This is a genomic window from Aromatoleum toluolicum (assembly GCF_012911005.2).
In the GTDB taxonomy this organism is placed as follows: domain Bacteria; phylum Pseudomonadota; class Gammaproteobacteria; order Burkholderiales; family Rhodocyclaceae; genus Aromatoleum; species Aromatoleum toluolicum.
In genome coordinates, this window is record NZ_WTVS01000002.1 from 111,347 (window position 1) to 166,367 (window position 55,021).

Sequence of the window (55,021 nt, forward strand, 5' to 3'; positions counted from 1 at the left end):
TCAAGGACGGCAGCTTCCCCGCCGCCGAACACTGCTACTGACCGCCCGCTCCACCCGCAGGGAACACACCATGCAGATCCACACCTCCATCGACAGCCTGCGCGCCGCGCGCAGGACCGCCGGCAAGGTCGCCTTCGTTCCGACGATGGGCAACCTCCACGCCGGCCACATCGACCTCGTGCGCCAGGCGGCCGAGAAGGCCGACAGCGTCATCGCCAGCATCTTCGTCAACCGTCTGCAGTTCGGCCCGAGCGAGGACTTCAACAGCTATCCGCGCACGCTCGCAGCCGACTGCGAGCGGCTGGAGGCCGCGGGCGTCGCGCACGTGTTCGCCCCGGACGAGAAGGTGATGTACCCCGAGCCGCAGCATTACCACGTCGATCCGGCGCCGGCGCAGATCAGCATCCTCGAGGGCGAGTTCCGCGCCGGCCATTTCCGCGGTGTCGCCACCGTCGTGCTGAAGCTCCTCAACATTGTGCAACCCGACGTCGCGCTGTTCGGCAAGAAGGACTACCAGCAGCTGATGGTCCTGCGCAACATGGTGCGTCAGCTCGCGATCCCCATCGAAGTGCTGCCGGGCGAGACCGTGCGCGCCGACGACGGTCTCGCGCTGTCCTCGCGCAACGGCTACCTCTCGCCCGAGGAACGGGCCGAGGCCCCGCGCCTCTATCGCCAGCTCGTGCGCGTCTGCGAGGCGGTGCGCCGCGGCGATCACGATTTCCTCAAGCTCGAGACCGAATCCGTCGCCGAGCTCGCCGCACACGGCTGGAAGCCCGACTACATCGCCGTGCGCCGCCGCGCCGACCTCCAGCCCCCCATGCACGCCGACGACCCCCTCGTCGTGCTCGCTGCGGCCAAGCTCGGTCGCACCCGCCTCATCGACAACCTGGAAATCTGACGCGCGCGGGGCCCGGACGGCCCCGCCGGGCATTGCGCACTTGCATCCGCGCCCGGTTCGTTTCAAGCTATGCCAGCATGCTCCCGAACAAGCGGAGAGCCGCGTGAATGCCTAACACGAACGGAGGGACACGATGCTTGCGACAACTGTGACAGTGCGACAGATTCTTGAACAGAAGGGCTCGACGACGCACTCGGTGACGCCCGCCGTGAGCGTCCTCGACGCCCTGGCGATGATGGCCAAACACGACATCGGCTCGGTGCTGGTGCTCGAGAACGAGCGCCTCGTGGGCATCTTCACCGAACGCGACTACGCGCGGAAACTCGTCCTCAAGGGTCTCAATTCTCGCGAAGCCACCGTGGGCGACGTGATGACGCCCAACGTGTGCACGATCACCCCGTCGATGGCCATCGACTCGGTGATGAACATCATGACGGAGAACCGCTTCCGTCACCTGCCGGTGGTCGAGCAAGGGCACATCGTCGGCATCGTCACCATCGGCGACGTCGTCAAGTCCATCATCGACCTGCAGGAAAAGACGATCAACCACCTGTCGAACTACATCGCCGGCGAACTCACCACCTGAACATCGGGCGGGCCGCGAACACCGCGCCCCGCCTGTCGTGCCGGCGCCGCGGGCGCTCAGTCCGCGAGCGCCTTGCCGACGATCTCCGCGACATCGGGCGACAGCCCCGGCGTCGCGGCAACCCGCGCGATCTGCGCGCGAATGCTCTGCCGCAATGCCGGCGTGAAGCGGCGCCAGTTCTCCAGCGCCCGCGCCATACGCGCCGCGACCTGCGGATTGCGGCCGTCGAGCGCGATCACCTGATCGGCCCAGAACGCGTGCCCACTGCCGTCCGGCGCATGGAATTCGGCCGGGTTCGCACGGAAGAAGCTTCCCAGCAGCGCATACACCTTGTTCGGATTGGCGAGGCTGAAGGCCGGGTCGTCCATCAGCGCACGCACACGCTCCAGCACCGGCGCCGCGGCGGCGTCCCAGCGCCAGGCCGCGGCCTGCAGCGCGAACCACTTGTCGAGCACCAGCGCATCGTCGTGGTACAGCTCGTGGAAGCGCGCCAGCGCCGCCTCGCGCACGGGGCTCGCGCTCTGCACCAGGGCGGCGAGCGCCCCGAATCCCTCGGTCATGTTGCCGAAGCACGCGAACTGCGCCTCCGCGCGCGCCAGCCCCTCGGTCACGCCAGCGGCGGCGAGGTACTTCAGCGCGAGGTTGGCCAGTGCACGCCGGCCCGCGTCGCCCGGGTGATAACGGTACTCGCCCGGCACCTCCATCGCCGCGCCGATCGCCCGCCAGTCCTGCGCCAGCCCCGTGCCCAGTTCGCGCGTCATGAACATCAGCGCGGCGCGCAGTGATGCCGGATCGGCAGGTTCCATCCGTTCGAGGAGATAGGTCTCCGACGGCAGCGCCGCCGCCTGCGCGCGGAAGGCCGGATCGAGCCCCGCATCGTTCAGCAGCGCACCGAATGCCTGCGCGAAGGCCGCCGGCAGCGCAAGCGCACGCCCGGCGGCAGCATCCGCCGCGAGCGCGAGGATCACGCGCTCCGCATAACGCTGCGCCGCGTCCCAGCGGTTGAAGGCATCGGCGTCGTGCGCCATGCGGAAGGCGAGCCGCTCGTCGCTCTCGTCGAGTTCGAGGATCACCGGGGCCGAGAACCCGCGCAACACCGAGGGCACCGGCTCGGCGACGAGGCCGACGAAACGGAAAGTCTGCTCCGCCTCCGCAAGCACGAGCACGCGCGTCGTCGCGCCGCCGTGGTTCTCGCCGTCCAGGCTCAGCGGCAGGTCATTGCCGTCGGGTCCGATGAGGCCCACCGCGACCGGGATCACCAGCGGCGCCTTGTCGGCCTGCCCCGGCGTCGGCGGCGTGTGCTGCGAAAGGGTCAGCGTGTAGCTGCCGCTCGCCGCGTCCCACGCACCGACCGCCTTCACGCGCGGCGTACCCGCCTGGCTGTACCACAGCATGAACTGGTCGAGGTCGTAGCTGTTCGCTTCCGCCATGCAATCGACGAAGTCGTCGCAGGTCACCGCCTGGCCGTCGTGGTAGCTGAAGTACAGGTCCATGCCGTTGCGGAAGCCCTCCGCGCCCAGCAGGGTATGCAGCATGCGGATGACTTCGGCGCCCTTCTCATACACCGTCGCGGTGTAGAAGTTGTTGATCTCCTGGTAGCGCTCCGGCCGGATCGGGTGCGCCATCGGCCCGGCATCCTCGGGGAACTGCGCCGCACGCAGCACGCGCACGTCGTCGATGCGCTTGACCGCGCGCGCCGACGCCGCCCCGGCGTCGCCCGCAGCCTGAGCGAGCATGTCCGCGGAGAACTGCTGGTCGCGGAACACCGTCAGACCTTCCTTGAGCGTGAGCTGGAACCAGTCGCGGCAGGTCACGCGGTTGCCGGTCCAGTTGTGGAAGTACTCGTGCGCGACGACGCTCTCGATGTTCTCGTAGTCGAGGTCGGTCGCCGTGTCGGGCTTCGCCAGCACGTACTTGGCGTTGAAGATGTTGAGTCCCTTGTTCTCCATCGCGCCCATGTTGAAGTCGCTGACGGCGACGATCATGAAGCGGTCGAGGTCGAGCTCGAGTCCGAACACCTCCTCGTCCCAGCGCATCGCATGCACCAGCGAGTCCATCGCGTGGGGCGTGCGGTCGAGATTGCCCTCCTCCACCCACACCTGCAGCAGCACCTCGCGCCCGGAAGCGGTCGTGACACGACGCTCCTGCGCGACCAGCTTCGCCGCGACCAGCGCAAAGAGATAGGACGGCTTGGGGAAGGGGTCGACCCACTTCGCAAAGTGGCGACCGCCTTCGAGCGCCCCCTGCGCGACGAGGTTGCCGTTCGACAGCAGCACCGGGCACTCCGCAACGTCGGCCTCCAGCGTCACGGCGAAGCGCGTCATCGCATCGGGACGGTCGGGGAAGTAGGTGATGCGGCGGAAACCCTCGGCCTCGCACTGCGTGAAGAAACCGCCGCGCGACACGTAGAGGCCGGACAGCGCGGTGTTCGCCTGCGGGTTGATGCGCGTGACGATGCAGAGCTCGGCCCTGGCGGCATCGAGCGCGATCTCGATCCAGCCTTCGCCCCGGGTGAGCTGCCCGGCCCCGGCCGGCACGCCGTCGATGCTCACGCTCACGAGCTCGAGTTCCTCGCCCAGCAGGCGCAGGGGCTCCGCGCGCGACGCGCGACGCGCACAGCGCAGCCGGCTCGTCACCAGGGTTGCCGCAGGGTCGAGCACGAAATGCAGCTCGATGTCGTCGATGGTCCACGCCAGCGGCGTGTAGTCGGATCGTTGAATGGTCGGGGCGTGTTCGCTTTTCATTATTTCTCCGGCTGTCCGGCCGCGTTCGGGACAAACCGCGAGTATACGCCCCCCGCGCGGCCCGACGCCTTAGTCAGGGCAGCAGTACGATGCGCGTGCCGGCGAGGCGGTCATGCAGGAACTGGCGATCGCGATCGACCAGCGCCCACGCGAGCCCCAGGCCGAAGCACAGCAGCGACGGCCACGCCAGCGTGTAACGCAGCCAGCCGGTCGCCACGTCGGGCGCGTGGCCGTCGGCCGTCACCAGGCGCAGCTTCCAGGTCTGCATCGCGAGCGTCTGGCCGCGCCGGCGCCAGTACCAGATGAAATACGCACCCAGCACGACGTAGATGTGCAGCCATGCCACCCACCCCGCCGGCGCAATGCCGAACACGACGCCGAGCAAGAGGTAGGGCACCAGGAAGGCGAGTGCGAGCACACCCAGCAGCAGCAAGCCCTCGTACAGGAGGCTCGCAAGCCGGCGGCGCAGGCCGGCGAGTTCGACGACCTGCGCGGCGACCTGCGTGACGACCTGTGTGTGATTTGCGGAACGAGATTCAGCGTTGCGGGACGGGGCCGGGGTGTTGCGCCTGGGGTCTTGTTTCTTCATTCCTTGGTGCCGCGCACGGGCGGTCGCTGTAAGGGGCGCACGATGCGCGGGCCGGGCTTGAGGTGGCGCTCTTCGGGCGGAATGCTGCGGTAGCGCTGCCATTGTTCCTGCAGCGACTCGCGCCGCTCGCGCGGGATGCTGCGCAGCGCGCGGTACTGGTCGCGCGCGCGCTCGCGCTGGTCGGGGCGCAGGTTCGCCCAGTCGCGCATGCGCGCACTGATGCGTGCCTGCTCTTCCGGCGTCAGGCGCGAATAGCGGTTGGCAACCCCCAGCCAGCGCTGGCGCTGCACTTCGCTCATCGAATTCCAGTCATCCGAGAGCGGCGCGAGCACCGAACGCTGGGAAGCCGTCAGGCCGGACCACGAGGGCGCACCGATCGGCGCGACCGCTAGGACCGGACCACTCAGGGCGGCTGCCAGGATCAGGATTGCGAGTCGTCCTGCAGCCATGCCTTGAAGTCCGAATCCAGATAGGCGTCGATCGGCAGGTCGTCGATCAGCAGCGCCGTATCGACCTCCTCCATCTCGCTCACGCGCAGCCAGGTGGTCCAGTAATCGCCCGCCAGCACCGCGACGAGGATCGCCGCCGCCACCGCCGCCGGGCGCATCATGGGCGGGAACAGGCGCCGCAGCGCGCTGCCGATCCGCGCGCCGAACCCGAGCTGCACCGGCCGATGGGCGGCGAGGGCACGCTCGCGCGCGAGCCGCAGGCGTTCCGCGATATCGCCGTCCACACCGCGCGCCGCCGCCGACAGGTGCACGGCAACCCTGCGGGCAATAGCTTCGTCGTTCATAACTCGATTCCCTTCGCTTTCAGGGCCGCCGCCAGCGTCTGCGTGGCGCGCGAACAATGCGTCTTCACGCTCCCCTCGGAACAGCCCATCGCTGCAGCGGTCTCGGCAATGTCCATCTCTTCCCAGTAACGCATGAGGAAGGCTTCCCGTTGACGGGGAGGCAGGCGCTCGATCTCCCGCTCGATCGCGGCCATCGTGCGCGCTCGCGCGTACTGCGCGTGCGGCGTGTCGGCCCGCGCTTCGTCGGGTTCCCCGGCAAGCGTGTCGAGCGGATCGTTGTCGCTGTCCTGGTCGTCATCGCCGACGAAGGACGACAGCAGTGTCGTCCACGTGTTGCGCACCTTCTGCCGCCGCAACGCGTCGTAGATGACGTTCTGCAGGATGCGCTGGAACAGCATCGGATATTCGCTCGCGGGCCGCTCGCCATAGCTGACCGAGAGCTTGAGCATCGCATCCTGCACCGCATCCAGGGCTGCATCGTCGTTGCGCAACGCATACACCGCCTGCTTGAACGCACGCTTTTCGACACCCTGGAGAAATGCGGAGAGTTCTGCCCGGTTAGCCAGTTCTGGATCCTTATGAAAACCGGTTATTCAGGCCGTTGTGCGATGCCGCAGCAGCCTTGACCAAACTGCGCCTGACCGGTAACGTTCCGCGTTTCGGACCGTAAGAATAGCGAGTTTGCGATGGTGCTGAGTGGAGCAGAAATTGTAATCAGGTGTCTGCAGGAAGAAAAGGTCGATTACGTCTTCGGCTATCCCGGCGGCGCGGTACTCTACATCTATGATGCGCTGTTCAATCAGGACAAGGTGCGCCACGTGCTGGTGCGCCACGAACAGGCCGCCGTGCATGCCGCCGACGGCTACGCCCGCAGCACCGAGAACGTCGGCGTCGCGCTCGTGACCTCCGGCCCGGGCGCCACCAACGCGGTCACCGGTATCGCCACCGCCTACTGCGACTCGATCCCGATGGTCATCATCAGCGGCCAGGTCCCGACCGCCGCGATCGGCCAGGACGCGTTCCAGGAAGTCGACACCGTCGGCATCACCCGTCCCTGCGTGAAGCACAACTTCCTCGTCAAGGACGTGCGCGACATCGCCGCGACGATCAAGAAGGCCTTCTACCTCGCGAAGACCGGTCGCCCCGGCCCGGTGCTGGTCGACATCCCCAAGGATGTCTCGATGCACAAGTGCGAGTTCGAGTACCCGAAAGAGGTCTCGATGCGCTCGTACAATCCGGTCGTGAAGGGCCACCAGGGCCAGATCCGCAAGGCCGTGCAGCTGCTGCTCGAAGCCAAGCGCCCGATGATCTACACCGGCGGCGGCGTGGTCCTCGCGAACGCGGCCGAACAGCTCACCAAGCTCACGCGCATGCTGGGCTTCCCGATCACGAACACGCTGATGGGTCTGGGCGGCTATCCCGCGAGCGACCGCCAGTACCTCGGCATGCCCGGCATGCACGGCACCTACGAAGCGAACATGGCGATGCACTACAGCGACGTGCTGCTCGCCGTCGGTGCCCGCTTCGACGACCGCGTGATCGGCAATCCGGACCACTTTGCCGAAGAGCCGCGCAAGATCATCCACGTCGACATCGACCCGTCGTCGATCTCGAAGCGCGTGCGGGTCGACGTGCCCATCGTCGGCGACCTCAAGGAAGTGCTCGATGAGATGATCCGCCAGCTCGAGGCCAATGCCGCCCGCCCGAACCCCGAGACGCTCGGCTCGTGGTGGAAGCAGGTCGAGGAATGGCGCAGCCGCGAGTGCATGAAGTACAAGAACTCGGACGAGATCATCAAGCCGCAGTTCGTGATCCAGAAACTGTGGGAAGTCACCGGCGGCGACGCGATCGTGACCTCCGACGTCGGCCAGCACCAGATGTGGGCCTCGCAGTACTACCGCTTCGAGAAGCCGCGCCGCTGGCTCAACTCGGGCGGCCTCGGCACGATGGGCGTCGGCCTGCCCTACGCGATGGGCGCCCAGCTCGCGCACCCGGACAAGCAGGTCGCGTGCGTCACCGGCGAAGCCTCGATCCAGATGAACATCCAGGAACTGTCGACCTGCAAGCAGTTCCGTCTGCCGATCAAGATCTGCAACCTGAACAACCGCTACCTCGGCATGGTGCGCCAGTGGCAGCAGCTCTTCCACGGCGAGCGCTATTCCGAGTCCTACATGGACTCGCTGCCCGATTTCGCGAAGCTCGCGGAATCCTACGGCCACGTCGGCCTCAAGATCGAGAAGCCGTCGGACGTCGAGGGCGCGCTGCGCGAAGCCTTCGCGCGCAAGAACGATCTGGTGTTCCTCGACTTCCAGATCGACCAGACCGAAAACGTGTACCCCATGGTTCAGGGCGGCAAGGGGCTCACCGAGATGATCCTGTCCGCCGAAGACCTGTAAGCATCGACCAGAGACACACCATGAGACACGTCATCTCCCTGCTGATCGAGAACGAATCGGGCGCCCTGTCGCGCGTGTCGGGCCTGTTTTCCGCCCGCGGCTACAACATCGAATCCCTGACCGTCGCGCCGACCGAGGATGCCTCGATGTCGCGCATGACCATCGTCACCACCGGATCGGACGACATCATCGAACAGATCACCAAGCAGCTGAACAAGCTGGTCGAAGTGGTCAAGGTCGTCGATATCTCTGAGGCCGCGCACATCGAGCGCGAGCTGATGCTCACCAAGGTCCGCGCAACCGGCAAGGACCGCGAGGAGATGAAGCGCATGGCGGATATCTTCCGCGCGCGCATCATCGACGTCACCGACACGTCCTACGTCATCGAACTGACCGGCAACCAGTCGAAGCTCGATGCCTTCATCAGCGCCATCGACCCGGCGCTGATCCTGGAAACGGTGCGCTCCGGCGTCTGCGGCGTTGGCCGCGGCGACCGCATCCTGAAGGTCTGACCCCCGGGCCGCAGCACACCCTTCCGGACAGCACCCAACCGTTTGCGACCGGCACGCCCGCCCTTATCATGGCGGCGGCCGGGCAACATCCCCACCGAAAGCGAAAAAGGAAAAGCATGAAAGTCTATTACGACAAGGACGCCGACCTCTCCCTCATCAAGGGCAAGAAGATCAGCATCATCGGCTACGGCTCGCAGGGCCACGCCCACGCCCAGAACCTGAAGGATTCCGGCTGCAAGGTCACGGTCGGCCTGCGCAAGGACGGCGCCTCGTGGAAGAAGGCCGAAGCGGCCGGCCTCAAGGTCGAGGAAGTCGCCAAGGCCGTCAAGGGCGCCGACATCGTGATGATCCTGCTGCCGGACGAGAACATCCCGGGCGTGTATTACAACGACATCGAACCGAACATCAAGAAGGGTGCAACGCTGGCCTTTGCGCACGGCTTCAACGTGCATTACAACCAGGTCGTCCCGCGTGAAGATCTGGACGTGATCATGGTCGCCCCCAAGGGCCCGGGCCACACCGTGCGGTCGGAATACCTCAAGGGCGGCGGCGTGCCGTCGCTGATCGCGGTGCATCAGGACCGCTCGGGCAAGGCCAAGGACATCGCACTGTCGTACGCTGCAGCCAACGGCGGCACCAAGGGCGGCGTGATCGAGACCAACTTCCGTGAAGAGACCGAAACCGACCTGTTCGGCGAGCAGGCCGTGCTGTGCGGCGGCGCCGTGGAGCTGGTGAAGATGGGCTTCGAGACGCTGACCGAAGCCGGCTACGCGCCCGAGATGGCCTACTTCGAGTGCCTGCACGAACTGAAGCTGATCGTCGACCTGATGTACGAAGGCGGCATCGCCAACATGAACTACTCGATCTCGAACAACGCCGAGTATGGCGAGTACGTGACCGGCCCCGAAGTCATCAACGCACAGTCGCGCGAAGCGATGCGCGCCGCCCTGAAGCGCATCCAGACCGGCGAATACGCCAAGATGTTCATCCAGGAAGGCAAGACCAACTACCCGTCGATGACGGCGCGTCGTCGCCTCAACGCCGCCCACCCGATCGAGCAGGTCGGTGGCCAGCTGCGCGACATGATGCCGTGGATCAAGAAGAACAAGCTGGTCGACCAGTCGAAGAACTGAGCCGCGTCGGCATAACAGGCCGGGCTGCGCCGTGCGCGCGGGCCCGGCCTTTTTCATATCGGGTACGCCATGTCCAACAGCAACTATCCTCATCCCATCCTGGCACGTGAAGGCTGGCCGTTCATCGCGATCGCGCTGGTCGTGGTGCTGGTGATCAACACCTCGGCCGGCTTCGGCTGGGCGCTTCCGTTCTGGATCGTGTTCGCGTTCGTCGTGCAGTTCTTCCGCGACCCGCCCCGCCCGATCCCGCAAGGCGCCAAGGATGTCCTGTCGCCGGCCGACGGCCGCATCGTGGCGATCGAGCCGGTGCGCGACCCCTACCTCGACCGCGACTGCGTGAAGATCAGCGTATTCATGAACGTCTTCAACGTCCACTCGAACCGCATTCCCGTCGACGGCGAAGTCCGCCAGCGCTGGTATAACGCCGGACGCTTCGTGAACGCCGCGCTCGACAAGGCCTCGGTCGAGAACGAACGCAACGCCCTGCACCTGGTGACGCGCGACGGCCAGGACGTGACCTGCGTGCAGGTCGCCGGCCTCGTTGCACGCCGCATCCTGTGCTATGTCGAACCGGGCGCCAAGGTCGCGCGCGGGCAGCGCTACGGTTTCATCCGCTTCGGCTCGCGCGTCGACCTGTACCTGCCGCCGGGGACGCGCGCACGCGTGACGATCGGCGACAAGGTCTCGGCCTCGAGCACCGTCCTCGCCGAACTTCCCTGATCGCTAGCCACCGACGGGGTGGTCATCCCGGCCACCCCGCGCTGCGTTAGAATCGGCAACCGGCCACCACGCGCACCGACCCCGCGCAGGAACGTCATATTCCATGCCACTGATCTCGAACGAAAAACGCCGCCGCGGCATCTACATCCTGCCCAATCTGTTCACCACCGCCGCCCTGTTCGCCGGCTTCTATGCGATCGTGCAGGCGATGAATCAACGCTTCGAGGTGGCGGCCGTGGCGATCTTCGTCGCGATGGTACTCGACGGCCTGGACGGCCGCGTCGCGCGCCTGACGCGCACGCAGAGCGCCTTCGGTGCCGAATACGACTCGCTGTCCGACATGGTGTCGTTCGGCGCGGCCCCCGCGCTGGTGGTGTATGAATGGGCGCTCAAGGACACCGGAAAATTCGGCTGGATCGCGGCCTTCATCTATTGCGCGGGCGCCGCGCTGCGCCTGGCCCGTTTCAATACCAACATCGACGTCATCGACAAGCGCTTCTTCCAGGGCCTGCCGAGCCCGGCTGCGGCCGCGCTGGTGGCCGGCCTGGTGTGGGTCGTCACCGACCTGGGGCTCGCCGGCCAGGACGTGCGCTGGCTTGCCGGCATGCTCACGATCTTCGCGGGCGTGTCGATGGTCAGCAACGTGCTGTTCTGGAGCGGCAAGGACATCAACCTGCGCAAGAGCGTGCCCTTCATCGTCGTGATCGCGCTGGTGATGGGGTTCGCGCTGGTTTCGAGCTACCCGCCGGGCGTGCTCTTCGCGCTGTTCCTCGTCTACGCCGGATCCGGCTACGTCGTGTATGTAATGCGCTGGATGAAGACGCGGCACGCGAACGCGAGCGCAGCCGCGCCGGCCCCGCAGGCCGCCGGCAAGGGCGAGGACGAGGACGAAGCGGACCACGCGCCGAAGTAGGCACCGCAGGGCGGCGGACGCCCGAACGACCGGACGCCCGCCTACCCTTCCCGCCCCTCCCCCGGACCTCCGCGGGGCTTCACGAATTTTTCACCAGGTCTTGAGCGCCGCTTGACGGCCGGACTGCGAGCATCCCTGCCTGCCCGCATCCGGAGTCCTGCATGTCCGCCCTGCCCTCGTCCCGCAAGCTCAACGCCTACTTCCTGATCACCTGGCTGGTGGCGCTCGTGCAGCTGTTCTCCCAGCAGGGCGCAGGCGACTACGCGAGCCCGGCGGTGGCCGGCTGGACGCTGGCGGCGACGCTGTCCTACGCTTTCATGTACCTGCTGCCGAGCGTTGCGATCGGACATGCTCTGCGCAGGCTGCTGGACGGCCGCATGACATTTCGGCACGGGCCGGCGATCCTCGGCGCGGCAGTGATCATGCTGGCGGGCTTCACCCAGGTGATGCTCTTCGCTGACCGCGTGATCCACGAGATGTACGGCTTCCACATCAACGGCTTCGTCGTGAACCTGGTGTTCACGCCGGGCGGCATCGCCTCGCTTGGCGCCAGCCGCAGCACCGAAATCACCGCCGGCGCGATCATCCTCGCGCTGTGTACGCTGCAGGCGGTGGCGTGGGTGTGGGTGGTGCGGCGCGACACGCGCGCAAGCGGGTGGAGGCTGCGCGGGGTGTGGGCGCTCGCACTGTTCTTCGTGCTGACCACCGGCGAGCGCGTCGCCTACGGCTACAGCGAAATGTCGAACTACCAGCCGATCCTGTTCGCCAGCGAGCGTTTCCCGCTGTACCAGCCGCTGACCTTCCGCAACTTCGCGCAGAAGCTGGGTTTCAAGGTGGATCAGGCCAGTGCGCGCAGCATGCAGGTGCGCGACGAGAGCCTGAGCTATCCGCAGCAGCCGCTGCGCGTGGTGGCGCCCGACAAGCCCATGAACATCGTGTGGCTGGTCGCCGAGTCGCTGCGCTTCGACATGCTCGACCCGAAGATCATGCCGCGCCTGTGGGCATTCTCGAACGACGCCGTGCGCCTGGAAAAGCACTTCAGCGGCGGCAACATGACGCAGATGGGCGTGTTCTCGATGTTCTACGGCCTGTACGGCAACTATTGGTTCCCGATGCTGGCCGCACGCCGCGCGCCGGTGCTGATGGACGTGCTGCAGCAACAGAACTACCAGTTCAGCCTGAACACGAGCCAGCGCTTCACCTACCCGGCCTTCGACAAGACGGTGTTCGCCAACATGCGTCCGGAAGACCTGCATCCGCTCGAAGGCGGCGCGCCGGCCTGGCAGCGCGACGTGCGCAACATCGACGCGCTGATCGACTACATCGACAGGCGCGATCCGGCCCGGCCGTTCATGACCTACATGTTCTTCGAGTCGACGCACGCGAATTACGACTATCCGCCCGGGTCCGAGATCGCCACCCCGGTGCTGCAGGACTTCAACTACCTGACGGCGGACTTCGGCGCGCAGATCGGGCAGATCAAGAACCGCTACATCAACGCGGCGCATCACGTCGACAGCCAGATCGGGCGCATGATCGACCACCTACAGAAGCGCGGCCTGCTCGACGACACCATCGTGATCGTGCTCGGCGATCACGGCGAGGAGTTCATGGAGCGCAGCCGCTGGGGTCACAGCGCGGAGTTCAACCGCTTCCAGACGAGCACGCCGGCGGTCATCCGCGTGCCAGGCCGCGCGCCGCGCGTCGTCGCCGGCATCACCAGCCACCTGGACATTCCCGCCACCCTGATGCCGCTGCTGGGGGTGCAGAATCCCGTCGAGGACTACTCGCTGGGCCACGATCTGCTCGCGCCGGATTTTCACCGCGACTACGCCGTGGCCGCCGACTGGAACCGCCTCGCCTACATCGGCGACGACTACAAGGTGACCTTCCCGGTCAATGCGATCGGCGCCGTGCGCAACGAGGCGACCGACGGCGAAGATCGCCCGCTCGCCAGTGCCGACGAGGCGATCGCATCGATCCGCTCTGCGATGGTCGAGATCATGGCAAATCTGGCGCGATTCAGCCGACACCGCGGATAATGACGGGGGCGTGACGCCCCTCGCCTGTGACTGGAGACTGGAATCCGCATGCGGCTACTGTTGGTGGAAGACAACCGCGACATTCTTGCGAATCTCGCGGATTACCTCGCGCTGAAGGGGTACGAGGTGGATTGCGCACAGGACGGGCTGACCGGCCTGCACCTCGCCGCGACCCAGCAGTACGACCTGATCGTGCTCGACGTGATGCTGCCCGGCATGGACGGCTTCACGCTGTGCCAGCGCCTGCGCGACAGCGAGCGCAGCCACATACCGGTCATCATGCTGACCGCACGCGACACGCTCGACGACCGGCTGCAGGGCTTCCGCACCGGCGCGGACGACTACCTGACCAAGCCCTTCGCCCTGTCCGAACTGGCGGCCCGCATCGCCGCGGTGCTCAAGCGTAGCCGCGGCGGCGGTCGGCGCGTACTCAGCGTCGCGGACCTGCAGTTCGACCTCGACACGCTCGCGGTCACGCGCGCCGGGCAGTCTCTGCATGTCGGACCGATCGGGCTGAAGCTGCTCGAACTGCTGATGCAGAAGAGCCCCAGCGTCGTCCGCCGCGAAGCGCTGGAGAGCGCGCTGTGGGGCGATTCGCCCCCCGACAGCGACAGCCTGCGCAGCCACATCCACACGCTGCGCCAGCAGATCGACAAGCCCTTCGGCTCCCCGCTGCTGCACACCGTGCACGGGGTCGGCTACCGGCTGGCCGCGGCCTAGGCGCCCGAATGAAGCGCTCCGGCGAAACCCCGTGCGCAGGTCCGCGCACGACGACGCTGCTAAAGGCCTGACGTGGCGGCACCGCAGAGCCTCGCGTCGCGCATCGTCGCGGCTTTCGTCCTGATGGCTTCAGTCGTCGCGGGCGTCTTCGCGCTGATCGTCGTCAACGCCATCGACACGGTGGAAATGCGCCTCGTCAGCGACGCAATGAACCGCCAGCTCGACTTCATCATCGAGGAGTCGGACCAGGGACGGTTCCCCGCGCTCGGCCCCGGTCTGGACCTGTATGTCGCACCGGTCGGCGCCAGCGCGTCCCTGCCCGCGTGGCTCGCGCCGTTGCAGGAAGGTCTGCATGAAACCGAGAACGACGACGAGGCTTATCACGTGCTCGTACGCGACCGCAGCGGCACGCGCCATGTCCTCGTGCTCGACCAGGAAGACTTCGAGCGGCGCGAGACCATGCTGTTCGTCGCTGTCACCGCCGGAGTCGTGATCTCCATCCTCGCCGCGGCCCTGCTCGGCCGGGCGCTCGCCCGCACCGTGATCTCGCCGGTCGTGCGCCTGTCGGAACAGGTGCAGCACCGCGACCAGCTATTGCCGCTCGCACCGCCACTCGCCACCGAATACGCCGACGACGAGGTCGGCAAGCTCGCCGCGGCGTTCGACGAGACGCTCGGCAGCCTGCGCGCGGCGCTGGAGCGCGAACAGCTCTTCACCAGCGATGTGAGTCACGAGCTGCGCACGCCGCTGATGGTGATCGCCAGCTCCTGCGAACTGCTCGACGCTCAGGGCCTGGCGCCACCGCAGCGCGCGCAGCTCGATCGCATCACCCGCGCGTGCGCCGAGATGCAGGAGCTGGTGGAGACTTTCCTCGGCCTCGCGCGGGCGCCGCAGGAGCGCGGCACGACGCTCGTGGGCACCTCCCTCGCCGCGGTGGCGACCGAGCAGCTGCACCGCTGGCAGCCCGAGGCGGCGCAGCGCGGCCTCGCGCTGGATCTCGTCAGCGAAAGCGTGGACCACGGGCTCTATCCGGCCCCCCTGTTGCGCGCGGTGCTGACGAACCTCGTGCGCAACGCGATCCACTACACCGATGCAGGCTTCGTGCGCGTGGTGCTGCGCGAGGGCGGATTTTCGGTGCTGGATTCCGGCGCGGGGATTCCGGAGGCAGAGCGCGCGATGGTGTTCCGGCCGTTCGCGCGCGGCGGCAGCACGCGCGGCGACGGTATCGGCATCGGCCTGTCGCTGGTGCAGCGCATCTGCGACCGCCAGGGGTGGCGCATCACCCTTTCCCCGCGCGAAGGTAGCGGCTGCGAATTCCGCGTCGAGCTGCGCACCTCTTGAGGTGAATGCCGGACCGCCGTAGCGGCCGGCTGCCGCTCAGCGCGTGAGCTCGCTCGTCAGCTTCTTCAGATCCAGCGTACGTGCGCGCTCCGCGATCTCGGGCGCGTAGCGCTGCTGCAGCCCCTTGGCGTTGTCGAAGAGCTGGCCGAAGGCGGCCTTGAGCGCGGCGCCGTCGAGCCGCCGACCGTCCGCGTAGTAGCGTTTCGCGACGTGCCCCAGCGCGTAGGTCGTCGCGAAGGAGAACGCCGAACCGGTGGCCTCGCTGCCAATCGTGCGCCCGACGCGGCCCAGCACCTTGCCGAGGAGACCGCCGACGAGCTTGCGGCCGAACTGCTCGACGTATTGCGAGGTCAGGCCGACGCCCACCGTCGCGAGGAAGTCGGTGATGTGGCCGCGGTCGAGCTCGAAGCCGTGGGCCTTGCCGACGCGATACACGAGGCGCGTCTGCAGCGGGATGATCGCCATCGAAGCGAGCGACTCGGGCAGCAGTTCGAGTGCACCGTTGAGGATCGCGGCATTGAGGATCATCTTGTCGAGTTCGGCCTGGTCGGGCCCTGCGGGCGTCGCCGGCGCAGGGACGGCCGGCATCTCAGGCAGGGGCTTGTCGACCGGCGCCCTGGCAAGCGCGTCGGCCGCGTTCACGATCGCGGCCGCGTCGCTGCGTCCGAGTTGCAGCAGGGCGCCGAGACGCTCCAGGAAGGCCGTCTCGCCGGCATTGTGCACGCCGTCCGCATCGCACACGCCGACCGCCATCTCGAAGGCGAGCTGGCGCAGCTCGGGCGTATCCAGCCCGGAAACGGCCTGCTCGAGCGTCACGCGCTTCAGCAGCACGTCCTGGTACAGCGACATGACGTCGAGGCCGGCACCGGCGGACAGTGATTCGGCCGTGCGCCGCACATGGTCGCGCTCGCGCGGGTCATTGTGGCCGTCGGCGAAGGCTGCCATCAGGCAGACGGTGATCAGGGAGCGGTTCTGTTCGGGAGTCATCGTTTCTCTTCTCGTAACAACAATAGGTTTTTCAGTTGGGGGCCGACCGGACGATCTCAAGCGGCGGGCAGGAACAGCGCGGCACGCAGCCCGCCGGCCGGCGCCTGCCCCAGCTCGATGCGGCCACCATAGAGTTGGGCGAGGTCGCGCACGATGCCGAGGCCGAGGCCGGAACCGGGCATCTCCTCGTCGGCGCGCGCGCCGCGGGCGAACATCGCCTCGCGCGCGTCGGCCGGCAGGCCGGGACCGTCGTCGTCGATGACGATCGCGACTTCGCCTTCGCGCACCGCGACGTTCACGCCCACCTCGCGGCGTGCCCACTTGCACGCGTTGTCGATGAGATTGCCGAGCATTTCCTGCAGATCCTGCTCCTCGCCGCGGAAGGCCGCATCGTCGGGAATCGCTTCGATCGCGAAATGCAGATTGCGTTCCGCATGCACGCGCCGCATCACCCGCACCAGCCCCTCGACGGCCGGCCGCAGCGCGCTGCGCAGCCCCGGCACCTGCGTCGCCGCAGCGGCACGCGCACGCGCGAGGTGGTAATCGACCTGGCGCTGGGCCGTCGCAACCTGCTCGCCCACCAGACGTGCGAGGGGCCCCTCCTCGCGCAGCGCGGCATTGCCCAGCACCGCGAGCGGCGTCTTGATCGCGTGCGCGAGATTGCCGGCCTGCGTGCGTGCGCGCTCGACGACCTCGGCATCGTGCTGCAGCACCGCGTTGAGCTCTTCGACCAGCGGCCGGACCTCGTTCGGAAAGACGCCGTCGAGCCGCCGGCTACGGCCGTCGCGCACCTCGGCAAGCTGCTCGCGCAGACGCTTCAGGGGGGCGAGGCCCACCGACACCTGCAACAGCACCGCGGCGATCAAACCGGCCGCGAGCACGCCCAGCGCGATCACGAGCAGCCCGACGAACTCGCGCACCGGACTCGTCATGCCGCGCTCGTCGGCGGCGACGATCAGCCGCAACGGCTGCCCGACCGCTTCCTCCGGCCGCACGATGCGTTCCATCATCACCAGGCGTTCGCGATCCGGCCCGTCGATGCGATGCACGTGCACCTCGCCGTCGCGCGGTCCGTCGGCCGGAACGGCGAGCGTCGCATCCCACAGGGAGCGCGAGCGCAGCACGCCGCGCGCGGCGTCCCCGCCCTCGCGGTCTACCTGCCAATACAGGCCGGACAAGGGTTTGCGCAGGCGCGGGTCGCTCAGGTCGGTGCGCAGGGCCAAGCCCGCGTCGGAAGCGAGTTCGACGCTCGCAGTGAGTTGGTCGAGATGGATGCGCAGTTCCGCCTCGAAGCGCTCTTCCACGTGGCGGCGGAAGAGATCGCCGAGCACGCAGCCGGTGACGGTCAGCGTCCCCAGGATCCACACCAGGCTGCCGGCCAGCAGCCGCGCACGCAGCGAGCTCCGTGCGCTCATTCCGGACATGCGAGGCGGTACCCGAGGCCGCGCACGGTCTCGATCAGGCCCGGCGGCAGCTTCTTGCGCAGACGCCCGACGAAGACCTCGATCGTGTTCGAGTCGCGCTCGAAGTCCTGCGCATAGATGTGCTCGGTCAGCTCGGCGCGCGACACGACCTCCCCCTTGCGGTGCATCAGGTAGCTCAGCACGCGCAGCTCGTGGCTGGTCAGCGTCACCGCCTGCCCTTCCACCGTGACGCGCCCGCCGCGCGTGTCGAGCAGCACCGGGCCGCAGCGCAGCTCCGCGCTCGCATGCCCCGCGCTGCGCCGGATCAGCGCACGCACGCGCGCAAGCAGTTCCTCCATGTGGAACGGCTTGGTCAGGTAATCGTCGGCGCCGGCGTCGATGCCGGCGACCTTCTCGTGCCAGTTGTCGCGCGCGGTCAGGATCAGCACTGGCATCGCCCGCCCCGCCGCGCGCCATTTCCTCAGCACCGTCAGCCCGTCCATCTGCGGCAGGCCGAGGTCGAGCACCACCGCGTCGAGTGCTTCGACCTCGCCCATGAAATGCGCATCGCGCCCGTTGTCGGCGCAATCGACCGCATAGCCTGCCTCGCGCAGCGCCTGCGACAGCTGTGCCGCCAGCGTCGGCTCGTCTTCCACGACGAGGATGTGCATCAGCGCTTCCCTCCATTGTCACCGCGCGAACGGATGCCGAGCACGGTTCCATCGCGCGCATCGACGTCCAGCCGCACCAGCGCGCCACCGCTCCGCAGCAGGCGGATCTCGTAGATCCAGCGCCCATGCTCGCGTTCGAGCTCGACTTCGACGACTTTCCCCGGATGTTCGCGCTCGATCTTGTCGAGGATCGTGCGCAGCGGCAGCACCTCGCCGCGCTCGAGGGCCGCACGCGCGCGGTCGTGATCGTGGTCGTCACCGCCGGCCGCGACCGGACCGATCGCCAAGGCTGCAACGACTAGCCCCACGACAGCCGATGTCACAAGCGTGCGCATCGATTTCTCCCTTCCATGCCGCGCGCACCGTGCGGGCAGCTTTCCGGCATCCGTTGTAAGGCCGCCGCACTGAACCGCAGCTGAACGCCGCCTTCACCGTGCGTTCAGGCTCCGCCGCGCAAAGTACGTCCTGCAGCCAGAGCAGACACTCCGGCGATCCGATTCCAAAGACATTGTTCCACCATCAGTACAAGGAGCAAACATGAAAAGCCACCCCCTGCGGATGTTCCTGGCCGGCGCCGCCTTGCTCGCGAGCGGATTCGCCACTGCGGAGACGCCCGCCGACTTCCTCACCCGCTACCAGACCGAGGCGCGGCAATCCACGCCGGGCTTCAGTGCGTCGGCCGAACGCGGCGAGAAGTTCTTCACCGCCACGCACGGCGGCGAGTGGAGCTGCTCCACCTGCCACACCAAGAATCCCGCGGCTCGCGGCAAGCACGCTAGCACCGGCAAGGCGATCGAGCCCATGGCGCCGGCAGCCAATCCCGAACGCCTCGCGAGCACCCGCTCGGTCGAGAAGTGGTTCGGGCGCAACTGCAAGGACGTGCTCGGCCGCACCTGCACACCCGCAGAGAAGGCCGACGTCGTCGCCTGGCTGATGAATTCCCCCCGCTGACCCACACGGAGCTCCACGACATGACCGCCACCTTCCCCGCCCGCGCCCTGCGCGCACTCACCCTTGTCCTCACCGCCGGCGCAGCCGGCCTCGCGCTTGCCGACGACGACGAAAACAAGCGCCTGAACATCAATCACCCCGAGTATCGCAGCGAATGCGGCAGCTGCCACATCGCCTTCCCGCCCGCGCTGCTGGGCGCCGAGTCCTGGCGCGCGATGATGGCCGGGCTCGACAAGCACTTCGGCTCCGACGCAAGCCTCGACGCCGAAACCTCTGCCGTGATCACGAAGTTCCTCGTCGCCAACGCCGCGCGGCGCGACACCGCCGGCAGCGACGGCCGCCCGCAGCTGCGCATCAGCGACACCCCCTGGTTCCGCAAGGAACACCGCGACGGCCACGACGGCATCACGCCCGGGATCTTCCGCAGCGCAGCCGTCAAGAGCGCCGCCAACTGTGCCGCCTGCCACCGCAACGCCGCCGAGGGCGACTTCAGCGAACGCGACATCCGCATCCCGAAAAACGGAGCACGCTCATGAATACCAGCATCACCTCCACGAGCGCCGCAGGCGGAGCCTCCCGGGCCGCCGACACCGCCGCCACCGTGCGCGTGTGGGACGTCCCGACGCGCGTCTTCCACTGGAGCTTCGCGCTGTGCTTCGCAGGCGCTTGGCTTACATCCGACTCGGAACGGCTGCGCGACCTGCACGTGATGCTCGGTTACACCTTCGCCGGGCTCGCCGTGTTCCGCCTGCTGTGGGGCCTCGTCGGCACCCGCTACGCGCGCTTCGCGAGCTTCATCTATTCGCCGCGCGAGCTCGTGTCCTACCTGAAATCGCTGCTGGCGATGAAGCCCCGGCACTACCTCGGCCACAACCCCGCCGGCGCTATCGCGATCTTCGCGATGCTGGGGCTGGGCGCGCTGATCGCCCTGAGCGGTTTCGCGACCTATCAGGACATTGGCGGCGAATGGCTCGAGGAACTGCACGAAGTGGCCGCCAGCACGATGCTCGCGATCGTCTTCGTGCATATCGCCGGCGTCATCGTCAGCAGCCTGCTGCACCGCGAGAACCTCGCCCGCGCGATGCTCACCGGCCGCAAGTCCGGCGCATCCACCGAGGGCATCCGCCACGCGCACCGCACCGTCGGCGCGGTACTCCTCGTCGCGGTGCTGGGCTTCTGGTTTGCCTACCAGAGCGGCGCGGCCGACGCGTGGCTGCCGCAGCCGATCACGACCGCGGACGCGCGGGACCGGCACCACGACGACGATTAGGCCGGCATCGCGCCTCTTTCCTGCGCAGGCCGCTCGGGCTTCCCGGCCCGAGCGGCCTTTTTGCGTATCCCGGCCGTCACCGATAGGCGGCGGCAATCGCCCCCATATCCGTCGCGTCGCCGCCCCATCCTTGCGTTCGGCCAAATCGCCGGTTTATAGTCGTACGCATGAACTCCGTCAGCGGCCCCCACCTCCTGTCGCTACGCCTTCTCCCGGCGGACCTGCTGCTGCTCGGTCCGCTGCTGCGCCCCGCGCGCTAAATATACCCACCCACCTCGTGTTGCCCCACTTCCGCCAGCGTCCCAGCGCCGGCCGCTTGTCATATCCGGTTTTCCACCATTCCAGCAGGAGCCGACGATGAAAGACCAGTTGATCATTTTCGATACCACCTTGCGCGACGGCGAACAGAGCCCGGGTGCCTCGATGACGCAGGAAGAGAAGCTGCGCATCGCCCGCCAGCTCGAACGCATGCGCGTCGACGTGATCGAAGCAGGCTTCCCGGCGGCCTCCAACGGCGACTTCGAAGCGGTCCGCGCGATCGCCGAGACGATCAAGGAATCGACCGTGTGCGCGCTCGCCCGCGCCAACGAGAACGACATCCGGCGCTCCGGCGAAGCGATCCGCCCTGCCGCACGCGGCCGCATCCACACCTTCATCGCGACCAGCCCGATCCACATGGAGAAGAAGCTGCGCATGACGCCCGACCAGGTCGTCGAGCAGGCGGTCAAGGCAATCGGCTGGGCCAGGGAATACACCGACGACATCGAATTCTCCGCCGAGGACGCGGGCCGCTCCGAGATCGACTTCCTCGTGCGCATCTTCACCGCGGTCATCGAGGCCGGCGCGAAGACGATCAACGTCCCCGACACGGTCGGCTATAACGTGCCGACGCAATACGCGAACACCCTCCGCACCCTGATCGAGCGCGTACCCAACTCCGACAAGGTGATCTGGTCCGTGCACTGCCACAACGACCTCGGCCTTGCGGTCGCCAACTCGCTGGCCGCGGTGCTGGCCGGCGCACGCCAGGTCGAATGCACGATCAACGGCCTCGGCGAACGGGCCGGCAACGCCGCGCTCGAGGAAATCGTCATGGCCGTGCGCACCCGCCAGGACGTCTTCCCCTGCGACACGCTCATCGACACGACACAGATCGTGCCCGCCTCCAAGCTCGTGTCCGGCGTCACCGGGTTCCCGGTGCAGCCGAACAAGGCCATCGTCGGCGCCAACGCCTTCTCGCACGAATCGGGCATCCATCAGGACGGCGTGCTCAAGCACCGCGAGACCTACGAGATCATGCGCGCCGAGGACGTGGGCTGGGGCGCCAACAAGCTCGTGCTCGGCAAGCACTCGGGCCGCAACGCCTTCCGCAGCCGCCTGCAGGAGATCGGCATCGTCGTCTCGTCGGAGGATCAGCTCAACCACGCCTTCGCGCGCTTCAAGGAGCTCGCCGACAAGAAGCACGAGATCTTCGACGAGGATCTCAACGCACTCATGAGCGACGAGGGCGTCACGCCCGAACACGAGCACTTCCGCCTGCTCGCCTCGCGCTTCCACTCGGAGACCGGAGAAACTCCGCAGGCCGAACTCACGATCGCCGTCGGCGGCAAGGAAGCCCGTACCAGCGCCGAGGGATCGGGCCCGGTCGATGCCGCCTTCAAGGCAATCGAGGCAGTCGCCAAGAGCGGCACCGAACTGCTGCTGTACTCCGTGAACGCGATCACCACCGGCACCGACGCGCAAGGCGAGGTGACAGTGCGCCTGTCGCAGGACGGCAAGATCGTGAACGGCCAGGGGGCCGATACCGACATTATCGTCGCCTCGGCGAAGGCCTACCTCAACGCGCTGAACAAGCTGCACAGCAAGTTCGAGAAACTGAACCCGCAGCTCTGACCCGCAGCGCCAACCAGTAAGGGCCGCAGGCAAGCTGTCCGCGGCCCGCACGGCCGGGATCCGGTCGCCCGGTAACGGATCAGGCCGAGGCGCGCGCCTGCCGCGAAGGCGCTGATACCCGCGCGTACCATACGGCACAGGCGAACAGCAGCGCCGCCAACACCGCTTCCGCGATCGCGAGCTTGCCGGCAAGGCCGGGGTCCATCGCCCGCACCACCCCCTCCACCAGATAGAGCAGCACCAGCATCGTCAGCCACTGGTAGGTGTAGCGTCGCCCCTTCAGCACCCCGAGGAAGGCCCCCATCAGCGGCAGCGCCTTCAGGATCATCCACGAACCGCCCGGCCGCAGCGGCGCGAGCCACGCCTCCCACAGCACGCACAGTGCGATCAGCGCGACGAGCAGCGCCGTCGCCACCAGATTCAGCGCGCGCGCGTTCATGCCTCGCCTCCCGCGAGCGTCGCCGCGACCTGCGCAAGGCGACGGCCCTGCGCAATCGCGAGTTCGATCTCCTCCGCGCTCAGGCCCGGATTGCCGTCCGCGCCGGCGACATGGCTCACACCGTAGGGTGTCCCGCCGGTGCGCGTGCGGTTGAGCGCCGGCTCCGTGTAGGGCAGTCCCATGACCAGCATGCCGTGATGCAGCAGCGGCATCATCATCGACAGCAGCGTGGATTCCTGCCCGCCATGCTGGCTCGCCGTCGACGTGAACACCGACGCCGGCTTGCCGGCCAAAGTGCCATTCACCCACGGCCCGGCGAGTCCGTCGAGAAAGTACTTCATCGGCGCGGCCATGTTGCCGAAGCGCGTCGGGCTGCCGATCGCCAGACCGATGCACTCCTCGAGGTCGCGCACCTCGACGTAGGGCGGTCCCGACGCCGGAATGTCGTCCTCGACCGCCTCGCACACCGACGACACCTTGGGCACCGTCCGCACCCGCGCCGCCACGCCCGGCACCTGGTGGATTCCGAGCGCGATCTGCTCCGCGAGCGCCCGGACCGAGCCGCGATGGCTGTAATAAAGTACGAGGATCTCTTTCATCTGAGCGGTCTGAATCGAATTGCGGCATTATAGCCGCCCCTTCAGCCACACCCGACCGCATCCCCTGCATGCCCGCCGTGCCGTTGAACTCCACGCGCGACTTCCTGCGCCTCGTCGCGCAACGCTTCGTCGCGACCCGCTGCCCGCAGGTCGCCGGCAGCCTCGCCTTCACGACGCTGCTCGCCCTCGTCCCCCTCGTCACCGTCGTCATTGCGCTCTTCAGCAACTTCCCGGCGTTCTCCGAACTCGGCACCTCGCTGAAGATCTTCCTGCTCGAAAACCTCCTGCCCGACCGTGCCGGCAAGATCATCGCCACCTACGCCTTCCAGTTCTCGCAGAAGGCTGCAAAGCTCACGCTGATCGGCACCGGCGCGCTGGTCGTCACCGCGCTGATGCTGCTGATGACGATAGACCGCGTGTTCAACCAGATCTGGGGCGTACGCCGCCCGCGTCCGCTGCTCACGCGCCTGACCGTGCACTGGTCGACGCTCACGCTGGGCCCGGTCGCCCTCGGCGCCAGCGCGCTCGCGACCGGCCACCTCGTCGCCAGCTCCGTCGCACTCGCCGGCAAGGGCTCGTGGGTCGTCGAAGCCTTCTCGACGCTGGTGTCGGCGGGACTGCTGTGCGTCGTGTTCACCTTCCTCTACTACGCGATCCCCAACCACAAGGTGCGCCCGGCCCATGCGCTCGCCGGCGGCACCACCGCGGCGCTGGCCTTCCTGCTGATGCAGCAGCTCTTCGCCCTCTTTCTCGCGCGCATCCCGACCTACACGCTGATCTACGGCACCTTCGCAACGGTGCCGATCTTCCTGCTGTGGCTCTACCTGTCGTGGGTCGTGATCCTGCTCGGGGCGATCCTGTGCGCAGCGCTACCCGGCTTCTTCGAACGCACGCGCGTGCTCGCCCCCTTCGCCGGCGACCGCGCGTGGGCCGCGACCACGGTATTGACGATGCTCGCGCGCGCGCAGGCCGAAGGTCGCACCGTAGCATTCGAACCGCTCATCGAGGCGGCCCGCCTCAACGGCAACGAAGGCGAAAGCCTGCTCGGCGAGCTGTGCGAAGCCGGCTGGGTCGCCCGCACCGAGGACGGCAACTGGCTGCTCACACGCGACGCCACCCGCATCAGCCTCGCCGACGTGCTCTGCCGGCTCGCGCTGTCGCCCGAAGCGTGGCGCAAGGCCGGCCGCAACGACCTGTCGCGCGACACCGCCGAACGCATCGCGAGCGCATTGCGCACCGCGGACATCTCGATCGCGGCACTCGCCGCGGACCAAACCCAACCGAGAAGCTAAATCGGGTAAGGATCGACTTCGTACTGGAACAGCTCGACGTTCGCCGTCTGCATGTCGAGACTCAGCACGCGGGCCTGCGCCACATAGAGGTGCTCGCCTTCGTGCACCAGCACGAAACGGCGCGACGCATAGGTACCCGCCGGCGCAAGGATCGCCTGATTGCGGCGCAACGCGGGCAGCGGCGGCAAAATGAGCGCGTGCGTCGTGGAACTCACCTCGGCGCCGCGAAAGCCGATCGTCACCGGCGTGCAGGTCTGCGCGACGAGCTGCAGGCCGAGCTCGACCTGCCCGGGGCTGTCGCTGCGGATCCAGCGCACGATGCACACCGACCACGGATGCCCGGCGTCACGCCGCAGCGCGACCGCCATGCCGGCACTCAGGCTGCCCGTCACGCCCTCGACGGACATCAGCGCGTAGCCGCCGGGGCTCTCGTTGTACACCATCCATTCCGAGATGCGTTCCGTCGCGCCATCGGAGCGGGCGGCCTCCCACACCGCGCGCAGACCCACACACACCTGCACCGAATACCGGTACGCACGGCGCGACTGACCGCGATTCGGCGGCAACGCCCAGCGGTCGCGCATGCGCTGCAGCAGCGAGACCATCTCCACCGGCGTCAGCCCGACCGGCAATCCGGACGCATCCGGTTCGAGCAACTCGCCGTCGTGCTCCAACCCCACCGCCTCGGCCTCGGCCATGCGCTCCTTGAGCCATTCGAGCTGGCCCGCAAGCGCACGCGACACACCGAACGCGGAAAAATACACCAGCCCCTCGGCCGCCGGCGCTGCGCTGCGGATCGTCGCAATCGGTGGCAGATCCTCACCGGGATTGATCCAGAACGACGACGCGGCCGGCTGCAGGCTTTCTACCGCCAGCGCCCCCTCGTCCGCCACCCCGTCAAGGTAATCGTTTGCCCACACCAGCTCGCGCGCGGTCAGGCTCTCCGGCTGCAGCACGGCCAGCGCGAGCAGGCGCTTCAGGGCATGCAGGGCGTCTGCGGCCGCCGTTTCGGGCCGCGCCGGGACCAGCGCGTCGAAGCCGCCCCCGGCTTCGACGATGCCGTATGCCGCGAGCCACAACCCGGGCGGCGTGACCGCCCCTCCCATCGCCGCGACGACGAAGGCCTCATGCACCAGGCCCAACGCACGCGCCGTCATCGCCATCGGATCGCCGCGGCGCACCGGACGCCAGCGATCGCGCGCTGCCGCCGCCATTTCGCCCAGCTTTCCACCGACTTCGAGCAAGGCCTCGACGAGCTCGCCTGCGACCGCATGCAGTTCGCGCGAAAGCGGCAACGCCGCATTGAGCAGGCGCGGTTTCAGGCGGCCGCACACGTCCAGCACCCTTGCCTCGAACTCGTCGATGCATTGCAGGAGCGGCGCCCCGCCGGCGGCCGGTTCGGGAAGTCCGCCCAGATGCCCCCGCAGCGCGTTCAGCTCCGCGCGGGGATCGTCGGCCGGCTCGCTCGCCAGCCACTCCAGCACGGGAGTCAACTGTTCTGAGACCGGATCGGATACAGGCATGGAGGTAAGATTTCCACTTGCGGACGTCCACGCATTCTATTCAAGAATCACCCTCTTGAGCGGAACCCCGCAGCCCGCGGGCCTTGCAGCCGGTTCAGGACGCCCCTTTCGCCGACGAGCCACGATCCGCACTTGTCTCACGCGGCCGTTTGCCTTACACTCGCCTGCTTTTCGCATCCACTTATCAGGACACCCCAATGGTCGTCATTCGCCTTGCCCGTGGTGGCGCCAAGAAGCGCCCGTTCTACAACATCGTTGCTGCCGACTCGCGCAATCGCCGCGACGGCCGCTTCATCGAGCGCGTTGGCTTCTACAACCCGATGGCAGCCGAGTCCGAGAAGGGCCTCGTGATCAACGCCGAACGTCTGGCCTACTGGAAGCAGAACGGCGCCCAGCTGTCCCCGACGGTCGAGCGCCTGGCCAAGCAGGCCGCGCAAGCCGCCGCCTGATCCTGCCTGACTCTTCGCAGTCATGATCGTACTGGGGCGCATTGTCGCCCCTTTTGGCGTCCAGGGGTGGGTCAAGGTGCATCCCTTCGGGGATGACCCGCTCTCCTGGCGCGAAATGGCTCAGTGGTGGCTTGCCGACAAGGCCGAAGCCCCCGAAGAGGCATGGCAGCCGGTGAAACTGGCCGGTTTCCGCGCGCACGGCGCGGGTTTCATCGCCTCGTTCGAAGGCGTGACGGACCGCAACGGTGCGGAAGCGCTGCAAGGCCGCTACATCGCCGCGCCGCGCGAAGCGATGCCCGGCACCGGCGAAGACGAATACTACTGGGGCGACCTGGTCGGACTTGCGGTTGTAAACGAGTCGGGCGAATCGCTCGGCACGGTCGAGAGCCTGATGTCGACCGGCGCCCATGACGTACTGCAGATTCGCGACGGCGACGAGGAGCGACTGATCCCCTTCGTCGCCGCCTACGTACTGAATGTGGACCTGCCGGGCCGGACGATCCGGGTCGACTGGCAGAAGGATTGGTGAAAACGGGGTGAGCGCACCAGCCGCCGCAAGGCGCTTCGACGTAATCACCCTGTTTCCCGAGATGTTCGCGGCGCTGACCGCCAGCGGCATCACGCGGCGCGCGCTGGATCGCGGTCTCTATGACATCGCGTTCCACAGCCCGCGGGATTTCGTGGACGATCCGCACCGCACCGTGGACGACCGCCCTTACGGCGGCGGCCCCGGGATGGTGATGATGGCCGAACCGCTCGAAAAGGCGATCGGCCAGGCGAAGGCGCAGCAGCAGGCGCGGCTCGGCGCGGCGGGACGCGTGATCTACCTGTCGCCGCAGGGCCGGCCGCTGGACCATGCGAAAGTGCTGGAACTGAAGGAATTGCCGGCGCTGACGCTGCTGTGCGGGCGCTACGAAGGCGTCGATCAGCGACTCATTGAGCGCTGCGTGGACGAAGAAATATCGCTCGGCGATTTCGTACTGTCGGGCGGCGAACTGCCGGCAATGGTGCTGCTCGACGCGATCGTGCGCCAGTTGCCGGGCGCATTGAATGACGCCGTATCGGCGATCGAAGACTCGTTCGTGGACGGGCTGCTGGACTGCCCCCACTACACGCGGCCCGAGATCTACGAAGGCGAGCCGGTGCCGGCGGTGCTACTCTCCGGCAACCACGCCGCGATCCGTCGCTGGCGGCTGAAACAGGCGCTGGGCACGACCTGGCGCCGGCGCCCCGACCTGCTGGAAGGGCGCACGATGACGAAAGAAGAATTGTCACTGCTTGGTGAATTCAGGCAGGAGCAAGCAGGGGCCGAAGGCAGAGCCTGAAGCCCGTATACAAACCGCGCGCATCAGGCATGTCCTGCTCTGCCGCAAGGCCAAGTGCCATTGAATCGACAGGAGTCGCACAATGAACCTGATTCAGCAGCTCGAACAGGAAGAAATCGCCCGCCTGAACAAGACCATCCCCGAGTTCGCCCCCGGCGACACCGTGGTGGTGCAGGTGAAGGTCAAGGAAGGCACGCGCGAGCGTCTCCAGGCCTACGAAGGCGTGGTGATCGCCAAGCGCAACCGTGGCCTGAACTCCAACTTCATCGTGCGCAAGATTTCGTCGGGCGAAGGCGTGGAGCGTACGTTCCAGACCTACTCCCCGCTGGTCGACAGCATCGAAGTCAAGCGTCGCGGTGACGTGCGCCGTGCCAAGCTCTACTACCTGCGCGACCGCTCCGGCAAGTCCGCACGGATCAAGGAAAAGCTCAATTACAAGGGCACCGCGAAGCAAGCCTGATCGCGCGATTCAGCCAGCAGCACATGAAACGGGCCCCGCGGGGCCCGTTTTTTCATCCTCGACGAGCGCGAGCGCAATGCCGCACGCGCAGGCACCCCGCGCCGAACGCAACTACTCCTTCTTCGCGTCCTCGCCCTCGTCGTCATCGTCGTCCGGAATCACCGCATCGACTCCGGCACCGACGACCTTGGCGCCCACCTTGACCGTTGTCGCGACCACGGTCACCGCCGCATCGGCAACCGCAACCACCGCACACCCGCCCAGCATTGCCGCGCACACAGCAGCGAGCAGCAGATTCCTCACGCCCATTTTCCCCCGATCCCTTTCCGAAAACGGCCACGCAGGCGCGGCCGCGCGACACTTCCGCCTCAATGGCGTCGCGCCGCGATTATTCCCCGCGCCGGGCGCCCTATGTGTATCGACTAGTATCGCCCCGGCGGAGCACGGCGACACGACCCGATCCGCACCTGCCCAAATTCGCGCCTAACGCCGCGCAAAAGAAAAAAGCCGCCAAAAATCGGCGGCTTCTTCTTCATGGCTGGCGGAGAGTGAGTCTGCTGAAAGGGATTATCACCGCCCCTCATCCGACTTCACACGCCCCGCCGTTCTCCATTAACCATGCGTATCTACGCCGAGCGCATGGACGCATAGCATATCATCGCCTATCATTAGGTCGCACGCCTTTCGATGGGTCGCTTGATGGGTAAGAAGGCTAACGAGCTCTCGCCGCTGTCGGTGTCACGTCTTGTTCAACCGGGCCTCCACTTCGTCGGTGGCGTCGCTGGACTGGCCCTGCAGGTATCCGTCAGCGGGGCCAGAAGCTGGATCTTGCGCGTGTCGGTCGCAGGAAAACGACGCGACATGGGATTGGGGGGCTACCCCGACGTCACCTTGGCGATGGCACGTGATCGCGCTCGACAGGCACGTGATCAAGTGCGAAATGGCACCGACCCCATCGAGGACGCGCGGGCCCGACGCAGTGCTTTACTCGCTGAGCGCGCAGCGGCGCTTACCTTTGACGAATGTGCGGCGGCCTATATCGAGGCGCACGAATCAGGGTGGCGCTCGCCGAAGCATGCCGCACAGTGGCGCACGACGCTCAAGTCGTATGCGAGCCCGATCATCGGCGCGCTGCTCGTGCGCGACGTTCAGCTTTCCCACGTAATGCGCATCTTGGAGCCAATCTGGAGCACGACGACCGAAACCGCGACTCGCGTGCGAGGCCGGATCGAGGCTGTTCTCGATTGGGCAACGGTGCGCGGCTACCGCAGCGGCGAGAATCCGGCCCGTTGGCGAGGGCACCTCGACAAACTGCTGCCCAAACCCTCCAAGGTTGCACCCGTCAAGAACCACGCCGCGCTCGAGTGGCAGGACATGCCGCAGTTCATGGCAGAGCTTCGGAAGTTGACCGGTGCCGGCGCACGAGCACTCGAGTTCGCGATTCTCACGGCAGCTCGCTCAGGGGAAGCGCGCGGTGCCCGATGGAGTGAAATCGACATCGCCAGGGGAGTCTGGACTATTCCGGCTACGCGCATGAAGGCGGGAAAGGAACATCGCGTACCCCTGTCGCCGGCAGTGGTCGATCTACTCCGGGCGGTGCCGAAGTTTGCCGAATCGGAATACGTTTTTGTCGGAGCGAAGGGCTGCGCGCTCTCAGATATGACGCTCACGGCCGTCCTACGCCGGATGAAGCGGAAAGTGACAGTCCATGGCTTCCGGTCGAGCTTTCGCGACTGGGCCGCCGAAAGTACCGCGTACCCCAACGAAGTCGCCGAGATGGCACTCGCACACGCCATTGGCAACGAAACGGAAGCAGCCTATCGACGCGGCGACCTTTTCGCGAAACGGGCACGCATGATGTGCGATTGGGCCCAATACTGTGAGCGCCAGGCAACTGCCGTAGCCGAGGTTGTCGCGCTCCATGGCTGACTCGGTGATTTCCTCGGGGCAGGAGGACGCCCCGGCCCGACGCGAGCCGACCTTACCCCCCTGCTCGCTTCCACCTCGCTTCCTTCATGAACTCGAAGGCACCATCGCCAACGCGACCAACGGCGACCTCCAGCACACGATAAACCTGCTCACCGCCTTCTGCATCCTAGCTCAGGGAGACCACCCGCCGCCGGCTGCACTGGTCCGCTGGATCGGGAAGTTCCTCTACCACGCCTGCGATAGCGAATGGCTTAGACAAGCTCGTCGAAACCGCAGCATTCGGCACCAAACCGCTCGGAGCCGAAATACGATTGGTGTCGCAGAGTCGCTGCGATCCCTCGCGGGTGGCAGGAACCCCGGCATCAGCCGCTTAACCCAGATTTATTACGGCCAGGCAGGGACAACCGATTTGGCCGAGTTCATCGACACCGCTGCTCGCAATGGAACGCCGTCGGCAAACTGCCTCAAGGCCGCCTGCGCAGCAGCGAGCCGCCTCCGACATATTCTGCTCCGGGACGACCCTACCGGATTCAACCATCGCAGCAAGGTCGGCATACGCGGATGGGGCGCTTGGAAGTCCAGCGATGAGTTTCATTCGGAGATTGCCGACGAGTTGACCCGGGCGGCGGCTACGCGGGGGAGGTCTCTGGCTGCCCTATTCCGCGAGATCGGCCCACGGTTCGGCCTGACGTCCGAGGGGGTCAAGAAAATCTGGCAGCGCGCACAACGCCAGCGCAAATAGGGACAGCCACTCACCAAATTTCAGTAGACCTCGGCGATACAAACGGTATCGCGCTGACTCATGCGACGTCGCCGCCGCGCAACGGCAATCAAACCTCGTCGCTGCGAGAGGTCTACAACATGAAGCCGAAGTTCAACGCCACCCTTGGCACCAAGCAAATTCTAAAGGCCGTCTCCGCGGCCCACCCCGCTCCCCCCTCAAAAGACCTGCCCCCGGCACTCGCGAAATTCGACGACCTGCCCGAATCGGCTTACGTCCGCATGCCCGTGGTGAAGGAGCTCCTCAGCTGCTCGGAGGCGACGGTCTGGCGCATGGCCAAGGACGGACGCCTCCCCCGCCCGCATAAGTATTCGACAAATATGTCGGGCTGGAACGTCGGCGAGCTGCGTCGCGCGATTCGCAACGCATAAGCAGGGGGAAGAGGCCATGACGACCCCCAATGCTGACCGTAACCCCGCCCACTCCTGCATGACGGAAAACACGTGTGACGCGCAAACCAACTCGGGCACGTGCCGCCAGCCCGTACATGACCGCCTTCATTCCCAACAGATCGCGTACCTGAAAGCCGTGCCATCCAAGATTCGCGCGCTCTTCGCGAAAGCCTACGCTGGCCGCGCCTCACCGCGCCAGGCGATTCAAACGAAGTGCCTGCAATGCAGTCATGCAGACCGTGCCGAGATTTCGCATTGCCCGATCCAAACGTGTCCGCTGTGGGCCTACCGCCCGTACCAGTCGAACTGCGCGGAGGGCGAATAATGGATCCCGAATCCTGGCTCGACCTCTTGGCAATGCTCGCGGTCCGCTTTGCCCATACCGGCATCGTGGACGATCTCCGCACCCTGGATCGCGAAGAACTCTGGGGCCTGTACCTGCACCTGTCACGTGCGGAGGTCGGTGAGAACGATGACTAAACGCCCTGACCGCCCGGATCCGTGGAAGGGGGTTGCCCACTACCGCGTGCGACTGGAGGGCGCTGACAGCCCTGCGTTTCGGGTGCTGAGTTTTTCGGCGAAGGCATTGTATGGCGACCTTCGGGCAAAGATGCGGAGCAACAACAACGGCAACATCAACGCGACCCTTTCCGAAATGCGCCATCGCGGCTGGACCTCCTCCGCAACGTTGTCAAAGGCGTTACAAGAACTCGAGGCGATGGGGTTCATTGCCAAAACCCGCCAAGGCGGCATTGCCGCAAACGCGCGCTATTGCAGCCTTTACCGCTTCACCGACACCGAGGTTTGGGAGTGGCCGAAACTGGGCATCGGCCCCATCGAGGCCACGAATGAGTACAAGGCATTCGGCACTGTAAGAGAGGCAGAAGTGGCCATGAAGAACCACCGCGACCGCGTCACCTTTCTCCAGAAAGCGCGACGGGCCGAGAAGATGGGGGCTCGCGACGAAAAAAAATAAAGCTTCAAAAATCAAAGCGCGGAGCTTCAGATTCCGAAGTGTGGCAGCAGGAAACCGATGCAAATTCTGAACATGGGAATCCTCGCCCGCTTCGGAATCTGAACACAGCAATTACCGCCGAATCCCTCGCCACTCCTGGCGCTCGGGCGATCCGGTGTGCGACGCCCCCGTCTTCAGAATCCGAAGTCCATTACTACCATTACCACCCCCTATCGCAATAACACGACAACGGATTGGAGACTTCGCCCGCCGACTGCCGCCGCCCAACAGTCCATCCGCTAGCTGAGGACCGCCACAACATCATGAAAGACAAGTACGACACCAAGACCCTCGACCTCCTCGACCGCGTCCCCCAATCTGAAGCGCCGAAATCGATCAACGCACATCCGAATACCCCTTCCGGGCGCAAGCGCCCTAAACCGACGCAGTTCCCTGACGACGTGGACATATCCCGCGCCACCAAGGCCGCCCTCCTGTCCATCGTCGCCAAGCTCAACAGTGGCAGTGAGGAGACAAAGGCGCAGGCCGTTCTCAAACTGGGTGAGCACCTCGGCTTAAATGTCACGATCACGCCACCGCCGTCACCCCCACCCTAGACAGGAGCAGCGCATACACTCGCCGTATTCACCTGGCCGCGCCAACCAGGGCGCAATCACTTTCCCAAACAGGTAACGCCAGCCCCACACGTAGGCGCCGACAACGAGACCGCTGGGTTCGCGCGCGCGCGCGTGGGGCTGCAAACCGAAGCGCGAAACTTGTCCTTGCAAGTCCCTGACAGAGCGATTTCGTGGCGGGCTCTGCGCCCAATGGGACAGTCATCTCAGGCGCTCACGAATCCACACGGTGCTGCCCGACAGAACAACGTAGTCCCCTCTGCGCACGCGATTTGCCCGACCGACAGAACCGTCAGCGCCCGGCTCAAATCAACGCGGCGTGATGCACTCCCTTTCGGCCCACACAAACGGGATATACCTTCGCGATATCCCGCGAAACTATTTTTGGGGCTTCTGTGCTCGACAGGCTCTTCGACGAGATTTTCGGCGCCCCCCCGTCCATTTGGCAGCGCGCCGCCTACGATGCCTTCGTAGCTGGCACCCTGCCGCGTTACATCAAGGTTCCGACGGCCGGCGGAAAGACTGCAATCCTGGCCATCTTCCTCGCGGCGCTCGCGACCCAGGCCGGGACTCAACGGATTACGCTTCCGAGGCGACTGGCATTGGTGGTCAACCGCCGCAGCCTCGTGGATCAGTCCAGCGCGCTAGCCGCAAAACTTGCAGATATCGTTCGCGGCGGAACCCTGCCTGCGCTAAGCGACGCGCTCGCAACGCTCTCCCCCCGCGGCATCCCGTTGTCGGTCTCGACCCTGCGTGGCGCCCTTGCCGACAATGGCGACTGGGCGATAGACCCAGCCACTCCTGCTCTGATCCTCGGCACCCCTGACATGATCGGGTCGCGGCTGCTATTTCGTGGCTATGGCGTCGGCCGCTCGCGGGCCGCCACGCATGCGGGCTTGCTCGGCATCGACACTCTGGTCGTCCATGATGAAGCACACCTCGCCCCCGTGTTTTCGTCCGTACTGAGGGAAATCGAGGTGCTAGCCCGACGCAGCGCCGACGCCGTCGGGCGCCCGCCCCTGCACGTTGTGGAGATGACCGCCACCCCCGACCCGCATTCAGACGTTGGCCAGATCCTCGAATGCCGAGTGAGCGATGATCCGGCGCTCGCCCGCCGTATGCGGGCCGGCAAGGCCCTCACTATCATCGACGTATCCACCAACGCGACCAAGGGAAAACCTGCCGCCCGCGTGCTCGACATGCTTGCCGAGCAGGCGCTCGCCCACAAGAACGCGTGCAAAGCGGTCGCGCTTTTCGTCCACCGGCCGGAAGCCGCCAACCATTTGACTGGGCGACTGCTACAAGGAGGAGTACCGCTCGACCGCATTGTCACGCTCACTGGCACCCAACGCGCCAGCGAGCGAGAGCACCTCATCCACAGTCCAGCCTTTATGCGGTTCTCGCCCGAGCGCCCCGACGAAGGAGCACCGACGGCTTACTTCATCTGCACTTCGGCCGGGGAGATCGGCCTCGACATCGACGCCGACATCGGGCTCCTGGACTTGGTCACACTGGATCGCTTCATCCAGCGCGCCGGACGCATCAACCGCCGCGGGTGCAGCAGTGGCGAGTTGACCCTGGTCCATGCCTGCGGCGAGGAACTCGGCGACGCGCTTACGGAACGAAGCCGGACTGCGCTCAGGCTCCTTGATGGTCTGCCCCATGTCCCGGCGGGACGAGATGCCAGCCCGATCGCGCTCACGCAGCTCACAGAGCACCCCCGCTATCGAGAGGCTGTACCCGCTGTCCCGCCTCGTCGTAGCCTCGAACCGTCGATCCTGACCCAATGGTCGATGACGGCCCTTCGGCTCGACGCCCTGCGCGTCCCGCCGCCGGATATCTTCCTGCACGGACTCGACGACGAGGACCACGATGTCGACCTGGTGTGGCGAACTCTGCCGGCCGACACCGCCCAGCTCACGGACTGGCTCGAGGCCTGGCCCGTGCTGGCACATGAACGCGCAAAACTGCCCCTACACAAGGCGCGGGACCTGATCGAAGCCGTCTTGAAGCGAGCCGGTCATGACGACCACCGGCATCGCGCGGTTCTTGTTCTCGACAGCCAGGGACGAGTCGTTGAACACGAGCCTGTTACCACTGACCGTTCATTGCGTGGCCTCATGCGTCTGGTTGTACCAGGTCGAACCGTCATTATTCGCGATGAACTCGGTGGGCTGTCCCCTGCGGGGCTCCCCGACATCGACAGCATTGCACCAGTGGTCGACGTCTCCGCGGAGGGTCGCGGCGAAATGCTGACCCTCATCTGTTCGGTCGGACTCGCAGATGGCGCCATGCAGTGGTCCCACGTCGGTGAGCACGCGGAATCCTTACCGGCCCTAGTCGCGATGATCCGGCCCGACCACGAAATTGCATTCGCCGAAGAGCTGGTGTTACCGGTATCCGACCTGATGACCCGCGATGACTCGACCGTGCATCGCCGCGCGCGTGTCTGGCTCCACACTCGACAAGTGTCGGGCCCTGACGCAGGTGACCTTGCATCCCTGAACCGCTGCGATAGGACTCTCATCGATCACCTCGAATTGGCGCACAAGGCCGCGCATCGCCTGTTGCAGCATATCGACCTGCCCCCGATGCTCGCCACCGCGGTAGCGACCGCTGCCGCCCATCACGACGTCGGCAAGCAGGAGCCGCGGTGGCAGGCTGCGCTCGGCAATCCGACGCCTGCGGTCCCGCTTGCGAAGAGCCGTCGCCCCGTCTTTGACGTGCGTTTGAACGACGGCTACCGCCACGAGCTCGGCTCCGTGGTGATGTTGGGCGAACAGGTGGGCATGCTGGAACGACACCTGATCGCTGCGCATCATGGCTGGGCCCGACCGGGCTTTACAGAAAAGGCGCGGACAAAACCCGGATGCAGTTCTATCGCCGACCGAGTGGCGAAGTCGTTCGCCAAGCTTAACGAGCACTTCGGCCCCTGGGGGCTGGCCTATCTGGAAGCCATGGTAAAGAGTGCGGATGTGCTCGCGGAACTGGAAGCCACACGTCTCGCGGAACACCCCCTCCCGTCACCGCGCACCATTGTCACTAAACACGACGAGGAAGCCCCCGGCAGCGCGATCGAGATTCCCGCCGACGCGCGCAATTTCGGCGAATATCTCGCTTGCCTAGGGTTACTCGACCTGCTCGCCCGCTTCCGCTCGGGCCTCTCAGCATGCTGGACGGCACGGGGTTTCAGTATCGTCGGAGCCGATGACGCGGCAGTGCTCGCCGCTGTAGATGCGCTGCTCACCGTCGAGGCGAGTGTCGATGAGGCCGCACTACGCGACGATTTGCACGGTGAGAAATTCCCCCCCTTACGGCTACGCCTGAGCAACTCTGGTCACCAGTTTTACGTCAATGGCTGGCTGGCGATGGACTACGGCGGCAATTCTCGCTGGAAACTGAGCGCGGGCCAGACCGATGCACTGGCAATCCTGCGCGGCCTCGTATCCGCTGCCCACACCCTTCGTTCCGACCTCGTCACAGGCGCAGACCTCTTCCGGCTCGGCACAACGATGAAGGAGCGCTTTCGCTTCGACGCGGCCACGAGTTGGTCGGCCTTGGACGCCGGTTTCACGCTGAACGAGGACGACCGCTTTAGTACTGCGCGGCCGTTTGTCGAGCTTCTCTCGATCCTGGGCCTACAGCATGCCTTCGTTCCTCCCGGCGACCAGCCCCCTTGCCACTATGTCGTGTGGCACACGCCACTGCCAGCCGCGCTGTGCCTACCTGCTGCGAAAGGGCTGATGTCCGTGTCGGGCGAGCGCTACCGCCCCCGGCTCGTGACATCGGGGAAAATGAAAGACGTTTTCACCTCCGAACTCACCCTCTCGAATGAGGAAAGCACATGGCTACCGAACCATCTGATCGTCTGAATGCCCTCCTGCTCGATCGCAACGCCGTGGCAATCGTATGCCGGCAACCGCTCGAATCCGTGGAGGGCCCGGGTGGCGTGGTGTTTCCGCCCACCTACGCGGGGAAGGGCGACAACGCCCCCCCCGAATACAACATCAGCGATTTTGGCGATGGTCGAAACGTTTGCACCATGGACTCAGTCCAGTCCCAGGCAAACCGCATCGAAGCAGCCTTCCTCACGGCCCCATATCGCGCCCTCGTGCGCGAAGTCACGGTCCGGGCCGAACTCGCCGACGGGGAACAAAGGATCATCGACGTTCTCGAAGCGCCACACCGCCTGGCCGACGCGACAATCCGATTCTCCGATCTGCGCCAGGACGCCGAAAGGGCGTTTCGCAACTTTCGCGATGCCCCTCGCGCCGTCGCCGAACTGTCGCCGATGAGCCTGTTGATGGGCGCATTTGACTCGCGCGGCACATATTGCAAGATTCCGCGCGCCCTGACAGCGCGAATTGAGGCCCACAACGTCCGCCGTCTCGTTCGCAGGGCGCTTTACTCGGCGGCACTCACCGGCAAGGACCTCGGGCACGAGGACAGCAAGCTCTCCCAAATTGGCCTCGACAATGCTCTGGACGGCCCCATTCCTGGCGGAATCATCGCCGACGGTGGCATCTGGCGGGAGGCGGTCTTGAACCTTATCGCCTTGCGCCAGAATTGCGGCCAACGGGTGACGAATCGCTACGACGAGAAGCCGTCGAAGACTCCGCCTGACGACTTGTCTGCCTACATCTTCGGGCTCGGCCTGGTGAGCCTGACGCTCCAACCCGAGACCTTCTTGCGCCAGGGATGCCTCCTGGTGGCGGCGGCGCCCGTAGCGGCCACGATAAGGTACGCGGATGGCGCAAAGACCAGTTTTTCCCTAAGCACAGTGGACGCCCTCGAATTCGCGAAGACGGCAGCCCTGCGTTTTGGTGTTGCCTCGCTGCCGCCGCGGCAGGGTCATTTCCAGCGCGAACTGATCGACGAGGCGAACCGTCAGGCACAAGAGAAAAACGAGAAGAAAAAAGTGAAGGGGAACAGGGGTGCCTAACCACTGGCTCGTGATAGAGGCGCAGTTCCTCACGGGCATCTACCGTGGTGCCGAGTGGCCCCCGGCTCCCTTTCGCCTGCTCCAGGCAATCGTAGCGGGCAACCGCTCCGTCACGGCCCCGGGGCTGGGATGGCTGGAGCGGCAGCCCGCGCCCGACATTATTGCGCCATCCAGTCCGCCCGAACTGCGCTACACGATTTACGTCCCGAACAACTCGGACAGGCGTAAGGCTAAGGCGGCGACGACGAGCCGGGAGGTAGTAGAGCGACGCGTTGCAGGACCGGTGCGCTACGTTTTCGCGCTCACGGACGAGGAGTCGTGCCGCGATGCGTTCCACGTGATCGATACTGCCTCGCATCTCCATACCCTCGGGTCCGGCCAGGACCAGGTCAGTGTTACCGGGCATATCACGTCCGTGCGACCGACGTGCGCGGCGAGCGAAACACATTTCACTGCCTCACTGGGTCCTGCCGCACGCGCACTACGGAGCAACGTCGACGTCATCTTGCGCGTGCCCATCCCCGGCTCCCTGAGTTCGCTTGAAACCCGTTTTCAGGCTAGCCAGACACGCCTCGACAAGTCTAAGGGCTGGATTTCCCCCGTGCTGGCCCCGGGCCTTCACGACATCGCTGCCTACACACCGGCTGGGCAGGCAGCGCGTGTGGCGATGGTGCCCCTTCGCCTGCAGAAGCCCGGCAATCCTCGCACCTTCCGCCCATTCGATCCGCGGAACACGGTGGTCGTCGCAGGCATGTTACGGGGCGCGGTCATGCAGCGTACTGCGGGTCTGCCGTTGGCCGACTTTGCTGCGGGCTATGCCCCGGAGAGCGATCTCGAACGGCGGCTCTCATGGGTGCCCCTCCCCTCGCTCGGTCACGATCACGCCGATGGCTTGCTGCGCCGCGCCCTGCTCGTTGCCCCCATCTCGTGCCTGCCCGAGGTAGCCAATGTCCTCCACTGCCTCGGTAACGAGCCCCTGCGCCTGGTCGAGGAAAACTCCGGCGAGCACGTTGCCGACGCTGCCTTGGCGGATCCCGAAGACGGAGTTTTCGCGGCGTATCGCAGACCGAGCCGTACATGGACCAGCGTGACGCCCATGATCCTGCCCGGGGACCATGCAGGTAATTCGCGGTTGGTACGAAACCTCGTGCTTAAGGCGCTGAGCAATTCGGCGATCGACGCCGGTCTGCTCGAGGACATGGAGGTGAGCCGACTCCCCTTCCTCCCCCAAGCACACCACGTCGCCGATTACAGGCTCAAGGCTTGGCAAGCGGGGCGGCTCATGCCCTACCATGTGCGCCTCCACTTCCGCGAGCCAATGCGTGGGCCTGTTTTTCTCGGTCGCGGCCGACATTTCGGGCTTGGCGTGTGCTGCGCGAACCCGAAGTGAACGTGATAGCCCGGGAGGTTCGCGCTGATCCTACGCCTTGAATTGGCAATACTTCTTCGGCCGCAGTCAGGGCTAAAGGCGTGTATTAGGTCGGTTCGCGCCATCCGAGCAAGAGGATATTCAAGATCAACACGTTGCTGGTATGGTGTCGCACTCGCCTACAGCCAGGCGACTACGTTGAAGCATCTTGAGCAGCGTGACGTCGCCCCGTGCCCTGAGGTCGCACTCGCCTACAGCCAGGCGACTACGTTGAAGCAAGATCGCCCGCTCGACCGGAACGACGCTCACCGAGTCGCACTCGCCTACATCCAGGCGACTACGTTGAAGCACCTCGGCGTCGAACTGCGCCACGCGCGCCTGATAGGTCGCACTCGCCTACAGCCAGGCGACTACGTTGAAGCAACGAGTACGCCGCCATGTGGCGCGAACCGCTGGCGTCGCACTCACCTGCGGCCAGGCGACTACATTGAAGCGCGCCCGCGGTCAGCCCCGTGCGCAGAGCCGTCGTGTCGCACTCGCCTGCAGCCAGGCGACTACGTTGAAGCCATTCCTGGCCCTTTTTCCTGCCCCCCGGCAGCAGAGTCGCACTCGCCTGTAAGCAGGCGACTACGTTGAAGCGGGGATGCACACTACTACTCCGGCGAGGCAAACACGTCGCACTCGCCTCTACGCAGGCGACCACGTTGAAGCCAGAAGTACCGCAAGGGCGTCGGCGAGATCACCGAGTCGTATTCGCCTGTACGCGGCGACTACGTTGAAGGCGCTCCTTCATCGGATCCACGATGGCCTTGACGAGCATCGCACTCGCCTCTAACCGGGCGACTACGTTGAAGTGTCGAATCATTCGGCGAATGCTCCGCGAACGGTCCCCGCCACATTCGCCAATAACGAGGCGACTACGTCGACAGTATTCGGCGAATGCGGCCTTCCGCGCCGCCCGTTCCCGATCGGCGCCCCGACTCGGGGGCGGGCCCGTCAGACCGGATGGAGAATGCCTTGGAAGCTGCCGTATGTGTTCGGCAAGAAGACTTCCGGCGGATTACTCTGGCGAGCAAGGACGTATGCTGGCCATCGCTTCGACCACCTTAATCTGCCCCTGTCGCGAACGATCCGCTGAATTCAGGCGATATTGAATTGTCCCGGACAGCGACGGGTCCATGCCGGCAATTTGATGGGCCGGATGATGGGTACAACAAAAAAGCGCCCCGAAAGGCGCTTTTTTGCTGATGCTGTGGCGGAGAGTGAGGGATTCGAACCCTCGATACGAGTTTTAGCCCGTATGCTCCCTTAGCAGGGGAGTGCCTTCGACCTCTCGGCCAACTCTCCAACTCTTATCTTTCAGTGAGTTATCGATGACTTTGGTGCGCCGTATTGACCAAAACCCACCAAAAACCCACCATCTACTTAAAACTCACCAGAAGAACCGCCATGGCCCGAAACACCAGCACCAACGGTATCCGCGAGATTGTACTCGACGATGGCACCAAGCGCTTCGAGGCGCGCGTACACCGCAGCGGCGAACCCGCGAAGTCGAAGCGCTTCAAGACCCGGACGGAAGCACTCAAATGGAAACGGCAACTCGATTCCGCCATCGACGTGGGCCGACCAGCCCGGGACCGCAAAACGGTCCTCATCCGGGACATCATCGATGACTATCTCGCCTACAAGAACGCCTCCCTCAAGCCGCTACCCTCGAACAAGGTCACGGATTACCAGCGTGTTCGCGACGACCTTGCCGAGTGGTCCATCAGCAAATTGACAAACATTGATGTGGAGAACTACGTCCGCCTCCTGCTGGGCGAACCCATTAAGCGTGATGCGAAGAAGGAGGATGCTAAGCGCCCCAAGCGCACGTACAAGCCCGCCACCGTGCGCAAGTTTTACTACGCGCTAAAGAAAGCGGTTGAATGGCACTCAAAGACCTACAAATACCATGTCGACGAGCATCTCTTCTCATTCGAAAAGGGCACCATCCCCGACGGTTGGTCCGGCAAACGCGAGCGACGACTGAAGGCGGACGAAGAAAGGCGTCTTTACGCCGCAGGACTTGACCGTGAACACACATTCACCGAGGCCGACTGGCGGGCCATCATTGGCTTTGCACTCGAGACAGCCATGCGCGAACAGGAAATCGTCGGCGTTCAATGGAAGTGCCTTGCCAACGACGACCGCAAGCTGAATATCCCTGGAGAGCTGACCAAAACGGGAAGACCACGCGTAGTGCTCTTGAGCCTACGGGCACGTGAAATCGTCGCCGAGCAACGAGCAAACTGCCCGCCCGGCGAGGCCAGGATTTTCCATCAGTTCCCGACGCCGGATTCGGTCTGCGTTTCCTTTGCTCGACTCTGCAAACGTGCCAAGGTAAGCAACCTTACTTTTCATGACCTTCGCCACGAGGCCACCAGCCGGCTCTGTGAATCCGGCAAACTCAACATGATGCAAATCATGGAGATGACGGGTCACTCGAGCATGACGACATTCCAGGGCTACCTGCATCTCCTGAAGCACGAAACCTCCGTCGTACTCGACTAAGGCAGCTTCACGGCTGAAGTTGCCCAGCCGGCCACCACAAGTATGAAACGCCCAGCCTTGCCGGCCGGGCGTCGAGTTCTATTGCTTCATGACCACACCATACCGCTCCACGTGCTCCCTCACCTTCTGCTGACGCTTATGCAACGCGATGCGCTGCGGATACGGGAGCCCCGCCGCCTCACAGCGTGCCTGCACAGCCCTCCACGCCGCATACGTCGATGAGTGCCTCGCGACCTCTTCATCAATAATCGCCTCGGTTTCCTCGGGCCAGTACCGACGAGTCAGCGGCCCAAGCTCCAGGGGCACCCACGAGGCAAAGAACAGCCGTCCGTCGATGACCTGCCAACGCCCCCCTGCCCTGCGCGCTGCGTTCCGTACGTCAGCATTGCTTACCAGCGCTCGATTGATGGCAACAACGAAATCCTCATCCTGCGCGTCGTCGTCCACCTTTTCGAGGACGCGGTGGGTCAGCGAATACAGGACCTCACGCCAACGCAGCGCTTCCTCGCCGACGCGAACGCCGATGTGGCTGTCGGCACCTAGGTCATCAAGGCATCCCGAGAGGAGCCAGGACTTCGGGACCTGCAGGAATTCAGCCAGCCTCTCCAGTCGCTCACCGCGGGGAGGGTGGCGATTCTCCCCCCAACGTCTTGCCAGCTCCCGACTGACCTCCATGTACCGCCCCACCTGACTGTCCCTAAGTTCGCGGTAGTCCCGAGCGATGCGATAGCGTTCGCCGAATGTCGTGCGCGCGGACTCCGCTTGCTCGGCCTTTCGGTTCACTGCCTGCTCAACCCGTTGGACCGTTTCCGCATCAGGCCGCGGCCGGCGACCGCACCCCACCCTATCGGATGCAACAGCAAATTCCCTCCGGGAAGTCCGCAGAAATTTCGTCATCGCCGCGACGTACTGCGTCGTCGAGCGGCTCTCGAACATACTCATATTGACCTCGTCTGCTCTCAGGCGACTTTGCCTACAGGGGTATAGGCAAATCGCGCGCAAACGAAGGTCGTAACAGAATGCCCCCGGCCGGCAAGGCTGCGCGGCCCGACTTCAGTTCTGCTGTTCCGGTGTTGGAAGCGGGGAGTTACGAAGAGACTTACCTACGATGTCGAGCCTTCGAGCGTCTCGGCGCTCAGGCCAACATTTGTCCAGCAGCAGATTCAAGGTTGCTCCGCGCCAAGGAACAACCGCGCCACTTCCTCATTGTGGGCGTCGATGGTGTCGGGCACCTCGAACTTTCCCTTGGCGACACCAATGCGTTGCCCGGCCGACACCGCATCTATCGGAACAAGCTTTGCCGCCGGCCGTCCATTGCGGACGATGAGAATTGCCCGCTCCCGTCCCTGCTCAATGGCATCGACCAAACGAGACAGAGAGGACTTCGCCTGCCGGATGCTGATGACGCGCATGGAGTCCCCCAGAGCACATGGCCGTTCCGCTTAGTCTATCTGACCCGGCAGTATCTCTCAGGAGCGGAGAAGCGTACTTCGACTGCGTGAGCTTGAGCCCGATGCTATCGATATCTGCTACGGAGTATCAGCAGAAGGCTTCCGGAAGCTTTCGGCAAGCCCAGTCTCTGAATCAGTCAGGCAGTTGACCGATGGAGCAGGGGCTCGTCCCGGTGCGTCTTCTGCTGCGCCAGACCGTGCGGGACGTCGCCCGATTATCAGCCGACATCCGGTTGCTTCGCGCTATCAGTGCGGTTGCTCCTCGATTGCAGGACGGCCGTTCCGACCGCCAGGCTCGATGCTACCGAAGTAGCAATGCCCCGGAAAGCGCACCACCGGGTAGCATATGCGCATCAACTTCGAGGGTCGAAGGAAGTGGTTCGCTTATTCTGCATTTTCATGCTCGTGGCGCTCGCGCAGCCCGCCAGTGCTCAGATATTCATCAGCAGCGCTGGACCGACCCCGCTGAATCGATACGTGGACTCGCTGAACGCGCTCATTGAGACCAACGGTCCCATCTCGCTCGTAGTCCAGCCCTGCGGAGCCGAAAACGCGTTCTGGGACAACGCCGGGCGAATCACTTTGTGCGAGGAGATTATTCACAAGGCGTCAGAACGCCGCAGCCGGGCGCTTGCAATGGGGCAGTTGAGCCGGGAGTCCATCGACCAGACCACGGATGGCGAAATTCTATTCGTCGCGCTGCACGAGCTCGGGCATGCCGTCATCGACCGGCACCGCATCGCTTTCTCTGGCCGGGAAGAGGATGTAGCCGACCAGTGGGCGGCTTGGCTCATCATGCGACTGAACAATGCACCAATGTATGTCGGCGCGATGAATTTTTTTATGGAGCCGGCGCGACTGCTGCACATCTTTGGTAAGAGGCAACTGACAGACGAGCACGGGCTTAATATCCAGCGGCGGGCGCAGCTCGTGTGCTGGGGCTACGGGCGAGCGCCGGCAGGAATGCAGCCCTTCGCCGACCATGCAGGACTGAGTGAGGCCCGGCGGGCCCGTTGTGCCGAGGAGTACCAGCAGCTGATGCGAAACACTCCTGAAGTATTCCGAGCCGCACTCAAGGCGCCGCGCAGCCGGAATGGCTACGGTTACGGGTACAACAGCGGCTCGGCATACCCGCCGCCAGCACCACCCCCAACGCCAGCCCCTAGGCCAAGCAGGGGCTACGGCTACGGGGGCGGGCCGGCAATCCCAGAGATACCCGAAATTCCCGAGATACCTGAGATTCCCCCGCTGCCCGAGTTACCACCGCTCCGTTACTAACCCCCCGCCGGGTGTCAGCGGTCGTCGGGTGCCCACGGGTCCTGGGTCCCTGAGGTCTTTCTGGCCAGTGAGCGGCAGACGGGTCACGCAGGCCGCTTGACGGCTTCAAGCAGACCGCGAGCGACACTCCTGTAGCCCAATTGCAACGTTGAGCTGACTGCTGCGAGCCGCCTTCACTGACCGGCGGTGGACCGTTGCATTGGTCTCGCTACAGGCAAGCTAGTCGTTGCTTTCGACGTAGTTTTGGATAAATGTGAAATAGCTCAACGTTGATGTTGAGCATTCACATGAGGAAACGTTATGTCTGAAACTGAGTTAGCAGCCGCCAAGGCGGCACTTAGTCAACAAAAGAGGAAACTTGTGGCTGCGCTAAGTGTAGGGGATGCTCACTTTGCGGCCTTTAAGCTCCGGTTCGTCGAAGAACACGACCGGGAACCTACTTTGGACGAGTCACCGGAGACGGCGGAGCTTGTTCTCGAGGGTAGGCGGGTATTACGGACGATTGAGAAATGGGAGACGGCCCTGCGCAACATCGACGCCACTACGTCACCCGAGACAGTCCAACGCATCGTTGACGGCGCCTTTAACACCGCCAATGACGCGCGAATGGTGGCTGAGGCAATCGCGGCTACTGTCCGACGTGGGAAATAAAATAATTATGATGCCGATGACGGACGAGGGCCGGGTCACCGCGGGTGACCATTTACGTCGCACGCATCGGGACAAGCTGAACGAAAGCGCTGCTTGCGAAAGCCATTTCGCAACGCCGTACAGCTCAATGGCACCAACGGATGCGGGTTGCTGAATTCATCCGTACTAGACCAAAATACACTGCTTGTGCCCCGTTTCGATGCCCTGTGGCAGACCCGCCGCCGACTGGCTCGTGAGTGTCACAGTCACAGCTAAGGCAACGAGTACGAGAAAGGTCCTGATTGAGACCAGGTAGACCTCCATACGCCCCTCCACCGTCGATGGCGGAGGGGCCCCGCGAGATTTGCCGAAGGCTTCCGGAACCCTTCGGTAGACCCAGCCACTACCTCATTCCGGCAGAAGGCTGATGGCGTAGGCGATGGCCGCGGCGCGGCTCATGCTTCGCTTACTCGCCCACGCGTCGACTGCATCCAGGGCATCGGGGCCTATGGAGACCGAGATGATGAGTTTGTTGCCGATGGACCTCGTCACCCGGCGGTTCTTTACCTCCTCGACAGCTGCTAGGCTCTTCGAATCAGGTGCCCCGGCAATGAAAGTATCCGCACTGATGGGCAACTTTCTTTTCGGTATTGTCATTTCGTCGCCCCCTCAGTGAAAGACCGCGGCGACCAGGGCGCCCAGTTCCGCGGCCGCCTTGCCATCGCGACCGGGCTGCTCGAGCATACTCATCCCCTGCCCAGCTGACTCTGCGATTGCCTTCCGGCGTCCGACCATGACGGCCAGCGCCCGCATCCCCGCCGGGATTTGGCTCGCGGCTTCCTGGTTGTCCGCTCCGCGCGGGTCGGCCATCGTGAGGAAGCATGCGGCATCGATGTCTTTGACGCAGCGCCCTTCAGCGAGGAGTTCCTGCATGTCCTCGAGCGCCCAAACATCGTAAGCCCGCGGCACGAACGGAATAACGACGAGGTCAGCAAGCAGCATCGCTGCGCGGAGGCACGAGTTGTCGCGTCCGCCGGCATCGATAACGATATCGTCGTACACAGACTTCGCCAGACCAACTTGCTGCCGCAACACTTGCCCGTCCGTGTACTGCGCCGACGCAATCGCTGGGGTACGCCCTTCTCGTTGCGCGATTGCTGCCAGCAGGCTCCCCTGCCGGTCGCCGTCCACTGCCAGAACCCGTCGTCCCTCCAGGGCTCGGCCGATGGCTAGATTGAGTGCGGTCGTGGTCTTGCCTACACCCCCCTTCGAATTCAACACTGCGACAATCATGCGTAAACCCTCCAGAACGCTTATGGAATGGCTGCATGCTATTTCCGCAAGGTTGCCGCAGCCACTACCGTATAGCGCGGGCAAGCCGTTTCAGTAGGGTTTCGACAGAAGGTTATGCGTTCACGGCGGAGATTACTCACTCAAGGGCGGTTATTGGTCGCATCTACGGAGGACAGGAGGACGAGCCTCGTTCAACTCGATTCACGTTCATGCGCATCCATCCAGAGACCGAAACAAGAGAATATCTTTTGATTTTCCTCATTGACGAATTTCGATTCTGAGTAATCCATGACGACTCCAGCGGGGAAGAATCGAAAGAACATTGGCAATCCGACTCGACACGGATAGCATATCTCTGATTTATCGGCAAACCGCGCGGAAACGGCGGGACGCAAAGCCACGGGCCTTCTCCTTCGGGAATGGCAGCCAGGCTGCCTGCAGACGGATTCACGCGTCGTCCGCAGCATTGCATCCCGCCTGCATGCGCGCTTTCACTAATGCATGGCTCAGGGGACAATATGCAACTCAAGCTCTACACCCGACTCGCAGGAGCGCTGATGGCTGTAGCCGTGACTGGCGTGGTGCAGGCCGGCTTCGACGAAGGTGAAGCCGCGTTCAAACGCCAGGATTACGCAACCGCTCGAACTGAGCTCTTGCCGCTCGCCAACCAAGGACATGTCGCCGCTCAGGGCCTCCTCGGATTTCTGCTTCTCGAGGGACGTGGGGGCGCGGTCGACTCGGAGGAGGGATTGAAGTGGGTAAGGCGCGCCGCGGAGCAGGGAGACGCGCCTGCACAGCACACTATTGGAACCCTCTTTATTGATGGCAAGGTCGTGGAGGTCGATATCAATACTGCAGCGATGTGGTTCAGCCTTTCGGCTGCCCAAGGGTTCGGCCCGGCCCAGCACAATATCAAGGTCCTCACCCGGGACGCTGAGCTGAACGCGTTTCGCAGCGGCCCCTTATATGGCTTCCACCAGGCGATGCAGGTCGGACAAGAGACCGCTTGCGGCAAGGTCAACGAGCTCCGCCTCGAGGCGGCGCTCGTCGAGGACGCCGCAGCGAAGACAACCTGGACGGCGCTACGCAACCTGCAGCCCGTTGGCGGGGTCTGCCGAAAAGTCAGCTGAGCCCCCTCAGCACATCATCCCCGGTCCGGCCAGGGAATCTCAGTGTTCCCATACTACATGGGCCTGGGGTGTATATCTGGAGATGGCCTGGGGCGGGCCGGTAGACGGTCCTCGACTCTGCGCAACCCGGCCACCAATTCTGCGGGGGAGTAAGCCCGTAGGCTTGGGGTCCCACCGCCTCCTAACGAAAGTGCCAATTATGGCCGAACCGGCAACCGTCGCGCTCGCACCACCTCTGGGAGTATCCCTTATGCATTCGTCCCTCCTGCTTATCTCTGCCGCCGCGGCCCTTGCGCTGTCAGGCTGCGCCACGACCCTCTCCCATGTCGCCGGCTACAAGGCGGGCGACGTCATGCGTTTCCGCGCTAAGCAGGTGGTCGAGAAAACCGAGCAGGCGAAAATCTGCGACCAGTTCAAGGACGGGGCCATCACGGTTGCGCAGTGCAAGGAGCGAACACTCGCAGTGCTGGAGATTGAGCCAAAGTTCACCCAGCTCACGCGCACCGAGGTGGTGATGCTCGTGCCGGAGCCGCTCGCCGTGGGCGACGTCGTGCAGTATAAGCTCGCCGGCATGCTGCACGAAGTAAACGGACCGGAGCCCGAGTACCAGGGCGTCATCTGTCGTGCCACCGACAAGCCCTGCCTTGACGACCCCAAGCGTGGCAGCACGGGAAAGGTTGACCCGGGCACTGGCGTTGCAGCAGGCGCCTGATGAGCATTCCTGAGAACCCGCTCGTCCTCGCCATCACGAAGCGGGTGCGCATCCTCCTGGCGCTTTCAGTGCTTGGAGCGGCGCTACCGATTCTTGCTAGCTTACTCCCCAAGAAGCAGGCCACACTGGCGTGGGCGCTCGACTTGGCCGTCCATTGGCAGTGGGTCTACGTCGTGCTCGGCGTCCTTTGCATCATCTGGCTGGTGGGCCTGGGTACGTTTCACCTTGCGGCGCCGGCGGCGGCGCTGCTTACGGCCGGGTTTTTCTGGACAGGTTCCACTGCCTACAGTGCAGGGGCCTCTCAGTCCAACACCCTGACTGTGGTCACCGCCAACCTGAATGCGGACAACCAGGACACCACTGCGCTCCGCACATGGGCGGACGAGCTCTCGGCTGACATCGTCGTGCTGGAGGAGGTTACTCCGGGAGTGGTGTCGCAACTAGAGCGATGGAAGGCCTACCCCTACCAAACGATTCACGCGCAGGTGGGCCTGTTCGGTCTCGCCATCCTGTCAAAGCACCCGCTCGAGGACACTCAGGCGCTTGAGGAGTTTGGACAGACGCTCCATGTTCGCACGCGGGTGCGATGGCGCGACACTGAGTTCGCGCTCGCGGCAGTGCATCCGATGCCGCCGCTGAATGCCGAGTACCACACTCGACGCGAAGAACTGTTCCACACGGAATCGAACTGGGCGACTGGCAGCAACCTGCCGTCCATCATTGCCGGGGACTTCAATGCCAGCCCTTGGTCACGAGCCTTCCGGCCATTCAACAATCACGGAATGAGGCTAGCGACAGCCCTCAAACCGACTTGGCCGGCGGTTCTTCCCATGATTCCCATCGACCACGTCATTACCTCCGGGCACTGGCAGGTCGTCAGGGCAGGCGTGGGGCCGCGCATTGGCTCTGACCATCGCCCCGCCTATGCCGTGCTTGCACAAGGAACTCGATGACGCAGTGAATCTTGCCTTGGCGTTCGCCTCGGGCGTATGGCTTGCCCTGAAACATCACGCCTGGTGATGCACAGCGGCTTTACCGCATAAGTAGCCCGTCGCCGTATCGCCTGACAGTTCAGGACCCCGATGTCGTGCGTACTTTCAATTGCAGCAAATACATCAAGGAGAGCGAAATGGGCATCTTTGGCGGAATCTGGAATGCATTGTTCGGCGGCTCCACGCAGGCAGATGAGGCGCTGTCTTTGACGGATTTGCATCAGGACTTGGGCCTGTCCTCCGACTTGCCGAAAATCAATCCCACCACAGGCTTGCCGATGGTGGGCGACGTTGGTGGTTTAGACGTCGCGGGCAACGCATACGGCGAGATAGTCGCCCCCATTGCGCACCCATTCGACAGCATGTCTAGCTCGTTCGAGGGCAGCCCCGACCCGTTCGACGACTTCTAGCCCAATCAGGTAGTTTCGAACGGCGCCGCCCGACTCTCTGTAAAGACGCCGGCCCTGCGCTATTCGGGAACAGGTACGTGCCGCAATTGGAGCAGTGGGCGCTGACGGAGTTGGACCGATACTGTCCTCGGCGCCAGACACCCTCGTGCCCACAGTGGATGCAGTGATGCTTGCCGTTGTGCTTTGCGTGCGGGAATCCGTAGTACGTAGCAGGCGAAATGGGGACGGAAGCTCCGAGGCGCGCCGCCGATAAAGCAGCCGAAACCGACGGCTAACGCACCATAGAATCAGGGCTACCACCCCTCGTGCGGTATGAGCGCCAGCAGCACGCCAACATTCAACGCGAACCCGCCCCCCATGGCGAACATCAGGATGCGCCCGGCCTTGCCGTGCATCCGATATTCCGCCGCCAGAGCGTCTAGGGACTCGCGATGCGGATACCCGGGGCGGATGCCGTGCTTTGTGGCGAACGGCTGACCGGCGGTGTGCTGCGGGGAGCTGGCGCGGTTTCCGTAGCGACCTGGACTATAGGCTCTGGCAGCGCCGGGCTGGACAAGCGCGCCTGGGAGAACGTCCGCTGCGGGGGCATCCGCTGAGGAATCGTCTTGGATTGTGCACCGTCAATCGAGTGGCCTCATGCACCGTCAATCGAGTGGCCTCAATGTCGGCAGCGCTTCAGGCTGGCGACGTGTTCTTTTCAGCAATTTGGGCACTGCATCTCATCTCCTTACATAACGGCTAATACGCTATGGACATTTTCCAACACTGCAGGTGAGCGTCGGAATCGCAGTATTCGACACCCGCCTTCACTGCACGCGAACGGCAAGCACCGGATTTGGCCTATCCGCCGCCCGCCTTCACTCCACGCTTGAGTAGCTTGGAGCGCATGGTTGTCCTCCGTTCGAATGATGTTGCCCACGCTCGGTCTAGCGCGGGAAATCAGAGGGAGCGGAAGACAACGAGACGCCCTTAGCGGCAGGTGGCCGAGTCGTTGCCAAAGACTTGGCAATACTGCGGGTGGTCCTGCATTGGCAGGATGTGTCCGTTGAACATGCCGGTCTGCGATTGCGGCTCAACCGGGGCAGAGCCGCCACTGCGGACGGTAACGGTCGTGTTGCGCATGTACCTCAGGGCATCATGAACGGCCAAGCTGAGCTGATTAACCTGCTCCTGCTCCGTTGCGTTAACCCATGGCCCCCAGTCTCGGACGAACGCATCAAGCCATGCCTTCGCCAACTGCAGGTCGCCCGGCTGATTACGAGCGGCGAACTTCTTCGCGAGTTCAATCTGAGCACGCAAGTGGCCCAAATTTCCCGCACGCAGGAGCAGACTGAGGGCTCTGTCACGGTCTTGGTACTCGGGTGACTTAGCCACTTGGTGAAACACCGCAAGCCAGAAATGTCCATCCGGGTCGTCTGCGGCGGACGCTTTGCTCAGCCACTCATACCCAAGGCGCTCGTCCGCCGGAGAATACTCACCACTCGCGTAGACCCGCCCAAGCTTCACTTGGGCCTTCGTACCGCCCGCCTGCGCAGCCTGCTCCAGCAACGCCACTGCCCGAGGCTTATCCATCGGAACCCCATTTCCGTACAGCAAGGCCTCGGCGTAGTAGGCCGTCGCGTCGAGGTGACCCAGTTTCATACCTTTCTCGAGCCACTGGGCTGCCGTTTCAAGGTGGTACCGCCGGCTGAAGTGGAAGGCATACTCGAGAATACCCCGCGGGTCGCCCGCCTCAGCGGCTTTTACGAGGAGCTCGAATGAACGCTTCCGGCTTGCCTCTGCCTTTGCGGCCCCCTTCGGCGTCGTCACATCGGGAGGGATGTAGACTGCATGCGCATAGGAAAGGGGGTATATCGCCGTCTTGTCTCCGCGCTTGACGGCTTGGGTGAGGCGCGCGATTTCCTTAGCGCTATTTTCAACCAACCCCTTGCGTTCCTGCAAACCGAGAAACTGACCCCAGTTATCCGCCGCAGCTCCGGATGACAGAACCGCGAGTACCCCCGCACACACCAGAGCCTTCCATTTCGACCGCATCCCTTCCTCCTCGACCTACGTTGCACGAAGCAGCCCGAAAAGGAAGCAGGAGACGACACCGGGGTGGGGTGTGCAGCCCGGCCACCGTTCCCGCACAGGGAGTAGGTCCGAAGGCTTTGCGTCCCGCCGTTTCCGCGCGGTTTGCCCATATGAAATATCAGCCTAACCCATTCTGGGTTATGTAAGCAATTATTTCAGCCCCCCGGTGTAGGCTTCTATTTATTTTTGAAATGCATCAAAACTTTCGAAAGAACGCACTTCCGCTAACGAAATGTCGCCTCCGGGTAATCCCCGGAGGCGACCGAGCATCATTCTTGCCTCGCGTCTCGCAAACTTGAAGGAGTCCAAGTCCAGTGCCGCGCTCCCATGAGCATCTTTCCGGTCGTTGTCTCATAGAGAAGGACGACTAGGTGCTGCACCGGCAACGGAACCTCTTGCAGTATTTCGGAATTAACCGCGACCTGCATTCCGAACGTTGAGGCCGCTACGTGCTCAAGTGCGGCCCGGAGCTGGCTCTCCACATCCGCTCCCGGGTCGATGAAATCGTCAGGTCGCAGTTTGCCTGCCATCAACATGCACGCGACAGCCGGCAAGCCAAGGTATACCGCAACTCCCCGCAGGAGCTCATCCCCTGCTGCGGCAAAGGCTCTCCCGCCCGAGAGGAGTTCCGACAGGTAGCTCTGACTCACGCCTAGCTGCTTCGCTACCGATGAGACCCTCTCCTTCTTGATTTCGATGTGCCGCGCAAGCTGAATGGCCAAGGGCCTCCCGTCATGCTGTGACGTCATGGTCTGTTCCTCGGAATCCGGACACATGTCCTTCTCCGTATAGCGCATTGGCGTTGAGGCTCGCATGCGGGTTCGAGGGTCGCCTCGTAAACCAGACGGAAACTATTCACTCACCAATCTGGACGCTCCGCAGTGAATCAGGGCCATCGCTACCAACGATGTCTCATCGCTGGTAGCGATGAATTTCGTGAAAGCGCCAGCTTTCGCTACTGTTCTCGGCACAATTTCTCGAGACGAAGGACATGGGGAAACGTCGCAACCCCTTTGAGGGGCTCGTTTACAACGGGGATTGGCACACACCACTACTGCGGTGGCTGGACACTGCGGAAGAAGACACGTCATCCGACAAGCTGCTCGAGGCGATTGCCGGCATGAAGAAGCTTCTCGCCGAAAACGATGAGTGCGTCCACACGCGTACCGCCGTCGCCCGGGTGCCCGAGGGAATCGAAGTGGAGTTCGCCGCGGACTGTACAAGGAACACCCGGCACGGCGAAGAGGTGTCGGTGTCGGTGGGCGAAGACCGGGACATTTCGCTGACAGTCACCGTCCGAGGAGACCGCGAGTACGCGGAGCGCTGCGCAAAACAGCTACTCAGCGAGGGAATCTATAGAGCGGAGTTCACCCTGAGTTGGCGCTCAGAGCGCCGGACGCTGCCTTCGTCACCCGACACGCAAGCTCAATCGCTTCCTGCCAATAGCCGGTCAGGGTAGTCCTTCGACCGGAAGATAGAAGCCGAGTCCTTCGCTCGCAGTGCTATTCTCCCTGGGGCGTGAGCTTAAGCCGCTTGAATGCAAGCTCGAACTTCACTCGCATCCCCTCCTTTAGGGAGACCCGGATTGACTGAAGGCGGTGCCCGTAGTTTCCTAGGCTCGCAGGCGCCGTCCCGGTCGGCCACCCGAATGAAAGTGTAACATGACGAATGGCCCCTCCTCGGGGCCATTCGCATGTTCACGGCTTGAAAATGGCATACGTGAAACGGTGACTACGCGCGTCTCAGCACGCTCAACACGGCAGCCCGTCGTCCTCGTACTCGCCAACGCAGCAACTTTCCGTTGCGACGCATTCGCTGGCCGATTCCTTCCACGACGCCGACTCCGCGTTCGGACGCAAGCGTCTTGAGGCCTTCGAGGGAGAGCCCAAACCTACCCACCTACCCACCTACCGAGCTACCGAGCTACCGAGCTACCGAGCTACCGAGCTACCGAGCTATCTTCCCAACTCTCGCGGGACAAACGAGCCGTGCTGGTCGTGGAAGCGGTTGAGGGAAGCGCAGACCTCGTCGTTCGTCTCCTGACGCAGCCGCCGTTCGTTGCGTTTCCGGTCAATGAACTCCACTAGCAGTTTGTCGACCATGGTCGAAAGGTCGTCCGTGTAGCGCAGCGCCTCTTCGCCCCGGCTCGCTGTCAGCGTTAGCCTATAGGGCCGCTTGCCGGGCTGGTCGTTGCAAGTTCCAGTCTTCATCCACGCCTCCGATACGTCGTGCTCGGGTCTCCCTCCGGGAGCCCGTTCAGCGCATTCAACCTCGTTAGCTATTGAGCTCCCCCAACGCGGCTCCCCTTCATTCCCCTGTGGCTCAGGCCACACAGTCACCCGCCAGAAATCTAAGGTCGGAGGGCCCCACCGGGCTACATGACTCTACTCTAACGTCGGAGAGCTCACCTACCCTACGCATTGCCAACCCTCACTTGCATGCGTTCTGGCCTCACGCGAACCACCACTACAAGGCGACATGCGAGAGCGACTCGGGATTCCCGTCCGGCGACCTCCCGGAGGCTCAACAGGCATCGCGCGGGGCGACGAACATGGCGCACCTTCAGGCTCCAGACGAGCAGCCGCTGAGACATCAGACGAGAGCGGCCTCGCGAGCCCGGGGAGACACTGCCGAGCGCAGGCGAATTCGATGCATCGGGAGGCGGCCACAGCGAAATTTGAGAGCGACGTAGGCCCGTCCCCGCCATGACAAGGAACCTTCGCCACCAGCCACCCCAGGGCAGCCACCCCACCAAGGAACGAAACCCGCAATCTTGTTTTTTTGTTTGCGCCCACGCCTCCCCGTTCCGTTCCCGTCTCGGGCGCCCCTTTCAGATACCCAACATGC

General features: G+C 64.6%; 57 protein-coding genes, 1 tRNA gene and 2 riboswitches (1 of these 60 only partly in view). Of the genes, 37 read left to right on the forward strand and 21 right to left on the reverse strand.

Annotated features, from left to right (window positions below; genetic code table 11):
* The 3 genes from panB to GPA27_RS01655 form a co-directional block, all read left to right on the forward strand.
* Positions 1-41, forward strand: the 3' end of a protein-coding gene (gene panB / locus GPA27_RS01645; RefSeq protein ID WP_169137148.1) for a 3-methyl-2-oxobutanoate hydroxymethyltransferase. It extends 775 nt beyond the left edge of the window; 41 of the gene's 816 nt are visible here — the last part of the coding sequence; its start codon lies beyond the left edge, outside the window; its stop codon occupies positions 39-41.
* 29 nt (positions 42-70) lie between these two features.
* Entirely contained in the window at positions 71-898 is an 828-nt protein-coding gene (gene panC / locus GPA27_RS01650; protein ID WP_169137150.1) for a pantoate--beta-alanine ligase, read from the forward strand.
* A 133-nt stretch (positions 899-1,031) separates the two neighbouring features.
* Positions 1,032-1,484 (forward strand): CBS domain-containing protein, encoded by a 453-nt coding sequence (locus GPA27_RS01655; protein WP_169137152.1) that lies wholly within the window; start codon positions 1,032-1,034, stop codon positions 1,482-1,484.
* Between the two features lie 56 nt (positions 1,485-1,540).
* Here GPA27_RS01655 and pepN read toward each other — a convergent pair whose 3' ends face one another.
* The 5 genes from pepN to GPA27_RS01680 all read right to left on the reverse strand — a co-directional run bounded on the left by pepN (position 1,541) and on the right by GPA27_RS01680 (position 6,203).
* Complete coding sequence (gene pepN / locus GPA27_RS01660) at positions 1,541-4,228, reverse strand: aminopeptidase N (RefSeq protein WP_169137154.1); 2,688 nt, start codon at positions 4,226-4,228, stop codon at positions 1,541-1,543.
* Positions 4,229-4,301: 73 nt separating this feature from the next.
* The gene (locus GPA27_RS01665; RefSeq protein ID WP_246260898.1) at positions 4,302-4,817 is read right to left on the reverse strand and encodes an RDD family protein; all 516 of its coding nucleotides are present in this window, start codon (positions 4,815-4,817) and stop codon (positions 4,302-4,304) included.
* On the reverse strand, positions 4,814-5,266 hold the full coding sequence (locus tag GPA27_RS01670) for a DUF3106 domain-containing protein (protein ID WP_169137156.1): 453 nt from the start codon (positions 5,264-5,266) through the stop codon (positions 4,814-4,816). Before GPA27_RS01670 ends, GPA27_RS01665 begins: the two co-directional genes overlap by 4 nt.
* On the reverse strand, positions 5,239-5,610 hold the full coding sequence (locus tag GPA27_RS01675) for a DUF3619 family protein (protein ID WP_169137158.1): 372 nt from the start codon (positions 5,608-5,610) through the stop codon (positions 5,239-5,241). The genes GPA27_RS01670 and GPA27_RS01675 overlap by 28 nt, the downstream gene beginning before the upstream one ends.
* On the reverse strand, positions 5,607-6,203 hold the full coding sequence (locus GPA27_RS01680; RefSeq protein ID WP_256222741.1) for an RNA polymerase sigma factor: 597 nt from the start codon (positions 6,201-6,203) through the stop codon (positions 5,607-5,609). The genes GPA27_RS01675 and GPA27_RS01680 overlap by 4 nt, the downstream gene beginning before the upstream one ends.
* A 93-nt stretch (positions 6,204-6,296) precedes the next feature.
* On the opposite strand from GPA27_RS01680, the gene GPA27_RS01685 reads away from it, so the two are divergent.
* The 8 genes from GPA27_RS01685 to GPA27_RS01720 all read left to right on the forward strand — a co-directional run bounded on the left by GPA27_RS01685 (position 6,297) and on the right by GPA27_RS01720 (position 15,387).
* Entirely contained in the window at positions 6,297-8,006 is a 1,710-nt protein-coding gene (locus GPA27_RS01685; protein ID WP_169137160.1) for an acetolactate synthase 3 catalytic subunit, read from the forward strand.
* Positions 8,007-8,026: 20 nt separating this feature from the next.
* Positions 8,027-8,518, forward strand: a complete 492-nt coding sequence (gene ilvN / locus GPA27_RS01690; protein ID WP_169137170.1) for an acetolactate synthase small subunit — start codon at positions 8,027-8,029, stop codon at positions 8,516-8,518.
* A 68-nt stretch (positions 8,519-8,586) separates the two neighbouring features.
* Positions 8,587-9,651: a ketol-acid reductoisomerase gene (gene ilvC, locus GPA27_RS01695; protein WP_169137172.1), complete on the forward strand. Its 1,065-nt coding sequence runs from the start codon at positions 8,587-8,589 to the stop codon at positions 9,649-9,651.
* Between the two features lie 69 nt (positions 9,652-9,720).
* Positions 9,721-10,371, forward strand: coding sequence for a phosphatidylserine decarboxylase (locus GPA27_RS01700; protein WP_169137174.1), 651 nt, complete (start codon positions 9,721-9,723; stop codon positions 10,369-10,371).
* A 103-nt stretch (positions 10,372-10,474) separates the two neighbouring features.
* Positions 10,475-11,284 (forward strand): CDP-diacylglycerol--serine O-phosphatidyltransferase, encoded by an 810-nt coding sequence (pssA, locus tag GPA27_RS01705; RefSeq protein WP_169137176.1) that lies wholly within the window; start codon positions 10,475-10,477, stop codon positions 11,282-11,284.
* Positions 11,285-11,445: 161 nt separating this feature from the next.
* Positions 11,446-13,326 (forward strand): DUF3413 domain-containing protein, encoded by a 1,881-nt coding sequence (locus GPA27_RS01710; protein ID WP_169137178.1) that lies wholly within the window; start codon positions 11,446-11,448, stop codon positions 13,324-13,326.
* A 48-nt stretch (positions 13,327-13,374) separates the two neighbouring features.
* Positions 13,375-14,046: a response regulator transcription factor gene (locus tag GPA27_RS01715; protein ID WP_169137180.1), complete on the forward strand. Its 672-nt coding sequence runs from the start codon at positions 13,375-13,377 to the stop codon at positions 14,044-14,046.
* A gap of 72 nt (positions 14,047-14,118) precedes the next feature.
* Positions 14,119-15,387 carry a sensor histidine kinase gene (locus tag GPA27_RS01720; RefSeq protein ID WP_169137182.1) on the forward strand — a complete coding sequence of 423 codons (1,269 nt, stop codon included), beginning with the start codon at positions 14,119-14,121 and terminating at the stop codon, positions 15,385-15,387.
* A gap of 36 nt (positions 15,388-15,423) precedes the next feature.
* Here the strand turns inward: GPA27_RS01720 and GPA27_RS01725 are convergent, their stop codons facing one another.
* From GPA27_RS01725 to GPA27_RS01740, 4 genes are read right to left on the reverse strand one after another with little or no spacing between them, the layout of a single operon-like run.
* The gene (locus GPA27_RS01725) at positions 15,424-16,374 is read right to left on the reverse strand and encodes a TerB family tellurite resistance protein (RefSeq protein ID WP_169137184.1); all 951 of its coding nucleotides are present in this window, start codon (positions 16,372-16,374) and stop codon (positions 15,424-15,426) included.
* Between the two features lie 56 nt (positions 16,375-16,430).
* Complete coding sequence (locus tag GPA27_RS01730; RefSeq protein ID WP_211164774.1) at positions 16,431-17,789, reverse strand: ATP-binding protein; 1,359 nt, start codon at positions 17,787-17,789, stop codon at positions 16,431-16,433.
* The gene (locus tag GPA27_RS01735) at positions 17,786-18,448 is read right to left on the reverse strand and encodes a response regulator transcription factor (RefSeq protein ID WP_169137188.1); all 663 of its coding nucleotides are present in this window, start codon (positions 18,446-18,448) and stop codon (positions 17,786-17,788) included. The genes GPA27_RS01730 and GPA27_RS01735 overlap by 4 nt, the downstream gene beginning before the upstream one ends.
* Entirely contained in the window at positions 18,448-18,783 is a 336-nt protein-coding gene (locus GPA27_RS01740; protein ID WP_169137190.1) for a PepSY domain-containing protein, read from the reverse strand. The genes GPA27_RS01735 and GPA27_RS01740 overlap by 1 nt, the downstream gene beginning before the upstream one ends.
* A 202-nt stretch (positions 18,784-18,985) precedes the next feature.
* On the opposite strand from GPA27_RS01740, the gene GPA27_RS01745 reads away from it, so the two are divergent.
* From GPA27_RS01745 to GPA27_RS01760, 4 genes are all read left to right on the forward strand, one after another.
* Positions 18,986-19,399, forward strand: coding sequence for a DUF1924 domain-containing protein (locus tag GPA27_RS01745; RefSeq protein WP_246260900.1), 414 nt, complete (start codon positions 18,986-18,988; stop codon positions 19,397-19,399).
* Between the two features lie 20 nt (positions 19,400-19,419).
* A complete protein-coding gene (locus GPA27_RS01750; protein WP_169137192.1) occupies positions 19,420-19,935 on the forward strand; it encodes a diheme cytochrome c in 516 nt (171 codons plus the stop codon).
* Positions 19,932-20,669, forward strand: a complete 738-nt coding sequence (locus GPA27_RS01755) for a cytochrome b/b6 domain-containing protein (protein ID WP_169137194.1) — start codon at positions 19,932-19,934, stop codon at positions 20,667-20,669. The genes GPA27_RS01750 and GPA27_RS01755 overlap by 4 nt, the downstream gene beginning before the upstream one ends.
* A 357-nt stretch (positions 20,670-21,026) precedes the next feature.
* Positions 21,027-22,562 carry a 2-isopropylmalate synthase gene (locus tag GPA27_RS01760; RefSeq protein ID WP_169137196.1) on the forward strand — a complete coding sequence of 512 codons (1,536 nt, stop codon included), beginning with the start codon at positions 21,027-21,029 and terminating at the stop codon, positions 22,560-22,562.
* Between the two features lie 79 nt (positions 22,563-22,641).
* On the opposite strand, the gene GPA27_RS01765 is transcribed toward GPA27_RS01760, so the two are convergent.
* Together GPA27_RS01765 and wrbA are read right to left on the reverse strand one after the other, a co-directional pair.
* Entirely contained in the window at positions 22,642-23,001 is a 360-nt protein-coding gene (locus GPA27_RS01765) for a DUF2069 domain-containing protein (RefSeq protein WP_169137198.1), read from the reverse strand.
* Entirely contained in the window at positions 22,998-23,600 is a 603-nt protein-coding gene (gene wrbA, locus GPA27_RS01770; RefSeq protein ID WP_169137200.1) for an NAD(P)H:quinone oxidoreductase, read from the reverse strand. The genes GPA27_RS01765 and wrbA overlap by 4 nt, the downstream gene beginning before the upstream one ends.
* A gap of 68 nt (positions 23,601-23,668) precedes the next feature.
* On the opposite strand from wrbA, the gene GPA27_RS01775 reads away from it, so the two are divergent.
* On the forward strand, positions 23,669-24,892 hold the full coding sequence (locus GPA27_RS01775; RefSeq protein ID WP_169137202.1) for a YihY family inner membrane protein: 1,224 nt from the start codon (positions 23,669-23,671) through the stop codon (positions 24,890-24,892).
* Here the strand turns inward: GPA27_RS01775 and GPA27_RS01780 are convergent.
* On the reverse strand, positions 24,889-26,415 hold the full coding sequence (locus GPA27_RS01780; protein ID WP_169137204.1) for a cyclic-di-GMP receptor FimW-related protein: 1,527 nt from the start codon (positions 26,413-26,415) through the stop codon (positions 24,889-24,891). The two genes, GPA27_RS01775 and GPA27_RS01780, sit on opposite strands and share 4 nt — an antisense overlap.
* A gap of 197 nt (positions 26,416-26,612) precedes the next feature.
* On the opposite strand from GPA27_RS01780, the gene rpsP reads away from it, so the two are divergent.
* The 4 genes from rpsP to rplS all read left to right on the forward strand — a co-directional run bounded on the left by rpsP (position 26,613) and on the right by rplS (position 28,649).
* A complete protein-coding gene (gene rpsP / locus GPA27_RS01785) occupies positions 26,613-26,864 on the forward strand; it encodes a 30S ribosomal protein S16 (RefSeq protein WP_050417101.1) in 252 nt (83 codons plus the stop codon).
* Positions 26,865-26,886: 22 nt separating this feature from the next.
* Positions 26,887-27,393 carry a ribosome maturation factor RimM gene (gene rimM, locus GPA27_RS01790; protein WP_169137206.1) on the forward strand — a complete coding sequence of 169 codons (507 nt, stop codon included), beginning with the start codon at positions 26,887-26,889 and terminating at the stop codon, positions 27,391-27,393.
* Positions 27,394-27,400: 7 nt separating this feature from the next.
* On the forward strand, positions 27,401-28,189 hold the full coding sequence (gene trmD, locus GPA27_RS01795) for a tRNA (guanosine(37)-N1)-methyltransferase TrmD (RefSeq protein WP_169137208.1): 789 nt from the start codon (positions 27,401-27,403) through the stop codon (positions 28,187-28,189).
* Positions 28,190-28,271: 82 nt separating this feature from the next.
* Positions 28,272-28,649: a 50S ribosomal protein L19 gene (gene rplS, locus GPA27_RS01800; protein WP_169137210.1), complete on the forward strand. Its 378-nt coding sequence runs from the start codon at positions 28,272-28,274 to the stop codon at positions 28,647-28,649.
* Between the two features lie 111 nt (positions 28,650-28,760).
* Here the strand turns inward: rplS and GPA27_RS01805 are convergent, their stop codons facing one another.
* Positions 28,761-28,958 carry an NF038104 family lipoprotein gene (locus tag GPA27_RS01805; protein ID WP_169137212.1) on the reverse strand — a complete coding sequence of 66 codons (198 nt, stop codon included), beginning with the start codon at positions 28,956-28,958 and terminating at the stop codon, positions 28,761-28,763.
* A 390-nt stretch (positions 28,959-29,348) separates the two neighbouring features.
* Here GPA27_RS01805 and GPA27_RS01810 point away from each other — a divergent pair, with 390 nt between their 5' ends.
* The 9 genes from GPA27_RS01810 (at position 29,349) to csb2 (ending at position 39,673) form a co-directional block, all read left to right on the forward strand.
* Entirely contained in the window at positions 29,349-30,578 is a 1,230-nt protein-coding gene (locus tag GPA27_RS01810) for a tyrosine-type recombinase/integrase (RefSeq protein ID WP_169137214.1), read from the forward strand.
* Positions 30,571-31,320, forward strand: coding sequence for a hypothetical protein (locus GPA27_RS01815; protein WP_169137216.1), 750 nt, complete (start codon positions 30,571-30,573; stop codon positions 31,318-31,320). The genes GPA27_RS01810 and GPA27_RS01815 overlap by 8 nt, the downstream gene beginning before the upstream one ends.
* Positions 31,321-31,439: 119 nt before the next feature.
* Positions 31,440-31,730: a helix-turn-helix transcriptional regulator gene (locus GPA27_RS01820; protein ID WP_169137218.1), complete on the forward strand. Its 291-nt coding sequence runs from the start codon at positions 31,440-31,442 to the stop codon at positions 31,728-31,730.
* 345 nt (positions 31,731-32,075) lie between these two features.
* On the forward strand, positions 32,076-32,231 hold the full coding sequence (locus tag GPA27_RS01825) for a hypothetical protein (protein ID WP_169137220.1): 156 nt from the start codon (positions 32,076-32,078) through the stop codon (positions 32,229-32,231).
* Positions 32,224-32,727, forward strand: coding sequence for a hypothetical protein (locus GPA27_RS01830; protein ID WP_169137222.1), 504 nt, complete (start codon positions 32,224-32,226; stop codon positions 32,725-32,727). Before GPA27_RS01825 ends, GPA27_RS01830 begins: the two co-directional genes overlap by 8 nt.
* 302 nt (positions 32,728-33,029) lie before the next feature.
* Positions 33,030-33,323, forward strand: a complete 294-nt coding sequence (locus GPA27_RS01835) for a hypothetical protein (protein ID WP_169137224.1) — start codon at positions 33,030-33,032, stop codon at positions 33,321-33,323.
* 413 nt (positions 33,324-33,736) lie between these two features.
* Positions 33,737-37,213, forward strand: coding sequence for a type I-G CRISPR-associated helicase/endonuclease Cas3g (gene cas3g, locus GPA27_RS01840; protein WP_169137226.1), 3,477 nt, complete (start codon positions 33,737-33,739; stop codon positions 37,211-37,213).
* Positions 37,186-38,283, forward strand: coding sequence for a type I-G CRISPR-associated RAMP protein Csb1/Cas7g (cas7g, locus tag GPA27_RS01845; protein WP_169137228.1), 1,098 nt, complete (start codon positions 37,186-37,188; stop codon positions 38,281-38,283). Before cas3g ends, cas7g begins: the two co-directional genes overlap by 28 nt.
* Positions 38,276-39,673, forward strand: coding sequence for a type I-G CRISPR-associated protein Csb2 (csb2, locus tag GPA27_RS01850; protein ID WP_169137230.1), 1,398 nt, complete (start codon positions 38,276-38,278; stop codon positions 39,671-39,673). The genes cas7g and csb2 overlap by 8 nt, the downstream gene beginning before the upstream one ends.
* A gap of 1,232 nt (positions 39,674-40,905) precedes the next feature.
* Here csb2 and GPA27_RS01855 read toward each other — a convergent pair.
* Positions 40,906-40,999 (reverse strand) — tRNA-Ser (locus tag GPA27_RS01855).
* Positions 41,000-41,044: 45 nt separating this feature from the next.
* Here GPA27_RS01855 and GPA27_RS01860 point away from each other — a divergent pair.
* On the forward strand, positions 41,045-42,205 hold the full coding sequence (locus GPA27_RS01860) for a site-specific integrase (protein WP_169137232.1): 1,161 nt from the start codon (positions 41,045-41,047) through the stop codon (positions 42,203-42,205).
* A gap of 78 nt (positions 42,206-42,283) precedes the next feature.
* On the opposite strand, the gene GPA27_RS01865 is transcribed toward GPA27_RS01860, so the two are convergent.
* Complete coding sequence (locus GPA27_RS01865; RefSeq protein WP_169137234.1) at positions 42,284-43,147, reverse strand: helix-turn-helix domain-containing protein; 864 nt, start codon at positions 43,145-43,147, stop codon at positions 42,284-42,286.
* Between the two features lie 221 nt (positions 43,148-43,368).
* A complete protein-coding gene (locus GPA27_RS01870) occupies positions 43,369-43,617 on the reverse strand; it encodes a type II toxin-antitoxin system Phd/YefM family antitoxin (RefSeq protein ID WP_169137236.1) in 249 nt (82 codons plus the stop codon).
* A gap of 438 nt (positions 43,618-44,055) precedes the next feature.
* Between GPA27_RS01870 and GPA27_RS01875 the strand changes: the two genes are divergently transcribed.
* Together GPA27_RS01875 and GPA27_RS01880 are read left to right on the forward strand one after the other, a co-directional pair.
* Positions 44,056-44,934, forward strand: coding sequence for a DUF4344 domain-containing metallopeptidase (locus GPA27_RS01875; RefSeq protein ID WP_169137238.1), 879 nt, complete (start codon positions 44,056-44,058; stop codon positions 44,932-44,934).
* A gap of 300 nt (positions 44,935-45,234) precedes the next feature.
* The gene (locus GPA27_RS01880) at positions 45,235-45,585 is read left to right on the forward strand and encodes a hypothetical protein (RefSeq protein ID WP_169137240.1); all 351 of its coding nucleotides are present in this window, start codon (positions 45,235-45,237) and stop codon (positions 45,583-45,585) included.
* Positions 45,586-45,972: 387 nt separating this feature from the next.
* Here GPA27_RS01880 and GPA27_RS01885 read toward each other — a convergent pair whose 3' ends face one another.
* Together GPA27_RS01885 and GPA27_RS01890 are read right to left on the reverse strand one after the other, a co-directional pair.
* Complete coding sequence (locus GPA27_RS01885; RefSeq protein WP_169137242.1) at positions 45,973-46,221, reverse strand: CopG family transcriptional regulator; 249 nt, start codon at positions 46,219-46,221, stop codon at positions 45,973-45,975.
* A gap of 12 nt (positions 46,222-46,233) precedes the next feature.
* Positions 46,234-46,857 (reverse strand): AAA family ATPase, encoded by a 624-nt coding sequence (locus GPA27_RS01890; RefSeq protein WP_169137244.1) that lies wholly within the window; start codon positions 46,855-46,857, stop codon positions 46,234-46,236.
* 355 nt (positions 46,858-47,212) lie between these two features.
* A riboswitch (cyclic di-GMP riboswitch) is annotated at positions 47,213-47,296 on the forward strand.
* A 79-nt stretch (positions 47,297-47,375) separates the two neighbouring features.
* Here GPA27_RS01890 and GPA27_RS01895 point away from each other — a divergent pair.
* The 4 genes from GPA27_RS01895 to GPA27_RS01910 all read left to right on the forward strand — a co-directional run bounded on the left by GPA27_RS01895 (position 47,376) and on the right by GPA27_RS01910 (position 50,101).
* Positions 47,376-47,987 carry a tetratricopeptide repeat protein gene (locus GPA27_RS01895; RefSeq protein ID WP_169137246.1) on the forward strand — a complete coding sequence of 204 codons (612 nt, stop codon included), beginning with the start codon at positions 47,376-47,378 and terminating at the stop codon, positions 47,985-47,987.
* 250 nt (positions 47,988-48,237) lie between these two features.
* Complete coding sequence (locus tag GPA27_RS01900) at positions 48,238-48,699, forward strand: hypothetical protein (RefSeq protein WP_169137248.1); 462 nt, start codon at positions 48,238-48,240, stop codon at positions 48,697-48,699.
* The gene (locus GPA27_RS01905) at positions 48,699-49,652 is read left to right on the forward strand and encodes an endonuclease/exonuclease/phosphatase family protein (RefSeq protein WP_169137250.1); all 954 of its coding nucleotides are present in this window, start codon (positions 48,699-48,701) and stop codon (positions 49,650-49,652) included. The genes GPA27_RS01900 and GPA27_RS01905 overlap by 1 nt, the downstream gene beginning before the upstream one ends.
* A 176-nt stretch (positions 49,653-49,828) precedes the next feature.
* Positions 49,829-50,101, forward strand: a complete 273-nt coding sequence (locus GPA27_RS01910; protein WP_169136934.1) for a hypothetical protein — start codon at positions 49,829-49,831, stop codon at positions 50,099-50,101.
* Positions 50,102-51,070: 969 nt separating this feature from the next.
* Here GPA27_RS01910 and GPA27_RS01915 read toward each other — a convergent pair.
* Positions 51,071-52,135, reverse strand: a complete 1,065-nt coding sequence (locus GPA27_RS01915; RefSeq protein ID WP_169137252.1) for a tetratricopeptide repeat protein — start codon at positions 52,133-52,135, stop codon at positions 51,071-51,073.
* A 68-nt stretch (positions 52,136-52,203) separates the two neighbouring features.
* Positions 52,204-52,291, reverse strand: a riboswitch (cyclic di-GMP riboswitch).
* 152 nt (positions 52,292-52,443) lie between these two features.
* The gene (locus tag GPA27_RS01920) at positions 52,444-52,923 is read right to left on the reverse strand and encodes a hypothetical protein (RefSeq protein WP_169137254.1); all 480 of its coding nucleotides are present in this window, start codon (positions 52,921-52,923) and stop codon (positions 52,444-52,446) included.
* 242 nt (positions 52,924-53,165) lie between these two features.
* Here GPA27_RS01920 and GPA27_RS01925 point away from each other — a divergent pair, with 242 nt between their 5' ends.
* Complete coding sequence (locus GPA27_RS01925; RefSeq protein WP_169137256.1) at positions 53,166-53,633, forward strand: hypothetical protein; 468 nt, start codon at positions 53,166-53,168, stop codon at positions 53,631-53,633.
* A gap of 496 nt (positions 53,634-54,129) precedes the next feature.
* On the opposite strand, the gene GPA27_RS01930 is transcribed toward GPA27_RS01925, so the two are convergent.
* On the reverse strand, positions 54,130-54,384 hold the full coding sequence (locus tag GPA27_RS01930; protein WP_169137258.1) for a type II toxin-antitoxin system CcdA family antitoxin: 255 nt from the start codon (positions 54,382-54,384) through the stop codon (positions 54,130-54,132).
* Positions 54,385-55,021: the final 637 nt, after the last annotated feature.

Coding starts and splice junctions, on each gene's coding strand:
- panC (WP_169137150.1), top strand. CDS start 71: ATGCAGATCCACACCTCCATCGACAGCCTGCGCGCCGCGCGCAGGACC.
- GPA27_RS01655 (WP_169137152.1), top strand. CDS start 1,032: ATGCTTGCGACAACTGTGACAGTGCGACAGATTCTTGAACAGAAGGGC.
- pepN (WP_169137154.1), bottom strand. CDS start 4,228: ATGAAAAGCGAACACGCCCCGACCATTCAACGATCCGACTACACGCCG.
- GPA27_RS01665 (WP_246260898.1), bottom strand. CDS start 4,817: ATGAAGAAACAAGACCCCAGGCGCAACACCCCGGCCCCGTCCCGCAAC.
- GPA27_RS01670 (WP_169137156.1), bottom strand. CDS start 5,266: ATGGCTGCAGGACGACTCGCAATCCTGATCCTGGCAGCCGCCCTGAGT.
- GPA27_RS01675 (WP_169137158.1), bottom strand. CDS start 5,610: ATGAACGACGAAGCTATTGCCCGCAGGGTTGCCGTGCACCTGTCGGCG.
- GPA27_RS01685 (WP_169137160.1), top strand. CDS start 6,297: ATGGTGCTGAGTGGAGCAGAAATTGTAATCAGGTGTCTGCAGGAAGAA.
- ilvN (WP_169137170.1), top strand. CDS start 8,027: ATGAGACACGTCATCTCCCTGCTGATCGAGAACGAATCGGGCGCCCTG.
- ilvC (WP_169137172.1), top strand. CDS start 8,587: ATGGCGGCGGCCGGGCAACATCCCCACCGAAAGCGAAAAAGGAAAAGC.
- GPA27_RS01700 (WP_169137174.1), top strand. CDS start 9,721: ATGTCCAACAGCAACTATCCTCATCCCATCCTGGCACGTGAAGGCTGG.
- pssA (WP_169137176.1), top strand. CDS start 10,475: ATGCCACTGATCTCGAACGAAAAACGCCGCCGCGGCATCTACATCCTG.
- GPA27_RS01710 (WP_169137178.1), top strand. CDS start 11,446: ATGTCCGCCCTGCCCTCGTCCCGCAAGCTCAACGCCTACTTCCTGATC.
- GPA27_RS01715 (WP_169137180.1), top strand. CDS start 13,375: ATGCGGCTACTGTTGGTGGAAGACAACCGCGACATTCTTGCGAATCTC.
- GPA27_RS01725 (WP_169137184.1), bottom strand. CDS start 16,374: ATGACTCCCGAACAGAACCGCTCCCTGATCACCGTCTGCCTGATGGCA.
- GPA27_RS01730 (WP_211164774.1), bottom strand. CDS start 17,789: ATGAGCGCACGGAGCTCGCTGCGTGCGCGGCTGCTGGCCGGCAGCCTG.
- GPA27_RS01735 (WP_169137188.1), bottom strand. CDS start 18,448: ATGCACATCCTCGTCGTGGAAGACGAGCCGACGCTGGCGGCACAGCTG.
- GPA27_RS01740 (WP_169137190.1), bottom strand. CDS start 18,783: ATGCGCACGCTTGTGACATCGGCTGTCGTGGGGCTAGTCGTTGCAGCC.
- GPA27_RS01745 (WP_246260900.1), top strand. CDS start 18,986: ATGAAAAGCCACCCCCTGCGGATGTTCCTGGCCGGCGCCGCCTTGCTC.
- GPA27_RS01750 (WP_169137192.1), top strand. CDS start 19,420: ATGACCGCCACCTTCCCCGCCCGCGCCCTGCGCGCACTCACCCTTGTC.
- GPA27_RS01755 (WP_169137194.1), top strand. CDS start 19,932: ATGAATACCAGCATCACCTCCACGAGCGCCGCAGGCGGAGCCTCCCGG.
- GPA27_RS01760 (WP_169137196.1), top strand. CDS start 21,027: ATGAAAGACCAGTTGATCATTTTCGATACCACCTTGCGCGACGGCGAA.
- GPA27_RS01765 (WP_169137198.1), bottom strand. CDS start 23,001: ATGAACGCGCGCGCGCTGAATCTGGTGGCGACGGCGCTGCTCGTCGCG.
- wrbA (WP_169137200.1), bottom strand. CDS start 23,600: ATGAAAGAGATCCTCGTACTTTATTACAGCCATCGCGGCTCGGTCCGG.
- GPA27_RS01775 (WP_169137202.1), top strand. CDS start 23,669: ATGCCCGCCGTGCCGTTGAACTCCACGCGCGACTTCCTGCGCCTCGTC.
- GPA27_RS01780 (WP_169137204.1), bottom strand. CDS start 26,415: ATGCCTGTATCCGATCCGGTCTCAGAACAGTTGACTCCCGTGCTGGAG.
- rpsP (WP_050417101.1), top strand. CDS start 26,613: ATGGTCGTCATTCGCCTTGCCCGTGGTGGCGCCAAGAAGCGCCCGTTC.
- rimM (WP_169137206.1), top strand. CDS start 26,887: ATGATCGTACTGGGGCGCATTGTCGCCCCTTTTGGCGTCCAGGGGTGG.
- rplS (WP_169137210.1), top strand. CDS start 28,272: ATGAACCTGATTCAGCAGCTCGAACAGGAAGAAATCGCCCGCCTGAAC.
- GPA27_RS01805 (WP_169137212.1), bottom strand. CDS start 28,958: ATGGGCGTGAGGAATCTGCTGCTCGCTGCTGTGTGCGCGGCAATGCTG.
- GPA27_RS01810 (WP_169137214.1), top strand. CDS start 29,349: ATGGGTAAGAAGGCTAACGAGCTCTCGCCGCTGTCGGTGTCACGTCTT.
- GPA27_RS01815 (WP_169137216.1), top strand. CDS start 30,571: ATGGCTGACTCGGTGATTTCCTCGGGGCAGGAGGACGCCCCGGCCCGA.
- GPA27_RS01820 (WP_169137218.1), top strand. CDS start 31,440: ATGAAGCCGAAGTTCAACGCCACCCTTGGCACCAAGCAAATTCTAAAG.
- GPA27_RS01825 (WP_169137220.1), top strand. CDS start 32,076: ATGGATCCCGAATCCTGGCTCGACCTCTTGGCAATGCTCGCGGTCCGC.
- GPA27_RS01830 (WP_169137222.1), top strand. CDS start 32,224: ATGACTAAACGCCCTGACCGCCCGGATCCGTGGAAGGGGGTTGCCCAC.
- GPA27_RS01835 (WP_169137224.1), top strand. CDS start 33,030: ATGAAAGACAAGTACGACACCAAGACCCTCGACCTCCTCGACCGCGTC.
- cas7g (WP_169137228.1), top strand. CDS start 37,186: ATGGCTACCGAACCATCTGATCGTCTGAATGCCCTCCTGCTCGATCGC.
- GPA27_RS01865 (WP_169137234.1), bottom strand. CDS start 43,147: ATGAGTATGTTCGAGAGCCGCTCGACGACGCAGTACGTCGCGGCGATG.
- GPA27_RS01870 (WP_169137236.1), bottom strand. CDS start 43,617: ATGCGCGTCATCAGCATCCGGCAGGCGAAGTCCTCTCTGTCTCGTTTG.
- GPA27_RS01875 (WP_169137238.1), top strand. CDS start 44,056: ATGCTCGTGGCGCTCGCGCAGCCCGCCAGTGCTCAGATATTCATCAGC.
- GPA27_RS01880 (WP_169137240.1), top strand. CDS start 45,235: ATGTCTGAAACTGAGTTAGCAGCCGCCAAGGCGGCACTTAGTCAACAA.
- GPA27_RS01885 (WP_169137242.1), bottom strand. CDS start 46,221: ATGACAATACCGAAAAGAAAGTTGCCCATCAGTGCGGATACTTTCATT.
- GPA27_RS01890 (WP_169137244.1), bottom strand. CDS start 46,857: ATGATTGTCGCAGTGTTGAATTCGAAGGGGGGTGTAGGCAAGACCACG.
- GPA27_RS01895 (WP_169137246.1), top strand. CDS start 47,376: ATGCAACTCAAGCTCTACACCCGACTCGCAGGAGCGCTGATGGCTGTA.
- GPA27_RS01900 (WP_169137248.1), top strand. CDS start 48,238: ATGCATTCGTCCCTCCTGCTTATCTCTGCCGCCGCGGCCCTTGCGCTG.
- GPA27_RS01905 (WP_169137250.1), top strand. CDS start 48,699: ATGAGCATTCCTGAGAACCCGCTCGTCCTCGCCATCACGAAGCGGGTG.
- GPA27_RS01910 (WP_169136934.1), top strand. CDS start 49,829: ATGGGCATCTTTGGCGGAATCTGGAATGCATTGTTCGGCGGCTCCACG.
- GPA27_RS01915 (WP_169137252.1), bottom strand. CDS start 52,135: ATGCGGTCGAAATGGAAGGCTCTGGTGTGTGCGGGGGTACTCGCGGTT.
- GPA27_RS01920 (WP_169137254.1), bottom strand. CDS start 52,923: ATGACGTCACAGCATGACGGGAGGCCCTTGGCCATTCAGCTTGCGCGG.
- GPA27_RS01925 (WP_169137256.1), top strand. CDS start 53,166: ATGGGGAAACGTCGCAACCCCTTTGAGGGGCTCGTTTACAACGGGGAT.
- GPA27_RS01930 (WP_169137258.1), bottom strand. CDS start 54,384: ATGAAGACTGGAACTTGCAACGACCAGCCCGGCAAGCGGCCCTATAGG.